Origin of the sequence: Burkholderia sp. AU39826, assembly GCF_020419965.1 — a bacterium.
Lineage (GTDB): Bacteria > Pseudomonadota > Gammaproteobacteria > Burkholderiales > Burkholderiaceae > Burkholderia > Burkholderia semiarida.
The window spans coordinates 740,274-797,944 of the sequence record NZ_JAIZQG010000001.1 but is presented as its reverse complement, the minus strand read 5'-3'; the positions used below and the strand labels follow the sequence as shown (position 1 = coordinate 797,944).

General features: G+C 67.6%; 47 protein-coding genes (2 of these 47 cut by a window edge). 20 read left to right on the top strand and 27 right to left on the bottom strand.

What is annotated here, in order from left to right; translation table 11 throughout:
• On the bottom strand, positions 1–291 hold the beginning of the coding sequence (gene alr, locus LGM42_RS03505; RefSeq protein ID WP_226231579.1) for an alanine racemase. It extends 831 nt beyond the left edge of the window; only the first 291 of its 1,122 coding nucleotides appear in the window; it begins with the start codon at positions 289–291; its stop codon lies beyond the left edge, outside the window.
• Between the two features lie 306 nt (positions 292–597).
• Between alr and LGM42_RS03500 the strand changes: the two genes are divergently transcribed.
• Positions 598–969, top strand: a complete 372-nt coding sequence (locus tag LGM42_RS03500; RefSeq protein WP_226231578.1) for an MAPEG family protein — start codon at positions 598–600, stop codon at positions 967–969.
• Positions 970–1,015: 46 nt separating this feature from the next.
• Here LGM42_RS03500 and LGM42_RS03495 read toward each other — a convergent pair whose 3' ends face one another.
• Positions 1,016–1,963 carry a LysR family transcriptional regulator gene (locus LGM42_RS03495; protein WP_060311136.1) on the bottom strand — a complete coding sequence of 316 codons (948 nt, stop codon included), beginning with the start codon at positions 1,961–1,963 and terminating at the stop codon, positions 1,016–1,018.
• A 119-nt stretch (positions 1,964–2,082) separates the two neighbouring features.
• Between LGM42_RS03495 and LGM42_RS03490 the strand changes: the two genes are divergently transcribed.
• The 6 genes from LGM42_RS03490 (at position 2,083) to LGM42_RS03465 (ending at position 10,174) form a co-directional block, all read left to right on the top strand.
• Positions 2,083–5,622, top strand: coding sequence for an ATP-binding cassette domain-containing protein (locus LGM42_RS03490; protein WP_226231577.1), 3,540 nt, complete (start codon positions 2,083–2,085; stop codon positions 5,620–5,622).
• 186 nt (positions 5,623–5,808) lie between these two features.
• Positions 5,809–6,186, top strand: coding sequence for a hypothetical protein (locus tag LGM42_RS03485; protein ID WP_226231576.1), 378 nt, complete (start codon positions 5,809–5,811; stop codon positions 6,184–6,186).
• A 15-nt stretch (positions 6,187–6,201) separates the two neighbouring features.
• Positions 6,202–7,536: an aspartate aminotransferase family protein gene (locus LGM42_RS03480; RefSeq protein ID WP_226231575.1), complete on the top strand. Its 1,335-nt coding sequence runs from the start codon at positions 6,202–6,204 to the stop codon at positions 7,534–7,536.
• A 25-nt stretch (positions 7,537–7,561) separates the two neighbouring features.
• A complete protein-coding gene (locus LGM42_RS03475; protein ID WP_226231574.1) occupies positions 7,562–8,116 on the top strand; it encodes a carboxymuconolactone decarboxylase family protein in 555 nt (184 codons plus the stop codon).
• 207 nt (positions 8,117–8,323) lie between these two features.
• The gene (gene lpxO, locus LGM42_RS03470; protein WP_226231573.1) at positions 8,324–9,223 is read left to right on the top strand and encodes a lipid A hydroxylase LpxO; all 900 of its coding nucleotides are present in this window, start codon (positions 8,324–8,326) and stop codon (positions 9,221–9,223) included.
• Positions 9,224–9,382: 159 nt separating this feature from the next.
• Positions 9,383–10,174, top strand: a complete 792-nt coding sequence (locus tag LGM42_RS03465; protein WP_060311131.1) for a hypothetical protein — start codon at positions 9,383–9,385, stop codon at positions 10,172–10,174.
• A 95-nt stretch (positions 10,175–10,269) separates the two neighbouring features.
• Here LGM42_RS03465 and ahpF read toward each other — a convergent pair whose 3' ends face one another.
• From ahpF to LGM42_RS03445, 4 genes are all read right to left on the bottom strand, one after another.
• Positions 10,270–11,871, bottom strand: coding sequence for an alkyl hydroperoxide reductase subunit F (gene ahpF / locus LGM42_RS03460; RefSeq protein WP_060311130.1), 1,602 nt, complete (start codon positions 11,869–11,871; stop codon positions 10,270–10,272).
• A gap of 118 nt (positions 11,872–11,989) precedes the next feature.
• Positions 11,990–12,553, bottom strand: a complete 564-nt coding sequence (gene ahpC / locus LGM42_RS03455; protein WP_011547973.1) for an alkyl hydroperoxide reductase subunit C — start codon at positions 12,551–12,553, stop codon at positions 11,990–11,992.
• A gap of 272 nt (positions 12,554–12,825) precedes the next feature.
• Positions 12,826–13,143 (bottom strand): CopG family ribbon-helix-helix protein, encoded by a 318-nt coding sequence (locus LGM42_RS03450; protein WP_226231572.1) that lies wholly within the window; start codon positions 13,141–13,143, stop codon positions 12,826–12,828.
• 7 nt (positions 13,144–13,150) lie between these two features.
• Complete coding sequence (locus LGM42_RS03445; protein ID WP_059582420.1) at positions 13,151–14,047, bottom strand: LysR substrate-binding domain-containing protein; 897 nt, start codon at positions 14,045–14,047, stop codon at positions 13,151–13,153.
• 179 nt (positions 14,048–14,226) lie between these two features.
• On the opposite strand from LGM42_RS03445, the gene LGM42_RS03440 reads away from it, so the two are divergent.
• The 3 genes from LGM42_RS03440 to LGM42_RS03430 are packed head-to-tail and all read left to right on the top strand — an operon-like array spanning position 14,227 to position 17,186.
• A complete protein-coding gene (locus tag LGM42_RS03440) occupies positions 14,227–15,393 on the top strand; it encodes a branched-chain amino acid ABC transporter substrate-binding protein (protein ID WP_226231571.1) in 1,167 nt (388 codons plus the stop codon).
• 25 nt (positions 15,394–15,418) lie between these two features.
• Entirely contained in the window at positions 15,419–15,943 is a 525-nt protein-coding gene (locus LGM42_RS03435; protein WP_226231570.1) for an L-2-amino-thiazoline-4-carboxylic acid hydrolase, read from the top strand.
• Entirely contained in the window at positions 15,936–17,186 is a 1,251-nt protein-coding gene (locus LGM42_RS03430; protein ID WP_226231569.1) for a Zn-dependent hydrolase, read from the top strand. The genes LGM42_RS03435 and LGM42_RS03430 overlap by 8 nt, the downstream gene beginning before the upstream one ends.
• 36 nt (positions 17,187–17,222) lie before the next feature.
• On the opposite strand, the gene LGM42_RS03425 is transcribed toward LGM42_RS03430, so the two are convergent.
• The 10 genes from LGM42_RS03425 to LGM42_RS03380 all read right to left on the bottom strand — a co-directional run bounded on the left by LGM42_RS03425 (position 17,223) and on the right by LGM42_RS03380 (position 30,928).
• Entirely contained in the window at positions 17,223–18,059 is an 837-nt protein-coding gene (locus LGM42_RS03425) for a c-type cytochrome (RefSeq protein WP_226231568.1), read from the bottom strand.
• Between the two features lie 277 nt (positions 18,060–18,336).
• Positions 18,337–19,605: a hypothetical protein gene (locus LGM42_RS03420; protein ID WP_226231567.1), complete on the bottom strand. Its 1,269-nt coding sequence runs from the start codon at positions 19,603–19,605 to the stop codon at positions 18,337–18,339.
• On the bottom strand, positions 19,602–21,425 hold the full coding sequence (gene glmS / locus LGM42_RS03415) for a glutamine--fructose-6-phosphate transaminase (isomerizing) (RefSeq protein ID WP_124859239.1): 1,824 nt from the start codon (positions 21,423–21,425) through the stop codon (positions 19,602–19,604). The genes LGM42_RS03420 and glmS overlap by 4 nt, the downstream gene beginning before the upstream one ends.
• A gap of 119 nt (positions 21,426–21,544) precedes the next feature.
• Positions 21,545–22,033: a hypothetical protein gene (locus tag LGM42_RS03410; protein ID WP_060311122.1), complete on the bottom strand. Its 489-nt coding sequence runs from the start codon at positions 22,031–22,033 to the stop codon at positions 21,545–21,547.
• Positions 22,011–23,282: a poly-beta-1,6-N-acetyl-D-glucosamine synthase gene (pgaC, locus tag LGM42_RS03405; protein ID WP_226231566.1), complete on the bottom strand. Its 1,272-nt coding sequence runs from the start codon at positions 23,280–23,282 to the stop codon at positions 22,011–22,013. Before pgaC ends, LGM42_RS03410 begins: the two co-directional genes overlap by 23 nt.
• Positions 23,279–25,372, bottom strand: coding sequence for a poly-beta-1,6-N-acetyl-D-glucosamine N-deacetylase PgaB (gene pgaB / locus LGM42_RS03400; protein ID WP_060311120.1), 2,094 nt, complete (start codon positions 25,370–25,372; stop codon positions 23,279–23,281). Before pgaB ends, pgaC begins: the two co-directional genes overlap by 4 nt.
• 13 nt (positions 25,373–25,385) lie before the next feature.
• Positions 25,386–27,998 carry a poly-beta-1,6 N-acetyl-D-glucosamine export porin PgaA gene (gene pgaA, locus LGM42_RS03395; RefSeq protein ID WP_060311119.1) on the bottom strand — a complete coding sequence of 871 codons (2,613 nt, stop codon included), beginning with the start codon at positions 27,996–27,998 and terminating at the stop codon, positions 25,386–25,388.
• Positions 27,999–28,050: 52 nt separating this feature from the next.
• Positions 28,051–28,809, bottom strand: coding sequence for a hypothetical protein (locus LGM42_RS03390; protein ID WP_226231565.1), 759 nt, complete (start codon positions 28,807–28,809; stop codon positions 28,051–28,053).
• Positions 28,810–28,872: 63 nt separating this feature from the next.
• Entirely contained in the window at positions 28,873–29,298 is a 426-nt protein-coding gene (locus LGM42_RS03385; RefSeq protein ID WP_060311732.1) for a hypothetical protein, read from the bottom strand.
• 634 nt (positions 29,299–29,932) lie between these two features.
• Positions 29,933–30,928, bottom strand: a complete 996-nt coding sequence (locus LGM42_RS03380) for a LysR substrate-binding domain-containing protein (RefSeq protein ID WP_059582392.1) — start codon at positions 30,926–30,928, stop codon at positions 29,933–29,935.
• A gap of 577 nt (positions 30,929–31,505) precedes the next feature.
• Here LGM42_RS03380 and LGM42_RS03375 point away from each other — a divergent pair.
• The 7 genes from LGM42_RS03375 (at position 31,506) to LGM42_RS03345 (ending at position 42,741) form a co-directional block, all read left to right on the top strand.
• Positions 31,506–32,921, top strand: coding sequence for a circularly permuted type 2 ATP-grasp protein (locus LGM42_RS03375; protein ID WP_059582390.1), 1,416 nt, complete (start codon positions 31,506–31,508; stop codon positions 32,919–32,921).
• A gap of 64 nt (positions 32,922–32,985) precedes the next feature.
• Entirely contained in the window at positions 32,986–33,927 is a 942-nt protein-coding gene (locus LGM42_RS03370; protein ID WP_059582387.1) for an alpha-E domain-containing protein, read from the top strand.
• Positions 33,928–33,935: 8 nt separating this feature from the next.
• Positions 33,936–34,937 carry a transglutaminase family protein gene (locus tag LGM42_RS03365; protein WP_060311117.1) on the top strand — a complete coding sequence of 334 codons (1,002 nt, stop codon included), beginning with the start codon at positions 33,936–33,938 and terminating at the stop codon, positions 34,935–34,937.
• Positions 34,938–35,030: 93 nt separating this feature from the next.
• On the top strand, positions 35,031–38,444 hold the full coding sequence (locus LGM42_RS03360; RefSeq protein ID WP_226231564.1) for a DUF2126 domain-containing protein: 3,414 nt from the start codon (positions 35,031–35,033) through the stop codon (positions 38,442–38,444).
• 214 nt (positions 38,445–38,658) lie between these two features.
• Positions 38,659–41,265 carry a circularly permuted type 2 ATP-grasp protein gene (locus LGM42_RS03355; protein WP_059582381.1) on the top strand — a complete coding sequence of 869 codons (2,607 nt, stop codon included), beginning with the start codon at positions 38,659–38,661 and terminating at the stop codon, positions 41,263–41,265.
• Positions 41,259–42,290, top strand: coding sequence for a transglutaminase family protein (locus LGM42_RS03350; protein WP_226231563.1), 1,032 nt, complete (start codon positions 41,259–41,261; stop codon positions 42,288–42,290). The genes LGM42_RS03355 and LGM42_RS03350 overlap by 7 nt, the downstream gene beginning before the upstream one ends.
• A 178-nt stretch (positions 42,291–42,468) precedes the next feature.
• Complete coding sequence (locus tag LGM42_RS03345; RefSeq protein WP_059582375.1) at positions 42,469–42,741, top strand: hypothetical protein; 273 nt, start codon at positions 42,469–42,471, stop codon at positions 42,739–42,741.
• Between the two features lie 60 nt (positions 42,742–42,801).
• Here the strand turns inward: LGM42_RS03345 and pip are convergent, their stop codons facing one another.
• Positions 42,802–43,734 (bottom strand): prolyl aminopeptidase, encoded by a 933-nt coding sequence (gene pip / locus LGM42_RS03340; protein WP_059582373.1) that lies wholly within the window; start codon positions 43,732–43,734, stop codon positions 42,802–42,804.
• A gap of 330 nt (positions 43,735–44,064) precedes the next feature.
• Between pip and LGM42_RS03335 the strand changes: the two genes are divergently transcribed.
• Positions 44,065–45,216 carry an acyltransferase family protein gene (locus tag LGM42_RS03335; protein WP_226231562.1) on the top strand — a complete coding sequence of 384 codons (1,152 nt, stop codon included), beginning with the start codon at positions 44,065–44,067 and terminating at the stop codon, positions 45,214–45,216.
• A gap of 29 nt (positions 45,217–45,245) precedes the next feature.
• Here LGM42_RS03335 and LGM42_RS03330 read toward each other — a convergent pair whose 3' ends face one another.
• The 9 genes from LGM42_RS03330 to LGM42_RS03290 all read right to left on the bottom strand — a co-directional run bounded on the left by LGM42_RS03330 (position 45,246) and on the right by LGM42_RS03290 (position 54,411).
• Positions 45,246–46,064, bottom strand: a complete 819-nt coding sequence (locus LGM42_RS03330; protein WP_226231561.1) for a multidrug ABC transporter ATPase — start codon at positions 46,062–46,064, stop codon at positions 45,246–45,248.
• Between the two features lie 121 nt (positions 46,065–46,185).
• On the bottom strand, positions 46,186–47,106 hold the full coding sequence (locus tag LGM42_RS03325; protein WP_226231560.1) for a S1 family peptidase: 921 nt from the start codon (positions 47,104–47,106) through the stop codon (positions 46,186–46,188).
• 84 nt (positions 47,107–47,190) lie between these two features.
• Positions 47,191–48,255, bottom strand: a complete 1,065-nt coding sequence (locus tag LGM42_RS03320) for a 2-aminoethylphosphonate aminotransferase (RefSeq protein ID WP_226231559.1) — start codon at positions 48,253–48,255, stop codon at positions 47,191–47,193.
• Positions 48,255–49,436: a phosphonopyruvate decarboxylase gene (gene aepY, locus LGM42_RS03315; protein ID WP_059582360.1), complete on the bottom strand. Its 1,182-nt coding sequence runs from the start codon at positions 49,434–49,436 to the stop codon at positions 48,255–48,257. The genes LGM42_RS03320 and aepY overlap by 1 nt, the downstream gene beginning before the upstream one ends.
• A complete protein-coding gene (gene aepX, locus LGM42_RS03310; RefSeq protein WP_089465543.1) occupies positions 49,433–51,118 on the bottom strand; it encodes a phosphoenolpyruvate mutase in 1,686 nt (561 codons plus the stop codon). Before aepX ends, aepY begins: the two co-directional genes overlap by 4 nt.
• On the bottom strand, positions 51,115–51,882 hold the full coding sequence (locus LGM42_RS03305; RefSeq protein ID WP_059582354.1) for an NTP transferase domain-containing protein: 768 nt from the start codon (positions 51,880–51,882) through the stop codon (positions 51,115–51,117). The genes aepX and LGM42_RS03305 overlap by 4 nt, the downstream gene beginning before the upstream one ends.
• Positions 51,883–51,917: 35 nt before the next feature.
• Positions 51,918–52,919, bottom strand: a complete 1,002-nt coding sequence (locus LGM42_RS03300) for an HpnL family protein (protein ID WP_059582352.1) — start codon at positions 52,917–52,919, stop codon at positions 51,918–51,920.
• Positions 52,916–53,725, bottom strand: coding sequence for a 2OG-Fe(II) oxygenase (locus LGM42_RS03295; RefSeq protein WP_099317334.1), 810 nt, complete (start codon positions 53,723–53,725; stop codon positions 52,916–52,918). The genes LGM42_RS03300 and LGM42_RS03295 overlap by 4 nt, the downstream gene beginning before the upstream one ends.
• On the bottom strand, positions 53,722–54,411 hold the full coding sequence (locus LGM42_RS03290; protein WP_059582348.1) for a CDP-alcohol phosphatidyltransferase family protein: 690 nt from the start codon (positions 54,409–54,411) through the stop codon (positions 53,722–53,724). The genes LGM42_RS03295 and LGM42_RS03290 overlap by 4 nt, the downstream gene beginning before the upstream one ends.
• A gap of 654 nt (positions 54,412–55,065) precedes the next feature.
• Between LGM42_RS03290 and LGM42_RS03285 the strand changes: the two genes are divergently transcribed.
• Together LGM42_RS03285 and LGM42_RS03280 are read left to right on the top strand one after the other, a co-directional pair.
• Positions 55,066–56,580: an acetyl-CoA hydrolase/transferase family protein gene (locus LGM42_RS03285; RefSeq protein ID WP_226231558.1), complete on the top strand. Its 1,515-nt coding sequence runs from the start codon at positions 55,066–55,068 to the stop codon at positions 56,578–56,580.
• Between the two features lie 287 nt (positions 56,581–56,867).
• The gene (locus LGM42_RS03280; protein ID WP_226231557.1) at positions 56,868–57,293 is read left to right on the top strand and encodes a helix-turn-helix domain-containing protein; all 426 of its coding nucleotides are present in this window, start codon (positions 56,868–56,870) and stop codon (positions 57,291–57,293) included.
• A gap of 148 nt (positions 57,294–57,441) precedes the next feature.
• Here LGM42_RS03280 and LGM42_RS03275 read toward each other — a convergent pair whose 3' ends face one another.
• Positions 57,442–57,671 carry the final stretch of a helix-hairpin-helix domain-containing protein gene (locus LGM42_RS03275; protein WP_226231556.1) on the bottom strand. The gene runs 652 nt beyond the window's last position, so the window shows 230 of its 882 coding nt (coding positions 653–882); its start codon lies off the right edge, out of view; its stop codon occupies positions 57,442–57,444.

Genomic DNA, 57,671 nt, shown 5'->3' with positions numbered 1-57,671 from the left:
CGTCAGCCGATGGCGATCGGCCAGCTCGACGTCGGCGGGCTCGAAGATCCCTTCGAGCAGCAGCACGGGCTTGTCCCAGCCGAGCTCGCGCACGCGCACGGCTTCGTCCAGATCGAGCAGCGCGATGCCGTCGGCGGCCGCGAGGCCCGGGTAGATCCGCTCGATGCCGTGGCCATACGCGTTGGCCTTGATCACGGCCCACACGCGCGATTGCGCGGCGGTGCGGCGGATGAAGTCGAGGTTGTGGCGGACGGCGTCGGGGCGGATATGGGCGACGATGGGACGGGGCATGGCAAGGGCTCGGGTCGGATGTCGTTCGGCGCACGGGGCGTGGAGTGAAACGGCAGGCCGGCGCGATCGCGCGCCCAGCCAGTGTCGAGCGCTATCTTATTGGTGTTCGACCAGTTTTAATTAACGTATTTATCGACGATTTGGTGGAAAGTTGGGTGCCGCGACAGGACGGGGCAGGCGCCGCCCGCCGCGGCCTGCGCGGCCGAGTCTGCCGTCTAGAAAACCGGTGCGCGAACGGCACGGTGCAATGCTAAGCTCTCGGCGATCTTGTCATTGACCAATGTAATCATAACGGAGGAGACTTGGATGACGACGTCCCAGCTGTGCCTGTTCATCGTGGCGCTGTTGCCGTTCCCGATGACGTTTCTCGCCAAGGCCCGCAAGGGTTACGACAACCGTACGCCGCGCGATTACCTCGCGAAGCTCGAAGGCTGGCGCGCCCGCGCGCAGGCCGCGCATCAGAATTCATGGGAAGCGCTCGCGCTGTTCGCGGTCGCGCTGGTCGTGGCGTGGCACAACGGCGCGAACGCGCATCGCGTCGACCAGCTCGCGATCGCGTTCGTCGCGATCCGCATCGTGTATGCGCTGATGTACCTGTTGAACTGGGCGTCGCTGCGTTCGCTCGTGTGGTTCGGCGGGATGGCGTGCGTCGTCGCGCTGTTCTTCGCGACGCCGTAAGCGGCCGGTCATACGCAAACGCGCTGCCGGCGTTGCATGCGGCCCGTCAGGCCCCGCCCGCGCCCCGTGCGTGACTGTCGTTGGATGCGGGCGCAACGATCTTCGAGACGAACGGCGGCGCGTCCGCTTCGCTGCGCAGGAATGCGATCAACGGATCGAGCAGCCGGTGCCGCGTCGCCGGGTGGCGGCGCAGCACGAAGCGCCACGACGCGTCGCGCGCGAGGCCCGGCACCAGCGGCACCAGGCGCCCGCTGCGCAGCTCGGGCTCGATCAGCGGCACGCGGCCGAGCGCGATGCCCGCGCCGCCGACGGCCGCGCCGATCACCTGGCTGAAACTGCTGTAACGGACGATCTTCGTCTCGAAGTCGTCCGGCAAGCCGAACTGCACGGCCCAGTTGCGCCAGTCGATCTCGGGGCTGTCCTCGTGCATTTCCTGCAGCAGCCGCGAGCGGCATACGTGCCCAGACGCGTACGGAAACAGCTCGGGGCTGCAGACCGGAAACACGGTTTCCCGCATCAGCACGTCGTCGTCGGCCCGCAGCCGGTGCGCCGGTACGTGCACGATCGCCAGATCGACACCGCTGCGCGCGAAATCCGGCTCGTCGTCGAGCACGACCGCGTGCAGCGGGGTGTCGGGATGAAGCGACGAGAATTCCGCCAGCCGGCGCGCGAGCCACATCGACGAAAACGGCGCGTTGGCGGACACGGTGAGCCGTTGCGCGGCACCGCGAATCTCGCTGCACGCGTCGGTGAGACGCGACAGCGCATCGCTGACGGCCGGCAGCAGGCGTGCACCGGCCGGCGTGAGACCGATGCCGCCGAGCCCCGTGCTGCGTTCGAGCAGCCGCGCGCCGAGCGATTCCTCGAGCGAACGGATCTGGTGGCTGACCGCGCTGGTCGACACGTTCAGCTCGACCGCCGCGCGCGCGAACCCGCCGAGGCGGACGGCCGCCTCGAAAGCACGCAGTGCGCTGAGGGGAGGAAGGTGCGACATGCGGGGTATTGTAGTTGACTCAACACCCGTTGAAAAATCATCTTTTGCCGCGCGCGGGCGGCGCGGGTAGCCTCGATCCGGTCAACCAGAACGCAACCAAACACCGACCGGAGGGCTTCATGTATTTCGACCGACGACTATGGGCGATGATGGCGGGACTGCGCTGGCGGGTGGCGGCGGCCGTCGCGCTCGGGCTGCTCGCGATGGGTGTCGGCATCCTCCGCTTCGTGTTTCTCGGCCGCGTGCTGGCGCTGGTGTTTTCCGGCGCGCCGGCGCGCGGCATCGGCGAAGCCGTCGTTGCAACGGCGGCCTGCGTGCTGCTGCGCGCATGGCTCGATCATCGCCGCACGGTGCTCGCGCAGCATACGGCGGGCCGCGTGCAGGCGACGCTGCGCGCGCGGCTGTTCGACCGGATCGCCGCGCTCGGCCCCGCCTGGTTCAGCGGCGAACGCACGGGCGGCGTGATGCTCGCCGTCGTCGATGGCGTCGAGCAGTTGCAGACCTTCTTCGGCGTCTACCTGCCGCAGCTCGTGATCGCCGCGTGCGCGCCGCTCATGATCTTCGCGGTGCTCGCGTGGTGGGACGTGCCGACGGCCGCGATCCTGCTCGTCGCGGCGCTCGTCACGCTCGCGCTGCCGCAGCTCGTGCATCGCGCCGACAAACGCGCGGCGCTCGCCCGTTCGGCCGCGTTCAAGGCGTTCGGCGAGGAATTTCTCGACGCGGTGCAGGGCCTGCCGACGCTGAAGGCGTTCGGGCAGAGCACCGCGTTCGGCGCGAAGCTGGCCGCGAAGGCGCGCGCGTTGTCGGACAGCACGTTCTGGGTGCTCGCGCTCGGCCTGCTGACACGGTTCTTCACGGATCTCGGCACCGGCCTCGGCGCGGCCGCGGCGATCGCGGTGGGCGCATGGCGCGTGCGGCACGGCGACATGAGCCTCGAAGCGCTGCTGATCGTGCTGATGGCCGGCAGCGAGATCTTCCGCCCGTTGCGCGACCTGCGCGCGGTGCTGCATCAGGGGATGATCGGCCAGTCGGCGGCGAATGCGATCCACGCGCTGCTCGACGCGGGCGGCGCCGCGCCTCGCGTCGATGCGAAGCGCGTAGCGGGCCTGCGGCCGGAGATCGCGTTCGACGACGTCAGTTTCGCGTATCCGGGGCGCCGCGCGGAGGCCCATGCGGCGCTGAGTTTCTCGGTACGCGCGGGCGAGACGGTTGCGATCGTCGGGCCGAGCGGAGCCGGCAAGTCGACCATCGTGCGCCTGCTGCTGCGGCAGCACGATGCGCAGGGCGGCGCGGTCCGGATCGGCGGCCACGACGTGCGCACGCTCGATGTCGACCAGGTGCGCGAGATGATCGCGGTCGTCGCGCAGGATGCGACGCTGTTCGACGGCAGCGTCGCCGACAACCTGCGGCTTGGCCGCCCCGACGCGAGCGACGCGGAGATGATCGCCGCCGCGCGCGCCGCCAACGCGCACGATTTCATCTCGTCGCTGCCCGACGGCTACGCGACGCGCATCGGCGAACGCGGGCTCATGCTGTCCGGCGGTCAGCGCCAGCGCATCGCGATTGCCCGCGCGCTGCTGCGCGATGCGCCGATCCTGCTGCTCGACGAGGCGCTGTCGTCCGTCGATGCGGAAAACGAGGCGCTGATCCAGCAGGCGCTGGACCGGCTCACGCGCGGGCGCACGACGCTGGTGCTCGCGCACCGGCTGTCCAGCGTGATCGGCGCCGATCGCATCCTGGTGCTCGACCAGGGGCAGGTCGTCGACGAAGGCACGCACGCGGCGCTGATCGCACGCGACGGCCCGTATCGCCGCCTGATGGGGCCGCAACTGGAAGCGGTCGCCGAATCCGTCGGCGCGGCGACCCCGGCCGGCGCGACCGCGCGCGGGTCGTCGGGCCCGCAGGTGCGGCCGCTGAACGACGACGCGGCGACGATCGGCTGGCCGGAAACGTTGCGGACGCTGCTGCGCTTCGTGCGTCCATGGAAGGGCAAGGTGGTGCTCACCGTGCTGTTCGGGATCGGCCGCGTGCTCGCCTTCATCGGCGTCGGCGTGCTCGGCGCGCGGGTGGTCGGCGCGGTGCCGACCGGTCATGTCGGCACCGGGCTGGTTGCCGCGCTGCTCGTGATCGCGCCGGTCGCGGCCGTGCTGCACTGGCTCGAATCGTGGCTCGCGCACGACATGGCGTACCGGCTGCTCGCGGAAATGCGCATCGCATTATTCGCGACGCTCGAGCGGCTCGCGCCGGCCGGGCTGCTGCGTCGCCGTTCCGGCGATCTCGTGTCGCTCGCGACGCAGGACGTCGAGACCGTCGAATATTTCTACGCGCATACGCTCGCGCCCGCGTTCGTCGCGGTGCTCGTGCCGGCCGGCGTGCTGGTGCTGCTCGCGTCGGTCGCATGGCCGCTCGCGCTCGTGCTGCTGCCGTTCCTGCTGTGGGCCGGGCTCGCGCCCGTGCTGGCCCGCCGCGACGTCGACCGGCTCGGCACCGGCGCGCGCGAAGCGCTCGGCCGGCTCGGCGCGCACCTGACCGAAACGATCCAGGGGCTCGCGGAACTGACCGCGTTCCAGGCGATCGCACGCCGGCGCGCGGCGTTCGTGGCCGAGGCCGATGCGTATCGTCGGCAGCGCGCGAAGCTGCTCGACGATCTGTCGACGCAAAGCGCCGCGCTCGAAGTCGCGAGCGGGCTCGGCGGGCTGGCGGTCGCCGCGCTCGGCGCGTGGTTGTGCGCACGCGGCTGGTTCCCGCACGAGTCGTTGCCGCTGCTGGTGCTCGTCGCGGTGGCCGCGTTCATGCCGGTGGCCGAAATCGGTCAGGTCGCGCGCCAGCTTGCCGACACGATCGCGTCGACGCGCCGCTTGCGCGCGCTGGAGAAGGAGCCCGTGACGGTGACGGACGGCGCGCATGCGATGCCCGGGAATCCGGCGGTACGGTTCGACGCGGTGTCGTTCACGTATCCGGGCCGCGGCGTGCCCGCGATCGACCGCGTGAGCTTCGAGGTGCCGCCCGGCAGCACGGTCGCGCTGGTCGGTGCATCGGGTGCGGGCAAGTCGACCGTCGCGAGCCTGCTGCTGCGCTTCTGGGATCCGCAGCAGGGCCGCGTCACGCTCGGCGGCGTCGACCTGCGCGACCTGCGGCTCGACGATCTGCGGCAGCACATCGCGCTCGTCGCGCAGGATACCTATCTGTTCAACGACACGCTGGACGCGAACATCCGGCTCGCCGCGAACGATGCGTCCGACGCGGACGTGCGGCGCGCGATCGACCACGCGGCGCTCGGCGATTTCGTCGCGCGGTTGCCGGACGGGCTCGCGACGCGCGTCGGCGAGCGCGGCGTGCAGTTGTCGGGCGGCCAGCGCCAGCGTGTGGCGATCGCGCGGGCGTTCCTGAAGGATGCGCCGGTGCTGATCCTCGACGAGGCGACGTCGCACCTGGACACGATCAGCGAGCAGCAGATCCGCGCGGCGCTGGAGGATCTGATGACGCAGCGCACGTCGATCATCATCGCGCACCGGCTGTCCACTGTGCGCCATGCCGACCTGATCCTCGTGATGGAGCAGGGCGCCGTGATCGAGGCTGGCCGCCATACGGAGCTGATGGCGCGGCAGGGCGCGTATGCGCGGCTCGTGTCGCATCAGGCGAGCGGGGTCGCGGCGTGACGGGGCAGCGAGCGCGGCTGCATCCGGTGTTGTCCGTACTCAGGTATTGACAACATATGTTGTGTGATTGTCTAATTCGTCATCGCGTGTTGCGCGATCGTGACGACGTGCGTCCCCGCATCGTTTGACGGGGCGCGCCGACCCGGCGCACGCTACATGTCACCGGAGTGGACTCTTTTGCACGACATGCCGCTTTCCCTTTCGCCCGTCATCGCCGGCACGCCGTTCGACATCGGCATGCGCCTCGGCGAGCTTGCCCGGCCGGAATTCGACGCGTACTTGCGGCGGAGCCGCGCATGGCAGGCCGTGCGCCGCTGGCGCGGCCATCCGTTCGTCGCCGACGCGATCGACGAAGCCGCGCTGCTGCGCGTGCTCGGCGATCGTGCACCAGAAGGGCTGACGAACTACCGCGACGGTCCGGCCGATCCCGACGACGAGAACCCGCTCGCGACCGCGGTGTTCGATATTGACGACACCGCGATCGGTTTCACCGTCCATCAACACGGCACGCAGCGCTTCGCGACGCGCATCGTGCCGTCCGCGCACGCGCCCGGCGCGTCCTGATCCTTGAGGTTACGCATGACGACCGTTTTCCATCGCGCTCCGCGCGCCACCTTGCCCGTCGCCGTCGCCGGGGACGGCATCGAGATCGTCGATTCGACCGGCAAGCGCTATATCGATGCGTGCGGCGGCGCGGCCGTATCGTGTCTCGGCCACAACGACCCGCGCGTGATCGACGCGATCAAGCGGCAGGCGCAGCAATTGCCGTACGCGCATACGTCGTTCTTCACGACGGAAGTGGCCGAGGAACTGGCCGACCGGCTCGTCGACGGCGCGCCGGCTGGGCTCGACCACGTGTATTTCGTGTCGGGCGGCTCGGAGGCGATCGAGGCCGCGCTGAAGCTGGCGCGCCAGTACTTCGTCGAGAAGGGCGAGCCGCGGCGCCGTCATTTCATCGCCCGGCGCCAGAGCTATCACGGCAACACGCTCGGCGCACTCGCGATCGGCGGCAACGCATGGCGGCGCGAGCCGTTCCTGCCGCTGCTGATCGACGCGCATCACGTGAGCCCGTGCTATGCGTACCGCGATCAGCAGGCCGGTGAAACGGAGGAAGCGTACGCGCAGCGCCTCGCGGACGAGCTCGAACGGAAGGTCGTCGAGCTCGGCGCGGAAAACGTCGCGGCGTTCGTCGCGGAAACGGTGGTCGGCGCGACGGCCGGCGCGGTGCCGCCGGTGCGTACCTACCTGAAAAAGATTCGCGCGGTGTGCGACAAGTACGGCGTGCTGCTGATCCTCGACGAGATCATGTCGGGGATGGGGCGCACGGGTTACCTGTATGCATGCGACGAAGACGGGGTCGCGCCGGATCTGCTGACGATCGCGAAAGGGCTCGGCGCGGGCTACCAGCCGATCGGTGCGACGCTGGTGAGCGATCGTATTTACCGGACGATCGTCGACGGCTCGGGCTTCTTCCAGCACGGTCACACGTACATCGGCCATGCGACCGCCTGCGCGGCCGCGCTCGAAGTGCAGCGCGTGATCGCCGAGGAGAAGCTGCTCGACAACGTGAAGGCGCGCGGCGAGCAGTTGCGTGCGTCGTTGCGCGCGCATTACGGTGCGCATCCGCATGTCGGCGACGTGCGCGGCCGCGGGCTGTTCGTCGGCGTCGAGCTCGTGCGCGATCGCGACACCAAGGCGGCGTTCGATCCTGCGTTGAAGCTGCACGCGGTGGTCAAGCGCGAGGCGATGCAGCGCGGCTTGATGGTGTATCCGATGGGCGGCACGATCGACGGCGTGCATGGCGATCACATCCTCATCGCGCCGCCGTTCGTTTGCACCGCGCAGCAGATCGATACGATCGTCGAGCGGCTGTCCGGCGCGATCGGCGCGGCGCTCGCATCGGCCGCCGCGTGAACCCCGACCCTACTGCATTCTCATCATGACAGACAGACTGCCTCCTTTCGATCCCGCGTCGGCCACCGACGAACAGAAGGCCGTGCTCGCCGATATCCTCAGCGGCCCGCGCGGCAACCTGAACGGGCCGTTCCTTGGCTGGATCGCGAGCCCCGAGCTGGCCCAGCACGCGCAGAAGCTCGGCGCGTTCTGCCGCTATCGCACGGGGCTGCCGCTGCGGCTGTCCGAGCTCGCGATTCTCGTGACGGCCGCGCGCTGGCGCTCGCAGGCCGAGTGGCACATCCATCATCCGATCGCGCTCGATGCCGGCGTGCCGGCCGCGACGGCCGACGCGATCCGGCTCGGCGTCGCGCCCGCATTCGAATCGGGCGACGACGCGCTGATCCACGCATTCGCCACCGAGCTGTACGACACGCGCCGTGTGAGCGATGCGACGTTCGCGCGGGCGCAGACCCGCTTCGGCCACGAGACCGTGGTGAACCTCGTCGCGCTGCTCGGCTATTACGCGCTCGTCGCGATGACGCTCAACACGTTCGATATGCGCGCGGACGGACAAACTGATTTGCCGTTTCCGGAATAATCGCTGCCGGCGCGTGCGGCGGCAGCATGCCGCACGCGCGTCCGGATGGCCCGAAAAGCACGTACGCGCGGGCTTTTCGGCGTTTCGGCACGAATCGTTTCGCGACTTCGGCGTGTTGTAAGACGTACACAGCACGACCTACCCGTCAGAGCAGGAAATTTTTCCCCTCCCTAGAATTTCGGCAAATAGCTTACGGGGGAAATATCGATGCGCTGGGTCCTGTTGATCGTGTTCATTGCGTGTGTCGTGTACACGCATCGGCGCGGCAAGGTTCGGCACCGGTTGTTCAGGCAACTATCCGACCACTCGACCTTTACCGCACCGCTGAACTGCTTTTCGTATGCGTTCTCGTCGGTGCCGACCACGCCGTTTCTCGATACGCGGCACTTTCCGGAGCTCGCGGTGCTGCAGCGCGAATGGCGCACGTTTCGCAGCGAAGCGCTCGCGTTGCGCGACGCGAGCCGGATCAAGGCGTCGGGCGAGTACAACGACATCGGTTTCAATTCGTTCTTTCGCCACGGCTGGAAGCGTTTCTACCTGAAGTGGTACGACGCGCCGCATCCGTCCGCGCAGGCATTGTGTCCGCGTTCGGTCGAAATCCTGTCGCGGATTCCGTCGATCAAGGCGGCGATGTTCGCGCAGTTGCCGCCGGGCGGGAAGCTCGGGCTGCATCGCGATCCGTATGCGGGCTCGCTGCGCTACCACCTCGGGCTCGCTACGCCGAACGACGACGCGTGCCGGATCGTCGTCGACGGCGAATCGTACGCATGGCGCGACGGCGAGGCCGTGATGTTCGACGAGACGTACCTGCACTGGGCCGAAAACCGCACCGCGCACGATCGCGTGATCCTGTTCTGCGACATCGACCGCCCGATGAAATATCGCTGGGCGCAGCGCATCAACGATGCGTTCGGGCAACTGCTGATGCGCGCGGCCGCATCGCCGAACGAAACCGGCGATCGCACGGGCGGGCTCAATCGCGCGTTCAGGTATCTGTATGCGATTCGCCGCGCCGGCAAGCGCTTGAAGGCGTGGAATCGCACCGCGTACTACATCGTCAAGTGGCTGCTGTTCGGCGGGATCGCGGTCGCGATTTTCTGCATCTGACGGGCGACGGCGGGCGTTTCTTCCGTCTGACGATAGGGCGTACGGCAGGGCGCCGACGGCCTCGGCCGCGATCAATGCAACCAAATGTATTCGTCCGGGATCAACGGACGCTGGCCGCGTATGATGGCTTGTTCACATGGATATGATCGGTGAGCAAGCATGACGAGTACCCGTAAGACCATGATGATCGCCGGCGGGCTCCTGGTCGCCGCGGCGGGCACCGCGTACGTGATGCTGCTGCGCGCGGACCACCGTGCGATCGAAGACGCCGGCATCGGCGACGCGGCCGCACCCGTTGCGTCGGCGCCCGCGAGCAACGATCACGCGGCGCAGGGCGCGATCGCGCCGCCCGCACCGGCTGCCGCGACGGCGCCGAAGCAGGCGGCTGCTGCCCCGTCGCCTCCCGAACCCACACCCGTGCCGGCTGCAACCGCGCGCGTCGGCGCCGCGCCCGCGCCGGTTCCGGCGATTCCGGTCGTCAGCGACAGGCCGCAACCGGTGACGAAGCCGGCCGCACCGCCGCCGAAAGTCAACGTCGTGACGGTCGATGCGCAGGATTCGACCCCCACGCCGGCTCCCGCACCGGCCGCCAAGCCCGCTCAGTCGGCGCAGTCGGCCGCACCCGAGCAGGTCACGCAGCGCGCGCCGCGCAAGCGCGACGGCCTCGAACGCCATGCGGCCGCCGCGCGGCCGGCCGCGACGAAATCCGAAACGCCGGAGACGGCCGCGCTCGTCAGGGAATCGGCGAAGCTCGATCCGTCGCTGCCGCCGCCGTCGACGTCATCGATGCAGTCGATGTCGGCGAGCACCGGTTCGTACCGGCAGGGCGGTGCGTCCTCCGGCGCGAATCCGGTGGCCGCCGCGATGACCGAGCAACTGGTCAGGCAGTCGAGCAGTTTCAAGTCGACGGCGCCTGCGCCGGCGGACGGCGGCTCGGCCGCAACCAAGTAATCGTGATCGGCCTCGGCATAAAAAGGGCCCCGCACGCCGACCAAGGCATGCGGGGCCAAGAGAGACAAACCTTGATGTCGTCGGGCTGACGTGCGTCAGGCGGCGACCGCTTCTTCGGCCTTCGGCTGCGCGGTTGCGACGGGCGCCGCCACATCCTGCCGGATCAGGTGGTCGAACGCGCCGAGCGACGCCTTCGCGCCTTCGCCGACCGCGATCACGATCTGCTTGAACGGCACCGTCGTCACGTCGCCGGCCGCGAACACGCCCGGCACCGACGTCGCGCCGCGCGCATCGACGACGATCTCGCCGTGCTTCGACAGCTCGACCGTGCCTTTCAGCCATTCGGTGTTCGGCACGAGGCCGATCTGCACGAACACGCCTTCGAGATCGATGCGCTGCGTGTCGCCCGAGCGCAGATCCTTGTAGACGAGGCCGTTCAGCTTGCTGCCGTCGCCGGTCAGCTCGGTCGTCTGCGCCTGCGTGACGATCGTCACGTTCGGCAGGCTGCGCAGCTTGCGCTGCAGCACTTCGTCCGCGCGCAGCTGCGCGCCGAATTCGATCAGCGTGACTTCCTTCACGATGCCGGCGAGGTCGATCGCCGCCTCGACGCCCGAGTTGCCGCCGCCAACCACCGCGACACGCTTGCCCTTGAACAGCGGGCCGTCGCAGTGCGGGCAGTACGCGACCCCGCGGTTGCGGTATTCGCGCTCGCCCGGCACGTTGATTTCGCGCCAGCGTGCGCCGGTCGCGAGGATGATCGTCTTCGCCTTCAGCACCGCGCCGTTCGCGAGACGGATCTGATGCACGTCGCCCGGAATCAGCGCGTCGGCGCGCTGCACGTCCATGATGTCGACGTCGTACTGCTTCACGTGCTGTTCGAGCGCGGTCGCAAACTTCGGCCCTTCGGTTTCCTGCACCGACACGAAGTTCTCGATCGCCATCGTGTCGAGCACCTGGCCGCCGAAACGCTCGGCGACCACACCCGTCGCGATGCCCTTGCGTGCCGAGTAGATCGCCGCGGCGGCGCCCGCGGGGCCGCCGCCGACGATCAGCGTGTCGAACACCGGCTTGTTCTCGAGCGACTTCGCCGCGCGTTCGCCGGCGCCCGTATCGAGCTTCGCGAGGATTTCCTTCACGCTGCTGCGGCCCTGGCCGAACGAGGCGCCGTTCAGGAACATCGTCGGCACGGCCATGATCTGGCGCGACTCGACTTCATCCTGGAACAGCGCGCCGTCGATCGCGACGTGGCGGATGCGCGGGTTGATCAGCGACATCACGTTCAGCGCCTGCACGACTTCCGGGCAGTTCTGGCACGACAGCGAGAAATACGTTTCGAATGCGTAGTCGCCGTCGAGCGCGCGAATCTGTTCGATCACGTCGTCGTCGAGCTTGATCGGATGGCCGCCCGTTTGCAGCAACGCGAGCACGAGCGACGTGAATTCATGGCCCATCGGGATGCCGGCGAAGCGGATGCCGGCCGGCTTGCCGGGTTCGCCGATCGAGAACGACGGCTTGCGCTCGGCGTCGTCGCGGCGTTCGGTCACGGTCACGCGATCCGTCAGCGACGCAATCTCGTTCAGCAGCGCCAGCAGTTCCTGCGATTTCGCGCTGTCGTCGAGCGAGGCGACGAGTTCGATCGGGCGCGTGATCTTTTCGAGGTACGCTTTGAGTTGGTTCTTGAGATTGGCGTCGAGCATGGCGTTTCGGATTCCGTATTGATTATGCTGGTCGGGCACGTCGTGCCGGAGGAGAGGGCGGGCCGCGCGATGCAGGGCCCGCCGTCGCGCGCCTCGGGCGAGGCGCGCGGAGCGGTCGTCAGATCTTGCCGATCAGGTCGAGCGACGGGGTCAGCGTTTCCGCACCCGGCGTCCACTTGGCCGGGCACACTTCACCCGGGTGCGCCGCGATGTATTGCGCGGCTTGCACCTTGCGCAGCAGTTCGCCTGCGTCGCGGCCGATGCCGTTGTCGTGGATTTCGCACAGCTTGATCTCGCCTTCCGGGTTGATCACGAACGTGCCGCGCAGCGCCATCCCTTCTTCCTCGATCAGCACGTCGAAGTTGCGCGACAGCGTGAGCGTCGGGTCGCCGACCAGCGGGTACTTGATCTTGGCGATCGTGTCCGAGGTGTCGTGCCATGCCTTGTGCGTGAAGTGCGTGTCGGTCGACACGCCGTAGATTTCGACACCCAGCTTCTGGAATTCCGCGTAACGGTCGGCGAGGTCGCCCAGCTCGGTCGGGCAGACGAACGTGAAGTCGGCCGGGTAGAACACGACGACGGACCACTTGCCCTTGAAGTTCTCTTCCGAGACGGGCACGAATTCGCCGTTGTGGTAAGCGGTTGCCTTGAACGGCTTGATTTGGGTGTTGATGATCGGCATCTGGGTAATTCCTTTTTGTCAGTGGTGAGTGGAGTGTTGCCAGTATCCGGGTTCACCCTGTGTTTGTGAAATTGCTTGTTTCAATCCGGGGCATCGGGATTTTCTATCTGCTTCCGGCCCTTGATTGGCGGGGGCGGGGAGGGGGCATCGGATGAGCAGTCGCGACGCCGGGGCGGCGATGGGTCGGAGGGGAATCTAACGTCGATCGTCCCGGCGGATCGGGTTCGGTCGGCGCCGACGGTGATTTGGGGCGGCAGGGGCCGTACGTGCCTTCACCATTCCGGGCGCAGATCCTCCTGGCTGGCAATCTCGCGCCCCTTCCATAGACCGAAAACATTGTTGACAAGTGTGTGTTCGTGTCGGGCGATATAGGCATCGATTGCGTCGCCGACGATCTCGGCGCGGGAGCGGTTCTTGGCCCCTGCGATGATGCTCAACGCGGCATGCTGGTCATCCGACAGGTCGATCGGGATCGTGCGCATTGCAACCTCCATGACTTTGACGCACCCATCATCGATATGCGGCCGCGCAAATGCAAGGTCGCGCCTATCCGAAGCGAATGCCGCTTCGCGGTTCGGCAGGCGGGACACGCCCCGCTCAAATCCCCGCCATCTTCCTCAACCATTCCGCCAGCCGCCGCGCCCCATCCGGCATGTCCGCGTCCTCGCGCGTGCACAGGTAGTAGTCGCGCCCGTCGTCGAGCGCATGGTCGAACAGTTGCACGAGTTCGCCGTTCGCCAGTTCGCGCTGGACCAGCGGCGCGCGCAGCAACGCGGCGCCGAGATCCGCGCGCGCCGCGCTCAGCGTGAGCTGGCCGTCCTCGAACATCGGCCCCACCGCATGCGACACGTGCCGCACGCCGGCGCCCTGCAGCCAGTTGACCCACGTGCTGCGATCCTCGTCGTGCACGAGCGGCGCGCGCGCGAGATCGGCCGGCGTGCGGAACGGCCCGTGACGCTTCAGGAACGACGGGCTGCACATCGGCACCATCGCGCCCGGCAGCAGCCGCTCGCAGCGGTAGCCGGGCCAGTCGCCGGTGCCGAAGCGGATCGACAGGTCCGATGCATCGCTTCGGTAGTTGCGGTGATGCGCGTACAGCACCGTGACGTCGACATCGGTGTTGTCGGCCAGGAATGCATGCAGCCGGGGAATGAACCAGCCGATGCCGAGCAGCGGAATCAGGCTGACGGTGATCTGGCGCAGCGACGAACGGTCGCGCACGAAGCGCGTCGCGCTGCGCAGCACCGAGAACGCCGCGCTGATCGACCGGTAGTAGTCGCGCCCCTCGTCGGTGAGCGCGAGCAGCCGGCCTTCGCGCACCGTCAGCGGCGTCTGGATGAACGCTTCGAGCAGTTGCAGCTGATGGCTGACCGCCGACGGCGTGATGTCGAGTTCGCCCGCCGCCGCGGTGACGGAGCCCAGACGCGCGAACGCTTCGAACGCACGCACCGCGCGCAGCGGCGGATCGTGCGGCAATTGTTCGATATTTTTCATGTATCGAATTTTATCGAAAAATCAGGGTAAGCGACAACACAAAAATATGCTGTATTTACAGGGGTATACGGTAATGTGTCGAGAACGGTATAAGCATCCAACAATTGGATATTTGGGGTTTGGTGGTTGAATATTTAATATTTTTCATGTTTCTGATTCGACTCACCGATCCCTCGCACATGAAAACCGCTTTCCTCCCCGTCAGTCTCGCCTTCTCCGCGGCCGCCCTCGTCGCCGCCGTTCCCGCGTTCGCGCAGTCCGCTCCGCAGACGGTCCTGATCGGCCTCGCCGCGCCGCTCACCGGCCCGTCCGCGCGGATCGGCAAGGATCTGCAGAACGGCGCGCAACTCGCGATCGACGACGCGAACGCCAAGCATCCAACCATCGGCGGCAAGCCGGTCGTCTACAAGCTCGTCGCGGCCGACGACCAGTCCGATCCGCGCACGGCCGTCGCGGTCGCGCAGCAACTCGTCGACCAGCACGTGATCGGCGTCGTCGGTCACTGGAACACGGGCTGCAGCGTGCCGGCGTCGCGCGTGTACCGCGATGCGGGCATTCCGCAGATCGCGCCGGCCTCCACCGGCCATCAATACACGCAGCAGGGCTACGCGACGGCGTTGCGCATCATGGGTCACGACGATGCGGGCGGCCGCTTCACCGGTGCGTACGCGGTGAAGACGCTGAAGGCCACGCGCATCGCGGTGATCGACGATCGCACGTCGTTCGGCGCGGGGCTGGCCGACCAGTTCATCCAGGGCGTGCAGGCGAACGGCGGCACGATCGTCGATCGCCAGTACGTGAACGACAAGACCACCGATTTCAGCGGCGTGCTGACCGCGATCAAGGGCAAGCGCGCGGATCTCGTGTTCTTCGGCGGCCTCGACGCGCAGGCCGCGCCGATCGCGCGCCGGATGCGCCAGCTCGGCGTGAACGCGCCGCTGCTCGGCGCGGGCGGCTTCGTGAGCCAGACCTTCCTGTCGCTCGCCGGCAAGGACGGCGACGGCGTGACGGCGCTCGAACCGGGCCTGCCGCTCGACCGGATGCCGGGCGGCAAGACGTTCGATGCGCAATACCAGGCGCGCTATCACGCGCCGATCGAACTGCATGCGCCGTTCGCGTACGACGCGGCCGCCACGCTGATCGCGGCCGCGCAGAAGGCCGGCACGACCCAGCCGGCGAAGCTCGTCGCGGCCGTTCGCGCGATCGACCGGCCCGGCGTGACGGGGCGCATCGCATTCGACGCCGAAGGCAACCTGAAGGACCCGGCCTTCACGATCTACCAGGTGCGCGGCGGCAAGTGGGCCGTCGTCGACGTGCTCGGCGGCTCGCGTACCGCCGTCAAGTAACGACAAAACGACCAGGACGATCCCCATGACCGAAGCGAACCCGACATCCGCCGCCGCATCCGAGGACACACGCCTCGGGATTCTCGCGCGGCGCCGCATCGAAGCGGAAATCATCAAGCCGATCTACGAGATCATGAAGCGCGAGTTCGGCGCCGAGCGCGCGCAGGCCGTGATCGCCGAAGCCGTGCGCGGCGCGGCCGTCGATGCGGGCCGCACGTTCGCCGCGCAGGAGCCGGACGGCACGAGCGTGAAGTCGTTCATCGCGCTGCAGGTGCTGTGGGAGAAGGACGATGCGCTCGACGTCGAGGTGCGGCGCGCGGACGACGCGCACTACGACTACGACGTGCATCGCTGCAGCTACGCCGAGATGTATCACGCGATGGGGCTCGGCGAGATCGGGCACCTGCTGAGCTGCGCGCGCGACAGCTATTTCATCCAGGGTTACGCGCCGGACATCGCGCTCACGCGCACGAGCACGATCATGCAGGGCAGCAAGCGCTGCGATTTCCGCTATGCGCTGCAACGCGCGCCGGAGCACGGCGATGCATGACGCTACCGTGACCGTGCCGCGCGTCGACGGCGACCGTCTGTGGGCGTCGCTCGAACGGATGGCGCAGATCGGCGCGACGCCGAAGGGCGGCGTCTGCCGTCTCGCGCTGACCGATCTCGACCGCGAGTCGCGCGACCTGTTCGTGCAGTGGGCGCGCGACGCCGGCTGCACGGTGCGCGTCGATCGGATGGGCAACGTGTTCGCGCGCCGCGCGGGCCGCAATCCGGGCGCCGCGCCCGTGATGACCGGCTCGCACGCCGATTCGCAGCCGACCGGCGGCCGCTACGACGGCATCTACGGCGTGCTCGGCGGGCTCGAGGTCGTGCGCGCGCTGAACGACGCGGGCATCGAGACCGAACGCCCGATCGACGTCGTGATCTGGACCAACGAGGAAGGCTCGCGCTTCGCGCCGGCGATGTTGGCGGCCGGCGTGTTCTCGGGCGTCTACACGCTCGAATACGGGCTGTCGCGCACCGACGGCGCGGGTCGGACGATCGGCGAGGAACTCGAACGGATCGGCTACGCGGGCACGGAGCCGGTCGGCGGCTATCCGGTGCACGCCGCGTACGAACTGCATATCGAGCAGGGTGCGATTCTCGAACGGGCCGGCAAGACGATCGGCGTCGTGACGGCGGGGCAGGGGCAGCGCTGGTACGAGGTGACGCTGACCGGGGTCGATGCGCACGCCGGTACGACGCCAATGGCGTTTCGTCGCGACGCGCTGGTGGGCGCCGCGCGGATGATCTCGTTCGTCGACGAGCTCGGCCGCCGTTACGCACCGGATGCGCGCGCAACGGTCGGGATGATCGAGGCGCGGCCGAATTCGCGCAATACGGTGCCGGGCGGCTGTTTTTTCACGGTGGAATTCCGGCATCCCGACGATGCGGTCCTCGACGAACTGGACGCGGCGCTGCGCGCGGAGCTCGCGCGCGTGGCCGACGAAACCGGCCTCGGCGCGCGGATCGAGCAGATTTTCACGTATGCGCCGGTGCCGTTCGCGCCCCGCTGCATCGACACGGTGCGCGACGCGGCCCGCGCGCTCGGGTTGTCGCACATGGACATCGTGTCCGGTGCGGGACACGACGCGTGCTATGTCGCGCGTGTCGCGCCGACCGGGATGATCTTCGTGCCGTGTGTGGACGGGCTGAGCCACAACGAGGCGGAAGCGATTACGCCGGAATGGGCGACGGCGGGCGCCGACGTGCTGTTGCGCGCGGTGTTGCAGAGTGCGCAGGAAGCGTAAGCGCGACGCGTGCGGCCGGGCGGCGGAGCGCTCGCGTTACTTCCCCGCCTTGCGCCGCGCCATATACGCGAGATACGCGACGATCTGGTCGAGTTCGCGGTCGCTCAACTGTTCGGGCGGAAACGCCGGCATGCTGCGGCCCGGCCAGTCGCGTACCGACGCCGGGTTGCGGATGTAGCGGCGCAGCGCGGCGGGCTGGAAATAGTCGACCGGATTCATCGGCGTGTTCAGGTCGGGGCCGGCGCGGCTGCTGCCCGCGCCGTCGATGCGATGACACGCGAGACATTGCGTGACGAACAGCCGCTGGCCCGCGCGGGCCGGATCGTTCGCGGGCAACGCGGCATCGACCGCGAGCGACGGCCAGCGCGCGAGCGGCGACGATTCGATCGTGATGCGCACGATCTGGTACGGCCACTGCTCGCCGCGCACCGACGACGCGTCCGGCCCGAGCCACACGAGATAGAACGGCCCCGCGCCGACCTGCTTGCCGGGCAGCTTCGGCCACGGATGGGCCGGATCCTCGATCGCGAGCCACGGGACCGCGCCGGCCGGCGCGCGGCGGCGCACGAGATCGAGCGGCAATTGCGCGGCGAAACCGTCGGCCGCGCGCGTTTCGAGCACGCCGTCGGCCGGCAGCGGCGTGTCGCCGAGCAGCGCGGCGAACGGCACCGCGCGGAACGTCATCGGCCGGCCGTATGCGATGTCGCGCGGCACGTGGATGTCGGTCGCGTCCGGACGCGCGAGCAGCGTCTGGCGGGTGAGGGCGCGGGCCGCGCCGTCGGTGTCGAGTTCGAGCGTGGACTGGGCCGACGCGCGTTGCCCGAGCAGGCAGACCGTCAGCAGCACGACCGAAAACCACTGGCGCTTCAGCATTCGTTCTCCGGGAAGGGGGGGGCGGTGGCGGCAGGCGGGCCGCCGCGGTCGATGGAAGGAATCGGGCGACAGTCTATCCGGTACGGGCGGCGCTGGCCAATTCGGCGCGCAAGGGCATGGCGGTCATGACCGGACCGGCCCGCGGCAGGGCTCGACCAACGGGGCGCCGAGTGGGCGAGGTGTCGTCATAGCGGTTCGGACCACGGAGGACAAACGCTCACGGTGGCGATACGCGGTCTGCCCGCGTTCACGACATTGCGTTACCGGGCCATCGTCGTCAATGACTCGAACAAGCGGCTTCGCTTTTCGGCATGGGTGTGCGTTGCGCTGGTTCGAAATCGGCTTCACGCATCCCCGACGGCGTCAGCGACACGAAATGCATCGCTGTGCCGCGCGCCGGGAAGCCGGCGACACCGGTCGAGCCCCACGGAATCGGCGAACGCTGCACGCCGCTCACTGCAATGTTCGCCGGCCCAAGCGCGAGCGTCAGCAGCCGCCCGTCGCGGGTCGGCACATACGCGTGCGTGCCGGCGACACCGAGGTCCGATTCGCGCACCGACGCGGGCAGGCAATCGAGCGTCGCCGTGCGGCGGCCGTCCGGCGCGATCAGCATCGCGACGCCGCGATCGTCCGCCGTCGTCGTGACGACGATGAAACGGTCGATCTCCGGCACATAGGCGGCCGAATACACGTAGTACTGGATCGCGTCGTTCAGCGATCCGAGTTTTTCCAGCTTCGCGGTGACGGGGTCGAACATCGCGTATTCGAGCGTCGCGTCCGTGCTGCCTTCGATGAACTTCTGCCACACGAGCAGCGCGTTGCGCGGCGAGCCCGCGATCACGGGCCACCACTCGCGGCGGCGCGGCGCGACCGCGACATGGTTCAGTACGCGCCCGGCCGCATCGTAGGTTTTCAGGTAGACACCGTTTCCGCTGCCGAGGTTGTCGACACCGCCGCCGTTGACCCAGTCGGCCGAATAGAACACGACGAAGCGGTCGCCGGCCGTCGCGACATGCCCCGAATGGCCGCCCGATTCGACGTCGTTCGGGTAGGGCTTGACCGGTTTCAGGTCGCGGCGGTAGACGCCGTAGCGCTGGCTGACTTCCTGCGGCGCGTTCCAGCCGTCCTCGAACGTGACGAAGATGTCGCCGCGCGCGTTCTGCGCGATCGACACGGGTTCCTGCGCCTCGGGGCGGCTGATGAACGTGCGCACGTGCAGCACACGCGTCCCGCCGGGCAGCCATTCGCCGACGTACACGTCATGCGGCCAGTTGCCGCCGCGCAGCGCGCCGCGCGGCACGATGCCCGAGCTGCTGAAGAACACCCAGCGTTTGCCGTCGCCGGCGTCGGCCACGCCGATTCCGTGCATGAAGCGCCGCGGGTCGCCGCTGTCCTGTGGCGACGGGGCGGTCGACACCGTGACCGTATGCACGACCGGCGCGCCGGCGAAGGCCGGCGGCGACGCCGTGCCGATGCCGCCCGCGCCGCAAAGGGCAATTGCGGCCAGCCGCACGACGGCCTGTACCGGGCGCGTTCGCCGCATCATTCGACGGTTACCGATTTCGCGAGGTTGCGCGGCTTGTCGACGTCGGCGCCGCGCGCGCAGCCGACGTGATACGCGAGCAGTTGCAACGGGATCACGTTGACGATCGGCGACAGCAGGTCGCCCGATTCGCGCACGCGGATCAGGTGCGTGTCGCGGTCGGCGTCGATCTCGAGCTGACTGCCGGCCAGCACGTAAAGCCGGCCGCCGCGTGCACGCACCTCGGCCATGTTGGACTTCAGCTTCTGGAACAGGCGGTCGTCCGGCGCGATCGTGACGACCGGCATCGCGCTCGTGACGAGCGCGAGCGGCCCGTGCTTCAGCTCGCCGGCCGCATAGCCTTCCGCGTGGATGTACGACACTTCCTTCAGCTTCAGGGCGCCTTCCAGTGCGATCGGGAAATGGATGCCGCGGCCGAGGAACAGCGCGTTCTCGGTGCGCGCGAATTTCGTGGCCCAGCCCATGATCTGCGTTTCCAGCGCGAGCGCGTGGCCGATGCGCTCGGGCAGCGCGCGCAACTGCTTCAGGTGCGTCGCGACTTGCGCGGCATCGAGCCGGCCGCGTAGTTGCGCGAGCGTCAGCGTCAGCAAGAACAGCGCGACGAGCTGCGTGGTGAACGCCTTGGTCGACGCGACGCCGAGTTCGGCGCCGGCCCGCGTCAGGAACCGCAGTGGCGCGTTGCGCGCGATCGTGCTGGTCGCGACGTTGCAGATCGCCATCGACAAATCCTGGCCCATCGTGCGCGCCTGCTCGATCGCGCCGATGGTGTCGGCCGTTTCGCCAGACTGCGAGATGCCGACGACGAGCGTGCGCGGATCGGCCACCGTGTCGCGGTAGCGGTATTCGCTGGCGATCTCGACCTGGGCCGGCACGCCCGCGATGCTTTCGAGCCAGTACTTCGCCGTGAGGCCCGCGTAGTAGCTGGTGCCGCAGCCGAGCAGCAGCACGCTTCTGACTCGCGACAGCAGCCCGCGCGTGCCTTCCGTCGCGTCGAACAGCGCCGGCGAGATCGTGTCGATGCCGTCGAGCGTGCTGTCGATCGCCTTCGGTTGCTCGAAGATTTCCTTCTGCATGAAGTGCTGGTACGGGCCAAGCGCGGCATCGTCCGCGCGCGCCTTCACTTCGCACAACGGGCGCCGTGCTTCCTGCCCGCCCGCATCGACCACGGCGATGCGATCCGGCGTGATCAGCGCGACGTCGCCGTCCTCCAGGTACACGAAGCGGTCGGTCAGGTCGCCGAGCGCCGCGCAGTCGGACGCGAGGTAGTTCTGCTCGGCGCCGATGCCGATCACGAGCGGCGAGCCGGCGCGCGCGGCGACGAGGCGCTGCGGCTCGCGCGCGCCGAGCACCGCGATCGCGTACGCGCCGTGCAGCCGTTTGACCGCGCGCACCACCGCGTCGAACAGGTCGTCGCGATAGAGGCTGTGGATCAGGTGTGCGATGACCTCGGTGTCGGTCTGCCCGCGAAACGTATAGCCGCGTTGCTTCAGTTCGGCGCGCAGCGTGTCGTGGTTCTCGATGATCCCGTTGTGCACGACGGCGATCGTGTCGCCCGACATGATCGGATGCGCGTTCATTTCAGACGGCGCGCCATGTGTGGCCCAGCGCGTATGCGCGATGCAGGTCTGCGCTTCGAGGCCGAGCGTCAGCACGCGGTCCTGCAGGTCCGTCACGCGTCGCAGCGTGCGTTCGCTGCGCAGGCGGCCGTCGCCCTGAACGGCGATGCCGCACGAATCGTAGCCGCGATATTCGAGCCGGCTCAGCGCATTGACCAGTTGCGGCACCTGATTGTTCAGGCCGCTTGCTCCGACGATTCCGCACATGATTCACCTCGTCTCCAGGAAGTTTTCTGGCTGGCGCGCGACGCGCGGCAGCGCGATGTCAGGAGTGGTGCCGCGTCGCACGGCAGGCGTCGCGCGCGGCGCGGCATGTCTCCGGCGATCTATTCGCGGGGCTGCGGCCCGGCATGGGCGATCCATTCGATGCCCGAAATCGACCCGTTCGCATCGTGCGACGCGACGAGAATGCGCGTCGTGCGGCGCGCGCCGCGCCGGCGCTCGCTCGCGAACGCGGTCGGCGGTACCGAGCGCACCTTCACGCTGGCCGAGCGCCGCACCATCTTCGACACGCGCAGGCGATAGGCGAACGGATGCACGACGCGTCCCGCGATCAGCCACATGACGATCGTGCCGGCGATCAGCGCGATGCTGGTCACGTAGAACACGATCTGCTCGATCGGCATCTCGGCCTCGTTGAACGGCAGCAGGTAGCGGTACGTGTAGATGCAGATCGATGCCCATACACCGCCGACCAGCGCGGGCCGCACGAGGCGGAACCATGCGACGAGCACGGGCCCGACGATGCCGCCGCGTTCGGCGATCATGTCGCGCGGGGCGCGCAGGGAAAGGTCAATAATCGGCGCGTTCTTCATGTTGAATGCCTCGGTCGGGACTGACCCAAACGGCGCGCTTGCCGCGGCCCCGCAGTACGACGGCGGGCAGGGCGACGACGGTGGTGATCATGCTGATCAGCCAGAACGCGACGGGGTACCAGATGGTGTCAAGGAAGTACATCAGGAGTTTTTCGTCGTAACGACGATCGATCATGCTGCCGATGATCAGCTGCAGGATGCAGGTCGCGACCAGCAGCATCCCGTGCCAGTGCGGCACCACGGACACATGCCAGTTCGCCGGAAGCGGGTAGACGACGTCGATCAGCGCGAGCAGCAGGATGAACGACATCGAGTACGCCCACGCGATGCCGATCAGGTACTCGACGAACAGCGGCCACATCATCATCTGCGTCGGCCGCATCAGCGTACCCGCGTACTTGAGCAGCACCTGGATGCCGCCCTTGGACCAGCGCAGCCGTTGCCGGTAGAGCCCCTTGAGCGTCTCGGGCATCAGGATCCAGCTGAGCGCGTGCGGCTCGTACACGACGCGCCAGTCGCGGCACTGCAGCTTCCAGCTGATGTCGATGTCCTCGGTCAGCATGTCCGAGCTCCAGTAGCCGACGTCGGCGAGCGCGGTCTTGCGGAACATCGTGATCACGCCCGATACCGTGAAGATGCGGCCGTACACCTGCTGCGTGCGCTTGATCAGCCCGACGATCGACGAGAATTCGCCGACCTGCATGCGGCCGAGCAGCGACGTGCGCGTGCGGATGCGCGGGTTGCCGGTCACCGCGCCCACGCCCGGGTCGGTCAGGAAATGTTCGAGCATCCAGCCGATCGCGTCGTGCGCGAGCAGCGCGTCGCCGTCGATACAGAGCAGGTATTCCGCGTTGGATACCGCGGCCGCGGTCGTGAGCCCGACCGCCTTGCCTTCGTTGCGCGCGTGATGGATCACGAGCAGCCGCGGGATCTCGACGGCCAGCTCGTTGAGGATCTCGCCCGTGCGATCGTTGCTGCCGTCGTTGACCGCGATGATGTCGTAGTTCGGATACTGCATCCCGTTCAGATGGGCGATCACGCTGCGCGCGTTCGCGGCTTCGTTGAAGCAGGGCACGACGATCGACACCTTCGGGATGCCGCTCGACGCGATCGTGCGCGTCGACAGCTCGCGGCCTTCCTCGAGCAGGAAGTAGTGCACGACGCCGCCGATCATCCACAGATACGACATGAAGAACGGATAGTAGAAGACGAAATCCTGCAGGCGCTGGATCAGGCTATGGGAGGTCATGGCGTCTTGGTTCCCCGCGATTGCTGCATCTGCATCAGCGCGTTGATGGAGGTTGGGTCGAGGCGCGACTTCAGCGACATCACGTCGCGCATCGCGTCGAGCTCCGGCTGGCCGGTCAGGAAGTTGTCGGGGTAGTAGCCGAAATTCACGGCGCCCTCGCTGCGCAGCCGCCGCATCTGCGCGAGCAGCGTGCTGGCCGGCACCGCCTTCTGCCCGTGCCAGTCGTACGACTGCAGTTCGAACACGGTGCGCTGCAGCCCGCGCTGCTTCGCGCGCACCGCCTTCACGAGCTGGTCGAGCCAGCCTTCCGGGTCCTTCGCCTGTTCCATGTACGGCATCGCCATCAGCGCGACGTAGTCGTAGGCGGCGAGGAAATCGTCGTAGTTCTGCGCATACCACGCTTCCGATTCGGGCTTGAGCACCGGCATCGCGAAGATGTTGCGCGCGGTCAGCACGTCGCCCGCGTTCTGGTGGGCCAGCACGATCTGTTCGAGCTGCCGGGTCATGTCGATCAGGTAGCGCGTCTTCTGGCGCGTCCAGCGCTTCATCAGGTCGGGGTTCTCGCGGATCTTGCCGACGTCGGCCGGCAGCCCCCATTGCGAATAGGTGCGCAGCGCATGCCGGCCCGCATCCTCGTAGTCGTCGAGCACCGCGTCGTCGCCGAACAGGATGCCGCTGAACGACGCGTGCTTGCTGAGATCCTCGTAGACCTGCTGGATCATCAGCCGCGCATCGGGATCGAACGGGCTCAGCCGGAACACGCGCGCGCCGTTCTCGCGGGCCGGCGCGCCGCCGTAGGCGCTGACGGCTTCGAGCGCGCGGAGCTTGTCGGCCGGCGGCCGGAACGCGAGCACCGGCATCCACGCGTATACCTGCACGTTGGACCGCGTGTTGAGCTGCCACGCGGCACGCGAGAACAGGTCGGAGCGCATCGGCAGATGCCGGTTCGGGAAATACACCGCTTCGGCCACGCCCGTGCCCTTCGGGTCCGCATACGCCTGCAGGTACACCGATTTCGGCTGCATCCGGTAGATGCGCTCGATCAGCTTGCCGAGATTCGCTTCCTGCCGCGCGGGATCGGGGTCGTAGACCTGGTCGAGATCGACCTGCACGGTACGCTCGGGCATGTCGACGTCGCCGCGGTTCGACGCCGGCTCGCGCATCGAGCGCTCGAACCCGCCGATATCGACGTCGTACATCATCAGGATTCGTCTGAGCCGGTCGAGCGGCACGTCCGGCGTATTCGGGCCGGCATCGAGGCTGAACTGGATGTCCATGCCGAGCGATGTCGAGATCTGGCGCACGGGCTGGTTTTCCGCGCCGTACGGCCACACCATCGAGCGCGCGACGATGCCGGTGCGCTCGCGGATCTGCCGCACGCAAGTCTGCAGGTCGTCGTGCACGCGGGCGTGGAATTCGGCGTCGGTTTCATAGCGCTTCTGGTCTTGCAGGTACAGGTGCGACGTGGTCGCCGGCAATTCGTTGCCTTGCGGATTCGCGATCGCGCCATGATGCAGATTGTGGGTGTGGCAGCCGAGCTCGACGAATTCCGACTGCCCGAGCTTCTTCACCTCGTCCCACGACAGGAAGTAGTCGCGCGGCACCTGAACCTTGTCGCTGATGCGGATCGGCGTATCCGGCGGCATGTCGATCCACGCGGTGACGAGGCCCATCACGGCCGGATACTTGAAGCGCTCCAGCAGCGGCAGCACCTTCGTGTAGTGGCTGCGAAAGCCGTCGTCGAACGTGAGCAGCACCGAGCGCGGCGGCAGCGGCTTGCCGCCGTGCCGCGATGCCTCGATCTGCTTGACGGTGATGGTGTGGTAGTTGTTGGTCTGCAGCCACGAGAAGATCGCGGTCAGCGTACCGGTATCGACCGCGAACGGATCGATGATCGCGGTCGGCGACGAAAACGACGCCATCAGGTTGTCGCGCACGTCGTGCATGCAGATCACGCGAAACGTCTTGCCGTCGGCCGGGTCGGACGGCGGCAGCAGGTCGATCATCTTGGCGCCGCTCACGCCCGGGAACAGCGAACAGGCGGCAAACGTGCCGAGGCATCCGCACATGAAGGTCCGTCTGGATTGCATTCAGCGCTCCTTTCTAAAACGGCAGGTTGAGCGACAGGAAGCCGGTTTCGGAGCGCTCGCGCTGGCCGTCGTACGCGTGGCTGCTGACCTCGACGCCGTAGCTCAGCGTGATGTCGTGCTTGAACGTCCACGCGTGCTCGATGCGCGCACTCCACAACGGGCTGGTGCCGAAGCCGCGCTCGTTGTATGCGCCGCCCGACACCGACACGCGCTGTTGCAGCCCCAGGTCGCCTCGCTTCCACAGTGTCAGTTGATGCATGACGGTCACGGCGGCCGCGTAATCGCGACCGGGGCTGAAGTAGGGCGCGTCCCGGCGCGTGTTGCTGTCCGTGCCCAGGTTCAGCGAGACGTTGACGAGCTGGTTCGCGGCCGTGTACACGCGCTGCGTGGCGGTCGCCGCGATCTCCTGGTGCAGGTTCGAATCGCTGTAGCGGCTCACGCCGTAGCTGAGCTTGACTTCGCGCCGGTCGTTCTGGCGATACACGACCTCGACGTTCGCGGAGCGGCCCCAGATGTGCGCGGCATACGCTTTCCACGGCAGCGAGTTGTCGTTGGTGTCGAGCCCGGCGCTGACCGTCCAGTAGTCGTTCAACGCGTACGCGATCGTCCCGCGGCCGCCGGTTCGGCCGTCCCCGCCCATCGAGCGCGTGACTTCGCCGAGCACGGTGAGCGGCCCGTGCCGGTAGTCGCCGCCGATGCCGGTGCGCGTGCGGCTGAGGTTGCCGTCGTCGGTCTGCGCGAAACCGTAGAACGTGTGCGAAAACACGCGCCAGTTGTCGCCGAACGGTTGCGAATACACATAGCTGTCCGACGTGAAGCTGTTGTTGGCCAGCGCGCTGTTGCCGTGCTCGAAGCTCAGGTCGGTCGTGAACACCGGGCTGCGGTATGCGTTGTAGTCGCGCTTGAAGCTGCGCACCGCCCCGCTGTCCGGGAACGTGTTGCCGAGGGTCTGGTCGACGGTTTTCGCGGTCGCGTAATCGTCCGCCGTGAGCGATGCGCGGCCGAGGCCCGCGAGCATCTCGACGCTGTCCGGGTGATCGGTCAGCGACGCGCGATACATCGAGATCGCCTGGCGCGGATGCGACTGGCCCGACACGGCGTCGGCGTGCGCGGCGCGCACCTCTGCGTTGAACGGCACCTCTTTCTCGAGCTGTTCGAGCGCGGCGATCCCTTCGTTCACGTGACCCGTGAAGATCAGGTATTGCGCGCGCAGCCGGTAGTAGCGCAGATAGTCGCTTTCTCCCGGGCCGACGTTGGTCACCTGCCTGGCCGGCGGCAGCGACTTCTCCATGTCGTCGAGCACCTGCTTCGCTTCCGGCGCGCGTGCCTGGTCGACGTACGACCAGAACAGCCCTTCCTGCAGCTCGATCGGTCGCGTGCGGGAGCCGTACTGGAAGCCGCGGGTCGCGCGATCGGTCGGCGACGCGGTGGCCTGTTTCAGCGCGCGCGCGTACACGGCGTTCGCCTTGGCCGGCTCGCTCAGGTACAGGTATGCGTCGCCGACGGCCGCCAACGCGTCGATCGAGATTTCCGCGCTGGACGGAATCGTCTCGAACGTCGCGACGGCCGTTTTCATCTCGCCGCGTGCGGCAAGGGCGACGACCCGGTCGCCCGCGAGTGCGGTGCGAACCGGGGTGTACTCGGGTGTCGCGGGTATCCGCTTGTCGAGGTCGTCCGCCGCGCGCAGCGCGTCGTCGATTCCGTCGAAGCGGTCCGAACTCGTCATCGAGCGCGACTTGTCGCGTCCGCCGCGCACCTGCTGGCGAATCGACAGCTCCTCCAGTTGCGCGATGTCGACGGCGGAGAACGCATCGGGCCGGGCCTTCGCTTCGTCGAGCGCCTTGACCGCGCCGCCGCTCGCCGCGAGGCCGAACACGTCGTTGCGTACCGTCTCGACATCGGCGGTGCGGAGATTCGGCGCCCGCGCATTCGGCGCTTCGACGTCGGGCCCCTGCGATCGCTGGGTTGGCTCGCCGGGGAGCTGGGCGCCGGGCGTCTGTGAATTCGGCGGCTGGGACGACGGCAGTTGCGCGCCGGGCGTCTCGGTCGCAGGCGTGGGCGAGTTCGGCATCGGTGTGCCGGATGCCTGCGCGGTGAGCGTCGGCATGGTTGGCGCAGCCGGCGGTGCGGTGGTCAGGGGTTGGTCGGGCTGCGGCGGTGCATCCGACGTTCGCGCGCGCGGCGCCGACGTATCCGGCGGCGGGGTGTCGAATGCCTGCGCAAGCAGCATCGACGCGTTCGGCGATGCTGCGACCGGCGCCGGTGCGCTCGGCTGCGCAGCATCGGGGTCCACCACGACCGTGGTCGGCATCGCCGGGTTCGGCGCCTGCGCGATCTGCAGCGACGCGTCCGAGGCCCGCGCGATCGGCGTGGGCGCAAGCGGGGGCTGCGTGCCCGAACCCTGCGCGGCCTGCGTCGACGCGCCCGTTGGCCGCAGGTCGGGTGGCAGCGCATCCGGCGCACCGCGGGATCCGGCGATTTCGCTCGCGCCGCGCGGTTCCGCGTCGCCTTCGGCGGAAAGACACGGGCCGGACGCGACGAGCAGGCACAGCAGCGGCGCATGCAGGAGGATCCGCCGGTTCGGCGGAGCGACGGTGGTGCATTGTTGGTGACGATTGTTGGCCACGGTGTCTCCTCACTTTGAAACGATCACGTCGATTGCACGCCCGAGGGCCGGTTCACAGGCGGTTGCGAATCGCCTGCCCCAGCAGTGCGCGCGATTCGCTGTTCGTCGGGTCGATGGCGAGTGCTCGGCTCGCGTTCTGCTCCACGCAGCTCCATTCGTCGATCTCTGCGCACCGGCGCGCCTTGGCCAGAGCGCGGGCGCCTTCCAGCTCATCGTGCGTGACGCGGGCGGTCTCCATGTGCGGCGTGCCGGCGAGGCTCGAGTGCGGCTGCCGTTCCGTCGCGGGGTCGGGGCGTTTTCTCGTGCGTGCCAGCGCCTGCGAGCGTGACGTCCGGTGCGCATCGCCGGCGCGCGCCGAGCGACTGCCGGTCGACGCCGCGTGCGGGTTCGCCGCGAGCTTCGTCGGCGGCACGTGCGCGGCGCGCGGTGGGCTCGTGTCGGAGCGGGCCGTGGCTTGCGGCGGCACGGCCGGTTCGGCCGGAGCCGACACGGCGGGCGCCGTCGAGGCGGACGGCGGAACCGGCCCGGCCTGCGCGACCGTCGACGTCGAGCCGGCGGGCGCCGTTGTGTGGGACGAGCCGCCCGTCGCCGCGACGATGAGCTGGCGGTACTTGCCGACGACGTTGCCGATCACGCCGGCGATATCGTGCGTCACGCTCGCGTGGCCGATCCTCGTGTCTCGCTCGACGTACGCGAACGCGCCGAAGATCGCGGCAAATGCAGCGACGCTGAGCGCCGCATTCTTTCCCGGACCCCACGAGGGTTTCGGCTGACGGTCGGGCGAGTCGTCCGGTCGTTCTGGACGGGGCATTCAAGTCTCCTGGATTCGATGCGTTCCATGAATGACGCGATCGGAGCGGGGCGGTGCGACGTTTCACCATCGCAACTGCGTCGTGAGCGCACCCGTCTCGACGATCGCGAACTGGGTTGCTCCCTGATAGGTCCCTTCGACCCGGTAGCTCGCGTCGGGCACGCTGAACAGGCAGCGCGATCCCGATGCATTGAATTCGACGAGCACGCGCCCATGCCGGCGCAGGCGCACCTGCACGTTGGAGAGGGGCTGGCCGGTGCTCCCCGACACGAACGACACGCCCAGGTTGTACGGGCGCCCGTCAGGAGGAAGCGGCGCGGTGCCGTCGATCCGCGCATCGCCGCAGATATACGAAATCACGTACCGGTTTGCCCCCGGACCGGACGCCGGCGGCGGGGCCGCCGATGTCTGGGCCATGGCGTTCATGCAGAGCGTGGAGAGCACGACGCTCAGGAAAGGGCGAGCCTGCTGTCGAAGCGAAGGTGACATTGCAATCTCCCGTCCGGAATCGATGACGCGCATCGACTCGGAGTCGAATTTGCCAACGTTCTTTTTGCGACACGCTATTGATACACGATGGCTTTTGAACCAACAACCGCGTGTGACCCGAATGGGACGGGAGCGAAAGGTCCTATCTAAATAGGATAAGGATGGATTGGTAAGGATGTCTTAATTCTGAATAAAGTCGATATTCCCGGACATGAAAATTGCTCACCGGTAGCGATGATCGAGCACGCTTTGAATCACGTCGGAGGTATCGAAGTTCGTGCCGAAAAATAACGACTGATAAAAGAAACTGTTGCGCCTGTATTCGAGAAGAATCGATGAATGTTCGGATACAGAGCGCATGTCGCGAAATGAGGGTGCGACGTTTTTGATCATTCCGGCTGTTACAGGTAAATAGAAACTTGTGTAACAAGGTATTTCTGTCTGGAAAATCGGTCCGAATATTCTTACTTAATACGGGAAGCAGTAAAAAGTACGACACCGATTCGCAAACGTTTGCGTTTTAATCGCGGCGGATTGGGGCAGGTGAGGGATTTTATGGAATCCGGCGGATTATCGATTGCCGTCGAAAGAATACGCATGCGCGCCATGGATATCCACGGCGCGGACACAGCGTTCAGCGACTGCCGCCCGCGCTTCGTCGCGCGCCGCGCATTGCCGGCGCGGCCGCCTCTTCGGTGCCGATCGCCGCGTCGAGGGCCGTGCGCGGCCGGTTCATGATGTAGGCCCACAGCTGCTCGGCCGCGAGCCCGCGCTTGCGCGCCGATCGATACAGGCGGATTTCGAGTTCGGTGATCCAGTCGCCGGTGCCGGCGCAGACGAGCGTGCCGTCCGCGAGCTCTTTCGCGACGCAGCTTTCCGGCAGCCAGCCGATGCCGTGCCCGGCCACGACCATGCCTTTCAGCGCCTCGGACATGTGCGTCTCGAAACACCGGTGCAGCACATACGGCTCGGTCGCGTTCAGCAGCAGCATCTCGACGATGTTGCCGAGAAAGGCGCCCGACGAATACGCGAGCAGCGGCAGCGGCGCATCGGGCGTGCCGGGCAGCTGGAACACCGGCTTGCCGCGCGCATCGGGCGACGACACGGGCAGGATCCGTTCGACGCCGAGGCTGACGAACGGAAAGTGGTTCGGATCGAGCACGATCGGCAACTGCGGATGGTGATAGCCGAGCAACAGGTCGCATTCGCCTTCGACGAGCTGCTGCACGCCTTCCGGCACGTTCACCGCATTGACGCGCGCGGTCACGTGGCCGACCTCGCTGTTGAGCTGCTTGAGCCATTCCGGAAACAGCGTGAACACGAGCGTATGCGCGACGGCGAAGCGCACGACCTGGTCGCTGGCCGCGAACTGGTCGTAGCCGTTCACGAGATTGCGCGCCGCATACATGCTGCGCAGGATGTCCGCGGCGAGCCCGCGGAACATCTGGCCGGCCGGCGTCAGTGCGATCGGATTGATGCTCCGGTCCACCAGCTTCGCGTCCATCCAGGTTTCGAGGGCGGCGATTCGTCTACTGAACGCCGATTGCGTCAGGTGCCGATGACGCGCGGCCCGGGAAAAGCTCTTGGTATCCGCCAGGCTCAGGAAATCTTCCAGCCACTTTGCTTCCATTTCGATCTTCGCTTTTTATAGTCGGGCGCCTGAAAGGGGGCGCCGTCTGCTGCGCAAACGTTGTAGCGTACCGCGCATCGCGTCGGTCGGGCCGATGTTTTTTTTCGATCGGTGTCAGTCGAAATATGCATGGGCGTTGTCGGCGGGATTACGGCTACATAGCGTTGAGGGGCCGGACCGAGTTAACCGGACAGTTCATCGCGTCGGACTGTCCGGCCCGCCCGGACGGCGCTTCCCCCGGGCCGGCTGCGCCGTGTGCGTGCCGGCCCGCCCGCTCGGGCCGGTGCCCGCCTCGTCGCTTTTGGTGCAGTGCAGATTGCACATCCGTGACACGCGGGAGAACTATGTTCGTCGGATGCGGCGCAGCATCGGCCATGCGCGTCGGCGGCGCACCGCGAGTGCGCGCCGCGTCGGCGATGCACCGTTGTGGTGCGAAACGTGGCGCGGGCGTGCCCGGCGCGGCGCAAAAACAGGGGGATATCGACGGGAGCGAACACGGCACGTTCCTTGCAAAGCATTGGTTACGCCGGTCCGGCATGCGCAATGCCGGGGAAAACGATCGATGGAGAAAAAATCGATGAAGCCATTCGATGAAATGCTGCAATCCGGCGACATGGTAAGGGCGCCTTACGCGCGCCTGAAGCAATGGCTCGACACGCAGAATCCCGCGAGCCTCGCCCAGAAGGCCCACGATGCGGAAGGCGTGTTCCGCAAGACGGGCATCACGTTCGCCGTCTACGGCGACGCGGAGGCCGCCGAGCGGCTGATTCCGTTCGACATCGTCCCGCGCATCATCTCGGGGGCGGAGTGGAGCCGGCTGTCGCTCGGCATCGAGCAGCGCGTGATGGCGCTCAACGCGTTCCTCGACGACATCTACCACCGCCAGGAAATCGTGCGCGCCGGCATCGTGCCGAAGCACCTGATCGCGCACAACGACGCGTTCATCCCGGAGATGATCGACTTCCGGCCGCCCGGAAACGTTTACACGCACATCATCGGCGTCGACATCGTGCGCACCGGCGAGAACGAGTTTTACGTGCTGGAGGACAACGCGCGCACGCCGTCCGGCGTGTCGTACATGCTGGAAAACCGCGAAACGATGATGCAGCTCTTTCCGGAGCTGTTCCAGCAGGTGAAGGTGCGCCCGGTCGAAACCTATCCACAGATGCTGCGCCAGTCGCTCGCGGCCGTGTGCCCGCCGGGCGGCAACACCGACAACCCGACCGTCGCGGTGCTCACGCCCGGCATCCACAATTCCGCGTACTACGAACATTCGTTCCTCGCCGACCAGATGGGCGTGCACCTCGTCGAGGGCAGCGACCTGCAGGTGATCGACGGCCGCGTCGCGATGCGCACGACCGAAGGCTTCCAGCCGATCGACGTGCTGTATCGCCGCGTCGACGACGCGTTCCTCGATCCGCTCACGTTCCGCCCCGATTCGGTGCTCGGCGTGGCCGGCATCATGGACGTGTACCGCGCGGGCAACATCACGATCGCGAACGCGCCCGGCACCGGCATCGCCGACGACAAGGCGATCTACTCGTACATGCCGGAGATCGTCGAGTTCTACACGGGCCGCAAGGCGCTGCTGGAGAACGTGCCGACCTGGCGCTGCGGCGAGGCCGACAGCCTGAAATACGTGCTCGAGCATCTGGACGAACTGGTCGTGAAGGAAGTGCACGGCTCGGGCGGCTACGGGATGCTGGTCGGGCCGTGCGCGTCGAAGGCCGAACTCGACGCGTTTTCCGCGAAGCTGCGCGCCCGTCCCGCGAACTACATCGCGCAACCGACGCTCGCGTTGTCCACGACGCCGATCCTGACCGACGCCGGCCTCGCGCCGCGCCACGTCGACCTGCGGCCGTTCGTGCTGGTGTCGGACCGGATCCGCATCACGCCGGGCGGGCTCACGCGCGTCGCGCTGAAGGAGGGATCGCTCGTCGTCAACTCGAGCCAGGGCGGCGGCACCAAGGACACCTGGGTGCTGGCCGACTGAGCCGGACGCGACCGCGCGCGCCGGAGCCGGCGCGCGAACCGAACGAAGACGGAGTGGACACGAGATGCTTCTGGGACGTACTGCAAGCGGGCTCTACTGGATGTACCGCTATATCGAACGCGCGGAGAACATCGCGCGCATCGTCGATGCCGGGCTGCGGATGGCGCTCACGCGCACGGCCGACGCGCCGGCCGAATGGTCGTCGGTGCTCGTCAGCTCGGGCGCCGACGACGGCTATCGGCAGAAATACGACGCGTACGCGGCCGATACCGTGACCGACTACCTGCTGCGCGACCGCGACAACCCGTCGAGCGTGCTGTCGTGCATCGAAGCCGCGCGCTCGAACGCGCGGATGGTGCGCACGGCGCTCACGCGCGAGGCGTGGGAAAGCGTGAACGGCGCGTGGCTCGCGCTGCGCCGCGCGCTCGCGCAGCCGGTGCCTGAAAGCGAGCTGCCGGCCGTGCTCGACGAAGTGAAGCGCGAAACCGCGCTGATCCTCGGCAGCTTCTACAGCACGATGCTGCGCAACGAGATCTTCGATTTCGCGCAGATCGGCGCATTCATCGAGCGCGCCGACAACACCGCGCGGATCATCGACGTGAAGTACCACCTGCTGCTGCCGTCGGTGTCGCACGTGGGCACGATCCTCGACAACTACCAGTGGGAGACGATCCTGCGCTGCGTGGCCGCGCATCGTTCGTACCGCTGGGTGTACGACGTGCAGTACAAGCCGCTCAACATCGCGGACTACCTGATCCTGAACGGCCGCATGCCGCGTTCGCTGCGCTATTGCTACGGGCGCGTCGTGTCGAGCCTGAACCTGCTCGCGAAGGATTACGGCGTGACACACCCGTGTCACGACACGGCCACGAAGATCCTGCAACTGCTGTCCGATACCTCGGTCGAGCGGATCTTCAAGAGCGGCCTGCACGAATTCCTGACCGACTTCATCGGCCGCAACAACAGCCTCGGGCTCGAAATCGCCCAGGCTTACAACTTCGACTGAGGCTTGCCATGCGACTCGCCATTCGACACATTTCGCGTTATCGGTTCGACGATCAAGCCAGCCATGCGCTGCAACGGCTGCGGCTGCGCCCGCAATCCGGCCCCGGGCAGACGGTGCGCGCGTGGCAGGTCACGATCGACGGCGTCGAGCCGACGCTGTCGTACGCCGACGGGCTCGGCAACCGGATCGACCTCGTGCGCCACGATCGCGGCGCGAAGGACGAGATCGTGGTCGTGGCGGCCGGCGTCGTCGAGACGCAGGACCGCGCGGGCATTCTCGGCAATTCCGAAGGCTATGCGCCGCCGTGGATCTTCGAGCGCGAGACCGCGCTCACGAAGGCGGGCGACACCGTGCGCGCGCTCACGGACGCGCTGCCGATCGAGCCGCACGGTCTCGACGCACTGCACTGGCTGATGACGGAAGTGCACGGCCGCATCGCATACGCGCCGAACCTGGCGGCCGATGCGCCCGTCGATGCGGAAACCGCGCTGCAAAGCGGCGAGGGCACGAGCCGCGACCATGCGCACGCGTTCATCGCGGCCGCACGCGTGCTGAAGATCCCCGCGCGCTACATCTCGGGCTACGTGTTGGCCGACAGCGCGATGCAGCGCATCGCCGATTCGAAGCAGCATGCGGGCGACGTCGAGGAGGAGGCGGCGCTCGCGCTGCAGAGCGGCGACGGCATGCAGCAGGCGCTCGGCGCGTCGCATGCCGCGCAATCGCAGTCGCAATCGCAATCCCAATCCCAAGGCCAGCCGCAGGCGGCGCTCGGCGCGCAGCCGCAAGCCGCGTCGCTGATGCAGCAGCCGGCCGGCCATGCATGGGCCGAGGCCTATGTCGAAGGGCTCGGCTGGGTCGGCTTCGACCCGTTCATGAACCGTTGCCCGGATGAACGCTACGTGCGCATCGCGGTCGGCCTCGACCATCGCGACGCGCAGCCGGTGACGGGGCTCGGTGCGACGGCCGTCGCCGTCGAGATCAGCGTCGTGCAGTCGCCGGAACTCGTCTGACCGGCGGCGCGCTTTCGCCGAATCCGCCATGCCGGGCCGCCGCGTCGACAGCGACGCGGCGTGCGCGGCCGGCCCAACCCGACCCGAGCTCCCATGTCCATCCACGTCGCGCTGCATCACACCACCCGCTATCGCTACGACCGGCTCGTCAACCTCGGCCCGCAGGTCGTGCGGCTGCGGCCCGCGCCGCATTGCCGGACACCGATCCTCGCGTATTCGATGACGGTCGAGCCCGCGCAGCACTTCATCAACTGGCAGCAGGACCCGTTCTCGAACTATCTGGCGCGCCTCGTGTTTCCGGAGCGCACCGAGCACTTCGAGATCACCATCGATCTCGTCGCCGAGATGTCGGTGTACAACCCGTTCGACTTTTTCCTCGAAGCGAGCGCGGAGCAATATCCGTTCAGCTATGACGACGCGCTGAAGACGGAGCTCGCGCCGTATCTCGCGTGCGATCCGCAGACGAGCGCCGCGCCGCTGTTTCGCGCGTATCTCGACGGCGTGGACCGCACGCCGGCCGGCACCGTGAACTTCCTCGTCGCGCTGAACCAGCAGCTTCAGCGCGACATCGGCTATCTCGTGCGGATGGAGCCCGGCGTGCAGACGCCCGCGCAGACGCTCGAGCTCGCGTCCGGTTCGTGCCGCGACAGCGCGTGGCTGCTCGTGCAGCTGTGCCGCCATCTCGGCATCGCCGCGCGCTTCGTGTCGGGCTACCTGATCCAGCTCACGCCGGACGTCAAATCGCTCGACGGCCCGAGCGGCACGTCGGTCGATTTCACCGATCTGCACGCGTGGTGCGAGGTCTATCTGCCGGGCGCCGGCTGGATCGGCTTCGATCCGACGTCGGGCCTGCTCGCCGGGGAAGGGCATATTCCGCTCGCGTGTACGCCGCAGCCGACGAGCGCGGCGCCGGTCGAAGGGCTGATCGACGAATGCGAGGTGTCGTTCGAGCACGAGATGAGCGTGACGCGCGTGTACGAATCGCCGCGCGTGACCAAGCCGTATACGGAATCGCAGTGGGATGCCGTGCTCGCGCTCGGCTCGCAGGTCGACGGCGCGCTGGCCGCCGGCGACGTGCGGCTCACGCAGGGCGGCGAGCCGACCTTCGTGTCGATCGACGATCGCGACGGCGCCGAGTGGAACACCGATGCGCTCGGCCCGACCAAGCGCGGCTACGCGACCGAACTCGTGCAGCGGCTGCGCGCCGAATACGGCGACGGCGGCTTCCTGCATTTCGGGCAGGGCAAGTGGTACCCGGGCGAGCAATTGCCGCGCTGGGCGCTGTCGATCTTCTGGCGCGCGGACGGTCAGCCCGTGTGGCACGATCCGTCGCTGTTCGCCGACGAGCGCGAGCCGTCCTCGTACACCACCGACGACGCGAAGCGCTTCATCGATGCGCTCGCCGCGCGGCTGAACCTGACCGGCGAATTCATCCGGCCCGGCTACGAGGACGTGTGGTACTACCTGTGGCGCGAGCGCCGGCTGCCCGTCAACGTCGATCCGTTCGACGCGCGCCTCGACGACGAACTCGAGCGCGCGCGGCTGCGCAAGGTGTTCGAGCAGCAGCTCGACAGCGTGGTCGGCTACGTGCTGCCGGTGAAGCGGGTGGATGACACGCCGGGTCTCGACGGACCGCGCTGGCAGACGGGCCCGTGGTTCTTCCGCGACGAGCGGATGTACCTCGTGCCGGGCGATTCGCCGATGGGCTATCGGCTGCCGCTCGATTCGTTGCCGTGGACCGCAAGCGCCGACTATCCGTACCTCGTCGAGCGCGATCCGTTCGCGCCGCGCGACGCACTGCCGGACGCCGCCGCCATGCGCGCCCGCTATGCGGGCCCGGCCGACGCGCCGCGTTATCTGGCCGGCGTGCATCGCGAAGCGTCCGCGCCGACCGTGATGCAGTGGCGCGACGACGGCACGGCCGCGAGCGGTCGTGCGGGCGCCGTGGACCCGCATCGCCGGCCCGAGCGTTTCGAATCGGCCGCGTGGATCACGCGCACCGCGCTGTGCGTCGAAGTGCGCAACGGCATCCTGTACCTGTTCATGCCGCCGCTCGCCGCGCTCGAGGATTATCTCGACCTGCTCGGCGCGATCGAGCTGACCGCGCACACGCTCGGCGTGAAACTCGTGCTCGAAGGCTATCCGCCGCCGCGCGACGCACGGCTGAAGCTGCTGCAGGTGACGCCCGATCCGGGCGTGATCGAGGTGAACATCCACCCGGCCGCGAGCTTCGACGAACTCGTCGACCACACCGAATTCCTGTACGACGCCGCGTGGCAGTCGCGGCTGTGCAGCGAGAAGTTCATGGTCGACGGGCGGCACGTCGGCACGGGCGGCGGCAACCACTTCGTGCTCGGCGGCGCGACGCCGGCCGACAGCCCGTTCCTGCGCCGCCCGGACCTGCTCGCGAGCCTGATCGCGTACTGGCACAACCATCCGTCGCTGTCGTACCTGTTCTCGGGGCTCTTCATCGGGCCGACGAGCCAGGCGCCGCGCGTCGACGAGGCGCGCAACGACCAGCTCTACGAGCTCGACATCGCGTTCGCGGAAATCCAGCGCAACAAGCTGCTGTTCGGGCAGGACATGCCGCCGTGGCTCGTCGATCGCGTGCTGCGCAACCTGCTGATCGACGTGACGGGCAACACGCACCGCAGCGAGTTCTGCATCGACAAGCTGTATTCGCCCGATTCGTCCACCGGCCGGCTCGGCCTGCTCGAACTGCGTGCGTTCGAGATGCCGCCGCATGCGCGGATGAGCATCGTGCAGCAACTGCTGCTGCGCGCGCTGGTCGCGCGCTTCTGGGCCGTGCCGTACACGACGCCGCTCACGCGCTGGGGCACCGCGCTGCACGACCGCTTCATGCTGCCGGAATTTCTTCGGATGGATTTCGACGACGTGCTGGCCGAGCTGCGCGACGCCGGTTTCGCGTTCGATCCGGCGTGGTTCGCGCCGCACTTCGAATTCCGTTTTCCGCTGTTCGGGCAGATCGCTGTGAACGGGATGCAGCTGTCGCTGCGCGGCGCGCTGGAACCGTGGCACGTGATGGGCGAGGAGGGCGCGCCCGGCGGCACGGTGCGCTACGTCGATTCATCGGTCGAACGGCTCGAAGTGCGCGTGACGGGGCTGAACGACAACCGGCACGTCGTGACCGTCAACGGCCGCGCGCTGCCGCTGCAGCCGACCGGCACCGTCGGCGAATACGTCGCGGGCGTGCGCTACAAGGCGTGGTCGCCGCCGTCGGCGCTACATCCGACCATCGGCGTGCACGCGCCGCTCACGTTCGACATCGTCGATACGTGGCTGCAACGCTCGCTCGGCGGCTGCCGGTATCACGTCGCGCATCCGGGCGGGCGCAACTACGCGACGTTCCCGATCAATGCATACGAAGCCGAGAGCCGCCGGCTCGCGCGCTTCGTCGAGATCGGCCACACGCCGGGGCGGATGGAGGTCGCGGCTGCCGCGCCGAGCCGCGAATTTCCGTTCACGCTCGACTTGCGGCGGCCGTGATCGATCGATGACAGGGAGGACGACGATGCGCGGATCGCGACCTCCGGGCCCGCCGGTCGGTCGCGACGCCCCCGGAGTGCTAGGATGCGGGCAGATTGCGGTTCCGCGCTGCGGCTTGCCGCCCGACTGGCGGCGCGCGTGCGCGGCCGCACCCTGACGACGGAACGACATCGTGCCGCCCATTGACCTCGATCATCTCGCCGCCCTCGACGCGATGCCCACGCTTTTCGATACAGGCGCCCAGCCGGACGCCGCCGAACTGGCCGCCGCGCTCGCGGCGCCGGCCGCCGCCGGCCGTTACGACGAACTGCGCGGCAGCGCGGCCGGCCTGCACGCGCCCGCGCTTGCGCCCGCATGGCGCAGTTTCTTCACGTCGATCGGCAGCGACGGCGTGGCCGACCTCGACCGCCGCGCCGATGCACTGCACCGGCGCATGCGCGAGAACGGCCTGTTCTACCAGTTGCACGAGCAGCGCGCCGGCGACGGCGCGGTCGGCCCGTGGTCGCTCGACCTGCTGCCACTGATCGTCACACCGGAGGATTGGGTCGGGATCGAGCGCGGCGTGCTGCAGCGCGTGCGGCTGCTCAACGCGACGCTGGCCGACCTGTACGGGCCGCAGACGATCCTGCAACGCGGGCTGCTGCCGCCCGCGCTCGTCACCGGCCATCCGGGCTATCTGCGCGCGATGCGCGGCGCACGCGTGCCGGGCGATACGTGGCTGCACGTCGTCGCGTTCGATCTCGCGCGCGGCCCCGACGGCCAATGGCGGATCGTCGCGCAGCACACGCAGGGCGCGGCCGGGCTCGGCTACCTGCTCGAAAACCGGCTGATCGTGTCGCGGCTCTTTCCGCGCGGGTTTCGCGGGCTGCGCGTGCAGCGCCTCGCATCCGCGTATCGCGCGCTGCTGCAAAGCATGCAGTCGCTCAGCCCCGCCGCGAAGAATTCGCGGATCGTGCTGCTGACGCCGGGGCCGCACAGCGCGACCTATTTCGAGCATGCGTATCTCGCGCGCTATCTCGGTCTCACGCTCGTGGAAGGCGGCGACCTGACCGCGCGCGACAACCGCGTATTCCTGAAGACGCTCAGCGGGCTCGAGCCGGTGCATGGCATCCTGCGGCGCGTCGACGATGCGTGGCTCGATCCGCTCGAACTGCGGCCTGATTCGATGCTCGGCGTGCCGGGGCTGTTGCAGGCCGTGCGCGCGGGCAACGTGCTGCTCGCGAACGCGCCGGGCTCGGGTTTCCTCGAATCGCCGGCGATGCTCGGCTTCATGCCGCGTCTCGCGGAAGCGCTGCTCGGCGAAACGCTGACGCTGCCGGCCGTGCATTCGTGGTGGTGCGGCGAGGCGGCCGCGTGCGACGACGCGCTGCCGCAGCTCGCCCGCAGCATCGTCAAGGCATCCTATCCGCCCGACGTGCAGGAAGGCGGGGCGTTCGAACCGGTGATCGGCGCGCGGCTCACGCAGGCGCAACTGGCGGAATGGCGCGCGCGGATTCTCGCGCGGCCCGAACACTATACGGTGCAGGCCGACCTGCCGCTGTCGCAGGCGCCGACCTGGCCGCGGCCCGACGCGCCCGACGGCAACGGCAGCGCACGGATCGTGCCGAAGCCGCTGTTGCTGCGCGTGTTCGCGCTTGCGGACGGCGCGCGGCGCTGGCGGCTCCTGCCGGGCGGGCTGTCGCGGGTCGGCACGCGCGACGCGCTGTTCAACGCGCCGATGCCGCGCGGCGGCAGCACCGTCGATACGTGGGTGATGACCGAAGGCATCGTCGATTCGACGACGCTGCTGCAGACGCACCTCGGCCCCGACGATCTCGTCGAGCGGCCGCGCGCGATCGCGAGCCGCGCGGCCGAGAACCTGTTCTGGCTCGGCCGCTACACCGAGCGCGCGACCAACCTGATGCGCCTCGCGCGCGCCGCGCTCGAACGGCTGCGCGGCGAAGACGACGTCGACAGCCCCGCGCATCTGGAACTGATCGACACGCTGTGCCGCGACACCGGGCTGGTCGCGGCCGACGCGCCGCACGCGGTCGATGCGCCGCAGGCATTTCAGTACGCGCTGGCGACGTCGCTCACGCGCGGCGCCGATCGCACGTCGGGCATCGCGTCGTGCCTGTTCGGCATGCGGGGCGCGGCCGCCGCGATCCGCGAACGGCTGTCGAGCGATCAGTGGCGGCTGATCGACGACGCGACCCAACTGTTCGCGGACAGCGCAGGGCAGCCGGAAGCCGAGGAGCAGATCGGCAACGACGCGCTGCAGTTGCTGGAGCGCCTCGGGCTGCTGCTCGGCGCGATCACCGGCGCGCAGACCGACAACATGACGCGCGACGACGGCTGGCGATTGCTGTCGATCGGCCGGCAGATCGACCGGCTCGACTTCCTGTGCAGCGTGCTGAAGTTCGCGTTCGACGAAGGGGCCGTGCATCGGCAGGACGGCTTCGAGCTCGTGCTGGAACTGTTCGACAGCACGATCACGTTCCGTTCGCGGTTCCAGCGCGGCTTCGACGTCGCGCCGCTGCTGTCGCTCGTCGTGCTCGATACCGACAATCCGCGCTCGCTCGGCTGGGTCGTGCAGGCGCTGCGCGGCCGGCTGACGAAGGTCGAGCGCAGCGAAGGCTACGCGCTGTCCGAGCTGGCCGAGACGGTTCCGGACATACCCGCGTGGTCGCTCCACGAGCTGTGCGAGACCGCCGAAGGCGGCCGGCACGACAAGCTGCTCGCCGCGCTCGACACGACGGTGAAGGCGGTGTGGGAACTGTCGAACCGGATCGGCGAGCGCTATTTCAGCCACGTGCGCGAGGCGGGCAGGACGCTATGGTGACGATGAAAGGCGCACCGAAAACGCCATCCGGTGCCGGCCATGCACGGCAGGCAGCGGCCGCGGCTCCGGCCGCCGTCGCGCCGGGCCGGTTGCTGCGCGTCACGCACGACACCGAATACCGCTACGCGGCGCGTGTCGAATCCGCGCAGCACCAGGCTCGCCTGCAACCGCTCGCGACGCGGCGCCAGCAGATGCTGTCGTTCTCGCTCGACATCGAGCCCGCGCCGGAATCGGTCTGCACCGAGATCGACGCGTTCGGCAACGCGCGCGCGTCGTTCGCACTGAACCAGCCGCACGACGCGCTGCTCGTGCGCAGCCGCAGCACGGTGCGCGTGACACCGCCGATGTGGTCGCTTGGCGCCCGCGGCGAGCCGCCGCCGTCGATCGCGAATCCGGACGCCGCGCATGCCACCGCATGGGAGGCCGTACGCGACCGCTTGCGGTTCCGCGCGGGGCAGCCTTACGACCCGGCAAGCGAGTTCGTGTTCGCGTCGCCGCACGTGGCGTGCGACCCCGAACTCGCCGCATACGCGGCCGCGAGCTTCACGCCGCAACGGCCGCTCGTGCAGGCGGCGTGGGACCTGATGCGGCGTGTGCATGCCGATTTCGCGTACACGCCGAACAGCACCGACATCACGACGTCGGCACTCGACGCGCTGCGGTTGCGCAAGGGCGTGTGCCAGGATTTCGCGCACGTGATGATCGGCGCGCTGCGCTCGCTCGGGCTGGCCGCGCGTTACGTCAGCGGCTACCTGCTGACGCAGCCGCCGCCCGGGCAGCCGCGGCTGATCGGCGCCGACGCGTCGCATGCGTGGGTCGACGTGTACGATCCGGCGTGGCCCGAGGATGGTGGCTGGCTGCAACTCGATCCGACCAACGATCGCGCGCCCGGCGACGACTACGTGATGCTGTCGGTCGGCCGCGATTATGCCGACGTGACGCCGCTGCGCGGCGTGATCCGCGGCGGCGGCGCGGATCAGGAGCTGAAGGTCGGCGTGACGGTCGAGCCGCTCGATGCGGCTTGAGCGCGCCGCCGGGCAGGGCGCACACGCTTTAAGTTTTCGTTAATTCTGCACACCTAGCATGGTGGTGCCGGCGAACGGCTCGGACCCCGGTCCGGCTGGCCGGCGGCACGCGCGGGTGCGTCGACGTCACGGCGCCGCGCCGTCGCGCGTCGCCATTTCCATGCAACGGCGGCAGACCATGATCAAGCACTTCGACTACACGCTCGGCAACGAGACGATCGAGCTTTGTGCGAGCTTCGGCGCGGGCCCGGCGTTTCGGCGCGTGCTCGTGAGCCGCGCGGATTCGATGGAAACGCTCGTGGTCCTCGATGCGCGCGGGCTATCGGGCTTGCTGAAGGTGGCGACCGAGGAACCGGAAGGGCTGCTCGACGACGCGATCCGCAAGGTCGGCGACGAACAGCTCGTCGAACGGGCGATCAGCGGCCGGACGATCGTCGAAGCCGCGTTGTGACCGGCGGCGCGTAAGCGTGCCCGTAGGCACGGAGACACGCGCCGCGCCGCATTCCGTCGATCACGCAGCGAACCGGTCCGTCGCCGCGACGAGCGCCTCCAGAATCCCCGGCTCGTTGTACGCATGCCCCGCGCCGGGCACGATCTCGAACGTCGCGTCCGGCCACGCCTTCGACAGCTCCCATGCGGTGCGCGCCGGGGTCGCGATGTCATAGCGGCCCTGCACGATCACGCCCGGAATGCCGGCGAGCCGATGTGCGTCGCGCAGCAACTGGCCTTCCTCGACGAAACCCTTGTTCACGAAGTAGTGGTTTTCGATCCGCGCGAACGCGAGCGCATAGTGGCCGTCCCCGAAATGCGCGGCGAGCGCGGGATCGGGCAGCAGCGTGATCGTGCGGCCTTCCCAGATGCTCCACGCGCGTGCGGCTTCGAGTTTCGCGGCTTCGTCGTCGCCGGTGAGCCGGCGATGGTAGGCGGCCATCAGATCGCCGCGCTCGGCTTCCGGAATCGGTGCGAGGAAGTCTTCCCAGTGATCGGGAAACAGCCACGACGCGCCTTCCTGGTAGTACCACAGCAGTTCCGCGCGACGCATCGTGAAGATGCCGCGCACGATCAGCGCGCTCACGCGTTCGGGGTGGGTCTCCGCGTACGCGATCGCCAGCGCGCTGCCCCACGAGCCGCCGAACACCAGCCATTGTTCGGCGCCGACCATTTCGCGCAGGCGTTCGATATCGGCGACCAGATCCCACGTCGTGTTGTTCTCGAGGCTCGCATGCGGCGTCGACCGCCCGCAGCCGCGCTGGTCGAACAGCAGGATGTCGTAGCGCTCGGGATCGAACAGGCGGCGGTGGTCCGGGCCGCAACCGGCGCCGGGGCCGCCGTGCAGGAACACGGCGGGCTTGCCGGCCGGGTTGCCGCAGCGCTCCCAGTAGATGCGGTGGCCGTCGCCGGTGTCGAGATGGCCGTGGGCGTAGGGTTCGATCGGTGGGTACACAGACAGGCTCCGGGTGAGGGTCGACAGGGGCGGACGAGGCGCGGACCGGTGTGCGGGCGGGTACGGTACCGCGGGTGTTGCTGCGCCGCAAATTCGTTGCGTAGGCATCGGACCGGCCGCCGCCGGACAAGGCTTGTCATTATGCCCATTCGTCGCGCAGGGCGTGGGCGCGCCGTGGCGCGGCGTCGCCTCGTCGACGGCATGTGCCACGCGGATTTTTGAAGGAATTTCATTCCGATATTTTTCATACAAAATCCCGGCGACATGTCGGCGGGCCGGTCGGGCGCCGGCCGATTCCTGTTCCTTTACCGTGCCAACGGAAACCAGCCGATGAACCATCGCGTCACGCAGTTGACCGGGTTGCGCGCCGTCGCGGTCGCGATGGTCGTCGTCGGTCACGCCGAGCATGTGCTGCCCGGCGGCTATACGGGCTGGTACGCGCCGTTGCGGCTGATCGCCGACGGCCGGCTCGGCGTGCTGATCTTCTTCGTGCTGAGCGGTTTCCTGATCACCAACGTGCTGCGCGCCGAGTTCGCGCGCACGGGCGGGATCGCGCTGACGTCGTTCTACGTGCGCCGGGCGCTGCGGATCTGGCCGGCCTGCTATGTGTATCTCGCAGTCGTTGCGATCGTCGCGTTCGCCGGCGGGGTCGACGTCGATCGTCGGCAGTGGCTCTATGCGGCGCTGCACCTGTGGAATTACTCGGCGTGGTTCGGGCTGACCGGCGACAACGCGCTGCACCCCGACGGCGCGTGGTATCTCGGCCATTTCTGGTCGCTCGCGCTCGAGGAGCAGTTCTACTGGTTCTGGCCGTTGCTGTTCGTGCTCGGCATCCGCCGCGCCGGCACGCGCTGGCTGGCCGCGCTGATCCTGGTCGTGCCGCTGGTGCGCACCGTCACGTATTTCGTTGCGCCGGCGCTGCGCGGGCAGCTCGGGATGATGCTGCACACGGGTGTCGATCCGATCCTGATCGGCTGCTATGCGTCGCTCAACCGCGAACGGCTCGAAGCGTGGATCGGCTCGTGGCGCGGCGAGGCGCACATCGTGACGGCGCTCGTCTTCGTCGTGCTGATCGGCATGCCGCTCGCCGAGCACCGGCTCGGCGGCTTCTGGAATGCGACGTACGGCGTGACGCTCGAAGCCGCGCTGATCGCGATCGTGATCGTCGTGCTGAATTTTCGCGGCGAGTTCTGGTGTGCGCGGTGGTTGCGTACGCGGCCGGTCGTGTTCGTGGGTACGATCTCGTTCAGTCTTTATCTGTGGCAGCAGCCGTTCGCGAACCCGCATCTGCCGGTCGCGCATGCGTTTCCGCTCGGCATCGTGTGGGCGCTGGCGGCCGCGACGGCCAGTTACTTTCTCGTCGAAAAACCGTTCCTGCGGCTGAAGGATCGCTATACGGCGCGCGAGGCGCGGCGTGTGCGGGATGACGCGTTGCGGATGCCGGCGCCGACCGAGGCGATCGGGGCGAAGGTGGTGGAGTAGGTGGGGCGGGGCGGGGATTCGCCGCTGCCTTACTTGAAGCGTTTCTTCGAGACGGGTGAGTACCAGAAGTCGCGGAACATATCGATTCCATACGACTTGCCGTCGTATTTGACGATCGTGCGCACGGTACGTTTCCCGGTGGCCGAGCCTTTGTCGTCGTCGTTTTCCATATTGGTGACGTGCGCCGTAATCGATAGATCCGCGAAACCGTTGTGAGACGTTTTCTCGACAGCAATCGTCATGCGCGCAGATTCACTACGCAAGTCGCGCGTGTCGGGGCCGCAAGCGGTGCCTGTGGTGGCTACCCAGCCATGGAGATTTGTACCGAACACTGGACGGAGGCGGGCGCCGTCGCGAATCCACAGCGTCAGTTCGTTCTCGGGGTATGCGTCTACACAGCTCGGCCCGCGTGCGCTACTTGTAAACACGACGCCGAACGCGCGCACGTCGGGCGACAAACGGTAGGGCGCCGTGTCGATGCGGTAGCTGTTTTCGCCGATCTCAGTCGCCGCATCCTCTTCCACCACCGACCGATCGGCCGCCACGACCTTGCCGCCTTCGACGAGCGCGATGACCTGCAGCTTTTTGCTTTCGTCCGGGTTCTTGCTTTTGGGCAGCGAATCGAACGCAACGGCCGCGATCGTTGTTTCCGGCGCATTCGGTATGGCCTTGCATGACGACGCGACGACGAGCCGGTCCGCGTCGCGCGTGGCGATCCGTGCGCTCGCGATGCCGGCCCAGCGGGCGATGGCTGTGACGGTTTCGTCGCCGCAAGGCTGATTATCGGCGGCGTGAGCGACGGGGAAGGCGGCGAGCGCCAGTATTGGGGCGAAGCGCAGGACTCTCATTGTCGCGATCGGAAATGTCTCTTCATGGATTTTCGTGGGTGTCGTTTACCGGCCCGTTGTTGCCGTTGAGCTTTGACGAAAGCTGTTGTTCAATGAGATGTTAGGCAGCAACCGCAAGAACCTAGTTAAGTGCACCACAACACTCCTTGTATCGCTTTCCGCTTCCGCAGGGGCACCGCGCGTTTCGGGACACCGCCGGCGCTGGCTGAAAAGCTTTCTTTACGGCCTCTTCGAGCACCAAAAGCTCACTTGCCTGAATCACGTATCCAAGGTTGTTCGGGATACTTCCAACTGCTATCGACTTCGTATCCGTTGGAACGTCAACTACGACGATCTCGCCGGTTGTAGTGTGTTGAGGGCCGGCGTACAGGGTTCCAAGCAATGCCACTCGACTTCCTGTACAAAGCGAACCGTTCGGGCTGACATAGCTTCCAATATTCGCTAAGAATACGGGGGATCCTGACGAGCCAGGGAAGCAAGCTGCATCAATGAGGAACTCAGGCTTCCCGTTCAATTTCAGCTTGGGATGTGTTGCCGTAATTCCCTTTCTGATGATTGGTAGATTGTGAAGCTGATCCCATAGACCGTTGGGGTAACCAATCATCACGATCTCCTCCATCGGAGGCAAAGACTCCAGAAGATCGTTGCTTGCGAGCGCCCCTTTACCAAGAGGTACAAAATGATAGGCCCGCCCGTCCTTGCTTGCACTATTTAAGATTGGGCCTATAGGAAAGGCAACTAGATCTATCGTGGCTGTAGGGTGGGGTATGCAATATTTACCCAAATCGTTAAGGACTACGGCCTCATGCTTCCCGAGCTCTGGAGTACCGTCTTTATTCTTCAACGTTAAATGAAAGACTCCTCGGATCGCACCCTCGACAACATGCTTGTTCGTCACTACGCAGGGAAGTACTTTCCCCTCTGCCTCGCAGAACATAAAGATGTAGCCAGAACCCGACGAAATTCTATTCTGTGAATCCGTGCATTCAATGCGCACCGTGCTATGCACAAGTTGCATGATGGGATGGATGAACTGAGACATCGATCAAAGCGCTTTACGTTCAAAGATTTTCGAAGAATAAAAAAGGCCCTTGCGGGCCTATTGACGACGAAGGTGCGAGACCGCTTACCGCGTCAACGCTGTAAACCCCTCCAGCAACCGCTCGACATCGGCCGCCTGAATCGCGCCCATCGTCGAGATCCGGAACAGTTCCTTCGACAGTCCGCCTTGCCCGGCGTAGATCACGAAGCCGCGTGCCTTCAGCCCGTCGTGCAGGGTTTCGTACGTCACACCCTGCGGCAGCCTGTACGCACGCAAAACCACCGAGGACTCGCCTTCCGGCAGCACCAGCGGCATCCCGCGCGCAACAAGCCCCGCCTGCGCCTGATCGGCAAGCGCCTTGTAACGCGCATGCCGAGCACGCCAGCCGCCGGCCTCATCGAATTCACGCAGTGCTTCGACCAGCGCGTAATACGCATGCACGGACGGCGTAAACGGCGTATTCCGCTGATCCTGCAGCTTCGCAAGCCGCCCGAGATCCAGGTAATAAGTCCGGCTCGCGGCCTTCGCAAGTGCGCTACGGCGCACGATCACGAACGCGGCACCCGGCACACCATGCAGGCACTTGTTCGCGGTCGCAGCAACGGCATCGATCTCGCCACCTGCAAAATCGATCGCTTCCGCGCCGAAGCTGCTGACGCCGTCCACGAGCATCTTCACGCCGCGCGCACGGCACACCTCGGCGATGGCGCCGAGGTCGTTCAGCCGGCCCGTCGTCGTTTCATGATGGATCACCGCGACATGCGAGTAGCGGCCCGCGTCGAGGCGAGCGCCAATCTGCGCGACATCCGGCGCCTGCATCCACTCGTGCTTCAGCACATCGTGCGCGATCCCGTACTGCGTGGCGATCTGCGTGATCCGTTCGCCGTACACGCCGTTCTCGATCACGAGCAGCCTGCCGTCCTGCGGCACGAGCGCGGCGATCATGCTTTCGACGGCGGCGGTGCCGGAACCCGTCATCAGCACGGCGGCCCATTCGGCCGGGTCGAGTTCATACGCGGCAACGAGCCGTGCGCGCGCTTCATCCTGCAAGTCGAAGAATTCGCCTTCGCGATGGCACAGGTCGGGTTGCAGCAGGCTGCGGCGCACGCGTTCGGAGAGCGTGACCGGGCCGGGGTTCAGCAGCAGCATCAATGGGCTCCTTCGACGTGGGCTTCGGTCTGCGCGGCGCCGATGTGCCGCATCAGACGGGTCTTGACCTCGACCGGCGTGACGGTCGGGCGCGGCAGGCCGTCGGGCACGCCGGTGCGGATTGCAATGCGCACGAACTGTGCACCGTCGCCCGTGGCAGCCAGCGCCGCATCGAGCACGTCGAGCGTATCGCCTTCGACCGCCGACGCATAACCGCACGAAGCGGCGACACCCGCGAACGACACATGCTGCGACACCGTCGCCTGGCCGCCCGTCGATTCGTGCGCGCCGTTGTCGAGCAGCACGTGCGTGAGGTTGGCCGGGCCGTAGGTGCCGAGCGTCGCGAACACACCCATGCGCATCAGCGCGGCGCCATCGCCGTCGACGGCCACCACGCGCAGGTCCGGCCGTGCGAGCGCGAGGCCGAGCGCGAGCGGCGTCACGCAGCCCATCGAGCCGACCATGTAAAGCTGGTTCGGGCGATCGTCGAGCGCGTAGAGTTCGCGGCCGCAGAAACCGGTCGACGCGAGCACGACGGTCGAATCGACCGGCGTATGCGCGATCACGCGCTGCAGCGCGTCGTGACGGGTCGGCCATGCATCGGCCGACGCGGCGCGCGCCGACGATTGCGCGGCGACGTGCGCGCGCGGCGTCGCGGCCGGGTTCGCCTTCAGTTCATACGGCGCGACGCTGCCTTTCTGCATCACGAGCGCGTACGGGCGGCCCGTCGCGTCCATGTGCGCGATCGCGCGGTCGAGTGCCGGGCCGACCTGTTCCGGGTCGGTCGGGAACGTCTCCCACGGAATCTCCATCGTGTCGAGCATCGCGGGCGTGATCGGGCCCATCAGCGCGTGCTGCGGCTCGTCGGCCACGCCCGGCTGGCCGCGCCACGTGACGATCAGCAACTGCGGCAGGCGGAACGTCCAGGTGAGCGACGTGAGCGGGCTCACCGCGTTGCCGAGCCCGGAGTTCTGCATCATCGCGATCCCGCGCTTGCCGCCGAGCGTCGCGCCGGCGATCAGCGCGACCGCGTCGCCTTCGTTCGCGGCCGACACGTAATGCAGCGTCGGGTCCTGCAACACGTAATTGATGAACGGCGTCAGGTACGAGCAGGGCACGCCCGCGTACCAGTCGAAACCGCGTTCGCGCGCGGCCTCGACGAACTGGGCCGCTTCGATCATTGCGCGCCCCCGTTGGCGGTGCCCGGCTCGGACAGCGGCGTCTGGCCGTGCGCGAAATCGCCCGCGCGGCGGAAGTCTTCGAGGTCGTTGACGCCGCGCCAATGGCCGTGCACGTACTGCACCTCGATCTTCTCGCCGGCGGCGATCAGTTCGTTCAGCAGCGACGGGATGTCGAGCGTGTCGAAATCAGGACGCGCCTGCAGCGTCGCGAGCATCGCCTTCAGGCGGTCGACGCCGGCGCCGCGCACGTTCAGCAGGCCGATCCAGCGGCCGTGCGGGGTGCCTGCCGCGACGTCGCTCGACACGCGCTGCAGGTAGGTCTTCTGGCCGAACAGGCCGCGATCGTCGGCCGCCGAGCAGAGGGCGAAGTCGCGCACGCTCTGGTTGGTCTCGGTGAGCGACGAATCGACCACCACGCTGAACTCGGCCTCGCTCTCCGCGAGGTCGCGCACGATGTAGCTGCGGAACAGCAGGTCGCCGTACGAGATCACGGTGTCGCCGGTCAGGCGGTCGGCCGCGCAGGCGAGCGATGCGAGTTCGCCCGTCTGCGCATGGCGCTCGTTGACGACGAGCTTGATGCCCGACGTGTCGATCGCATCGGCGCGATAGCCGCCAACCACGGTGATGTCGTTCACGCCGTGCGTCTTGAAGCCGTCGACGAGCCAGCGCAGCAGCGGCTTGCCGGCGACCGGCAGCATGACCTTGGGTTTATCTTCGGTGACGGCTTCGAGGCCCTTGCCGCGGCTCGCGGCGAGCACGATCGCCGCATTCGACGCGCGCGATGACGAAGACAGGTAGATACGCTCGGCAGCCGAGTACTCGTCGGCGTCCTGCAGGCGGAAGATCTCGTTGACCGATGCGACGCGGTCCTCGACGTTGATCAGCGTTTGGCTCTCGTAGATCTCGCGCGCGGTCGCCTGCATCGCGGATGCCGACGCGCGGATCAGGTGGTTCGCCCAGATCACGGTGCTGATGCCGGCCTGGCGGAACACGTCGGTCGGCGTGCTGTAGTACTTGGTCGGCACGATCACGAGCGGCGCCTTGCCGCTCCATTCGCGCGCGAACTGCAGGATTTCGTCGGGGCGCGACAGCTTGCTGTGGATCAGGATCGCGTCGGCGCCGGCTTCCGCGTACGCGTTCGCGCGGCGCAGCGCCTCGTCCATCCCCCAGCCGGCGATCAGCGCTTCGACGCGCGCGACGATCGAGAAGTCGGGGTCGGTCTGCGAATCCTTGCCGGCCTTGATCTTGCCGCAGAATTCGTCGATCTCGGCGAGCGGCTGGCGCTCGCCGCCGATGAAGCTGTTGGTCTTCGGAAACTGCTTGTCCTCGATGCACACGCCGGCGATGCCGCGCTGCTCGAGCTTCTTCACGAGGCGGCGCACGTTGTTGAAGTTGCCGTAGCCGGTGTCGCCGTCGAGCAGGATCGGCAGGTCGCTCGCGTCGGCCATGAATTCGAGCACGTCGACGACCTGCGTCCAGCTCGCTTCGTTGTTGTCGCGCACGCCGAACTGCGCGGAGATCGCGAGGCCCGAGGCCCAGATGCCCTTGAAGCCGGCCTCGCGGACGATCCGCGCGGACAGGCCGTTGTGCGCTTCCATCAGGAATTCGAGATCGCTGCTGACGAGCATGCGGCGCAGGCGCGCGCTGCGCGATTCGGTGAAGTTGGGTTCGCGTGCGTTCATCGTGCGGCTCCGGCGGTAGTGCGTTGAATCAGGGGAAGAATGTCTTGCGTCGCGCGTGCGACGTCGTTCGGGAAATCGATCTCGATCCACGGCGAGCCGGTGACGTCGGCGACGTCGAACGAATGGCCGCCTTCGAGCAGCAGGTCGCGCACGGCTTCCTCGTGCGGCATGTTCGCGCGGCCGCTGTCGACGTAGCCCGCGACGATCGTCGCGAGGCGGCGCGCGGTGCCTTCGGTGAAGCGGAAGAAGCCGACCGATTCGCCGATCGTGTCGTAGTCGAGGTCGACCGCGAGCTGCTTGCGCAGCTCGACGGGCACGCCGTTCTTCAGGCACAGCTTGACGGGTTCGTCGCCGGCCTCGAAGTCGCGGTCGATCAGCAGGCGGTCGACCGCGCGATCGGAATCGGCCACCAGCGCGTGCAGGATGTTCTCGTCGTACAGCACGTCCGCGTCCATCAGCAGCACGTCGCCGCCGCGCGTCATTGCCTCGGCGACGGTATGCACGGTCAGCACGCTGCCGAGGTCGTAGCGGTCGTTGATCACGATCTCGGCGGTGCGGCCGAGGCGCTTCAGTTCCTGCTCGACCTTCTCGTGCTGAAAGCCGAGCCCGAGCACGATCTCGTCGACGCCCGCGGCGTCGAGCACGCGCAGATGGCGCTCGAGCAGCGACACGTCGTCGAAGCGCAGCAGGCACTTCGGAAACTGCGCTTCGGGCGGTTGTTGCAGGCGCAAGCCGAGGCCTGCCGCAAGAATGATGGCTCGCATGGGTTCTCCAACCAAAAAGCCGGCGATCTGAACGATCAGTCGGCGAGCGGCTGCGGCGCACGGCGCCGCTGCCAGTTTCTTTCACTGAAATGCAGATAGAGCAGGCCGGGCAGGCCGAGCGCGAGTTCGCGCGCACGCTTCGCGAGCGACAGCGCGAGCGCCGCGTCGGGCGGCAAGCCGACCAGCGGCGCGAGCAGCAGGTAGCCGCCTTCCTGCGCGCCGAGCGAGCCCGGGATCGCGAAGGCCGCGCCGCGAATCGCCTGGCCGACGCTTTCGAGCAGCAGCGCGTCGAGCCAGCTCACCGGATGCCCGAGGAAGTGCAGCGCGAGCCACACTTCCGCGGTGCCGACGATCCAGCCGACGAGACTCAACGCGAAGGTCTTCGCGACTTTCGCGCGATCGCGGTACAGCGCGCCGACGGCGCCGTCGATCGCGTCGGCGCGCGTGGCGAGCGACGACCAGTCGCGCGGGCCGAGCAGCTTCGACGCGAGGCGCAGGCCGCGGCCGAACAGGCCGCGCCGCTGCGCCAGATAGAACATCACCGCGAGCGCGCCGAGCACGCCGGTGGCGATCAGCGCGGGCGTGCGCAGGTGCGCGACCGACTCGTGCGTCGCATACAGGCTGAACGCGGCGATGCCGATCAGCGCGAAGGCCATCTGCGAGAGCGCCTGCATCGTCGTGCCGACGGTCACGGCGGCGGCCGCGTCGGCCATCCGCGTGCCGCGCTGCGCGAGGTGGCGCACCATCAGCACGGGGCCGCCGATCTGCCCGGCGGGCAGCAGGCTGTTCACCGATTCGCCGACCCAGCGCGCGCGCAGCGCATTGCCGAGTTCGGCGCCGGGCTGCCCGCGGCGGAACATGACCGTAATGGCTACCGCGTCGATCACGAGCGGCACGACGTGGAACGCCGCGACGAGCGCGAGGCCCCAGCCGGCCGCGAGGAACGTGGACGCCACCGCGCCGACGCCTTGCCAGGCCAGCAGGGCGATGAAGAGTGCGGTCCCGAGGGACAGCAGGATGAGGCCCGCGCGTGTCATGACCCGCTCGTGCGTCGCGTCGCCAGCTGCTTGAAGACCTGGCGGAAACCGAAATACGCGATCGCGTCCTTCATGTTCGAGATGAAGCGCTTCCACGGCCGCATGCCGGGGTTCGTCACGTATTCGAACGTGAGCGACACGCGCATCTCGTTCTGGCCGAGCGGCGTGATGCGGTGGCGCAGCTTGTCGCCGTCGAACAGCACGATGCCGCCGTCGGCGATCTGCACGGAGCCCGGTTCGTCGGGCACGTCCGGGTTGCGCGTATGCAGCTCGTAGTCGAGCCGGCACGACGATTCGTCGATCACGCCGATCAGCAGCGTGTAGCGGCGGCCGTCGTAGTACGACGTGTCGTAGTGCCAGCCGATGTGGTCGCCGGGTTTCGTGTAGTAGTAGAGCGCGTACGCGTGCGGATCGTCGTCCGGCGACAGCATCAGCTTGTCGCCGGTGATTTTCTCGAGGAAGCCGATCAGCGCCTTCGAGCGATACAGCTCGGCGATGTACGGCGCCTGCTCGTCGATCGTATGGCGGCTCACGCTGCCGCCCTGCTTGTGGCCGGGCAGGTAATTGCGGTTCAGGCCGGCCTGCATCGCGCGCGCGGCATCCGCCAGCTTCGCGTGCGCGTCGGCCGGCAGGAATGCGTCGAGATAGAGGAACGAGCCCTGGCGCGTGTAGTCGCCGCGCAGGCGCTCGAGGTCGAGCCGGCCGACGCAGTCGGCCACGGTGCGATCGGGATCGGCCGCCGTCGCGCGCACGGGCGCGGGGCGTGCCGGGCTCAGCACGGAATCGTCGCGCGTGCTAGGAGTCATTTGGAAGCCTGGATTTCGGTTGAATTCTGCGAAAGGTCGCCGCGGTTGCCGCGCCGCACGACGCGCCACCAGTCGATCACGACCCAGGCGGCGAACAGCGGGGCGCCGATCGACGCCGCGAGCAGGAACGGCTGCACGCCGTCGACGAGCGTCACGATCGGCAGCAGGTACAGCACGTCCTCGGTCTCGAAGCCGCCGGCGAACGCCTGCTTGGTGCCGGCCTTGCCGGCGATCGATTCGATCCGCATGCGCAGGAAGAAGATCAGCGCGACGGCCGCGCCGGCCACGGCGCCGAGCAGCACCGGCGACGCGGCCATCTGGCCGCCCTGGGCGACGATGCCGACGCCCATGCTGACGAACAGCGCGACCGTGACGAGCGCATCGGCCGCGAGGTCGTAAAAATGACCGATCTTGCTGGACTTGCCGCTGATGCGCGCGAGCTCGCCGTCGGTATGGTCGACGAAGTTCGACAGCACGATCAGGAACGCGCCCGCATTGCTCCAGCCGAAGCCGCCGTGCGCGAGGCACCAGGCGCCGGCGAGGCCGATCAGCAGACGAAGGGTGGTGAGGTGATTCGGGGTGACCGGCGTATCGACGAGCGGTCGGACAAGCGAGCGCGCGAGCCGCGCATCCCACGTGCGTGGCAGGGGCGGTTCGGGGTGTGTGGCGGTTTTTCTTTGGTCCATCGGCGAAATATATACGGAATTGTAATTTGTTGCTTTTTATTCGATCAATGTCCTGACATGCGGGAGTGTTACCGCGTCTTGCAGGCATCGGCCGGTTCGAAAACGCACCTGCGAACGAGGCCGCCGACCGGGCGGCCGGACCCACTTTCCAGTGTGGTCCGCATCGCGCGGCTGTCAAGGCCGCAGGGGCTTCGCGGGCCGGCGCGGCGGCGCTTCTCGCGCCGGCCGGCCGGCGGCGCGCGATGGACCGGAGCTTGACCTCCGTCAGGCCGGGAAAGAGCGCAGCGGGCGACAATCGGCCACGCCGGACGGGTGTCGTCCGTTGCCGAACCAAAGGCCGTCAATGTCGAGGGACGTCCGTCGATTGATGCGCGACGGCCGACGATCGCGAACCGGTGATTCCGCCCCGATGCTTTCACGTACCTTTCGCGCGCATCGGGCGGGCCGATCGCCTGTCACGGAACGGTCGTTCGATACCCGGCAAATTCGGCAAGGATCTTTTGCATCCGGCGGACATTTCGCGGCGATCGCCTCTGCGATACTCCGACCGTGCCCGTGGTGCCGGGCCGCCCCTCGCGGCCCCAAGGGCTTCGCGTCGCTCAGGAGACACCCCCCGCGACGTCAACGACAGACCAAAGCGTCAGATAACCAGCCATGTCTTCATCACGCATCCTCGCTCCCGCCCTGCGTTCGCTCGTCCGCACCGCCGACGAAGCCGCCGCGCTGATCCGCCCCGGCATGACCGTCGCCATGAGCGGCTTCACCGGGTCGGGCTATCCGAAGGTCGTGCCGGCCGCGCTGGCCGCCCACATCGACGCGGCGCACGCGCGCGGCGAGGACTTCCGGATCAACGTGCTGACGGGCGCGTCGACGGCACCGGAACTCGACGGCGCGCTCGCCCGTACCGACGGCATCTCGATGCGGCTGCCGTACCAGTCCGACCCGACGTTGCGCGACAAGATCAACGGCGGCGAAGTCGATTACCAGGACGTCCACCTGAGCCACGTCGCGCAATACGCATGGTTCGGGCTGTACGGCGATCTCGACGTCGCGATCGTCGAAGTCGCGGGCATCCGCGAGGACGGGCTGCTGATTCCGTCCGCGTCGATCGGCAACAACAAGACCTGGCTCGAGCGCGCGAAGCACGTGATCCTCGAAGTGAATGCGCGCCAGCCGCTCGGCCTCGACGGGATGCACGACATCTACTACGGCACCGCGCTGCCGCCGCACCGCAAGCCGATTCCACTGACGAAGAGCGACGACCGGATCGGCGAGCCGTACCTGCGCTGCCCGGCCGACAAGATCGTCGCGATCGTCGAAACCGACGCGCCGGACCGCAGCAATGCGTTCACCGCGCCGGACGCGACCTCCAGGCAGATCGCGCTGCACCTGATCGACTTCCTGCGCCACGAAGTGAAGCGCGGCCGCCTGCCGGAAAACCTGCTGCCGCTGCAGTCGGGCGTCGGCAACATCACGAACGCGGTGCTCGCGGAACTGAGTTCGGCCGGCTTCTCGAACCTGACGGCCTACACCGAGGTGATCCAGGACGGCATGCTCGACCTGCTCGACGACGGCACGCTGAGCTTCGCGTCGGCCACCGCGCTGTCGCTGAGCCCGGCCGCGGTGCAGCGTTTCGCCGACGACATCGCGACCTTCCGCGAGAAGATCGTGCTGCGCCCGCAGGAGATCAGCAACCATCCGGAACTCGTGCGCCGCCTCGGCTGCATCGCGATGAACGGGATGATCGAGGCCGACATCTACGGCAACGTGAATTCGACGCACGTGATGGGCACGAAGATCCAGAACGGCATCGGCGGCTCGGGCGACTTCGCGCGCAACGGCTATCTGTCGTGCTTCATGTCCGCGAGCACCGCGAAGGGCGGGGCGATCTCGCGGATCGTGCCGATGGCGAGCCACGTCGACCATACCGAGCACGACGTCGCGGTGGTCGTCACCGAGCAGGGGCTGGCCGACCTGCGCGGCCTGTCGCCGAAGCAGCGCGCGCGCAAGATCATCGCGACCTGCGCGCACCCGGACTACCGCCCGATGCTCGAGGATTACTTCGAGCGCGCGTCGCGCGAAAGCTTCGGCAAGCACACGCCGCATCTGCTGGCCGAAGCGCTGTCGTGGCACGAGCGCTACGTGCGCACCGGGACGATGAAGGCCTGACGAGCGGGCCCGCGGCGGGCGCGTGCCCGTCGCAGTCGAGCGACGGAATGCCGGGCACCCGCCGCAGGAACAGCGTCGACAGTTCCATCGCGAGCGTGGCGCCCGCGTCGATCACAGCAGTTTGAGCGGGCTGCCGGGCGTGCTCGTCGCGCACCTCGGCCGCGGACGGCGATGGTGCGGCGGCGCGGCGGGATACGACGCGGGGCCAACGGTTTCATGGGGCCCGGACTTGTCTTGATGGAGTCCGAGCGACTATCTTGCAACCTCAAGCGAACTTGAGGTCAAGCATGAGCCGACTGGACATTGCGGACGTAGCGCGGCGCACGGGACTGCCTGCATCGACGCTGCGTTATTACGAGGAAAAGGGGCTGATCGTCCCGATCGGCCGGCATGGGCTGCGGCGGCAATACGACGAGTCGGTGCTGGAGCGTCTGGCGTTGATCGCGCTCGGCCGCGAGGCCGGTTTCTCGCTCGACGACATCCTCGCGATGGTCGGCACCGAGGGCCGGCCGGCGATCGACCGCGCGAAACTCGATGACAAGGCCGACGAGCTCGACCGCACGATTCGCCGTCTCGGCGCGGTGCGCGATGCGCTGCGGCATGCGGCCGCATGCCCGGCGGCGAACCATCTCGAATGCCCGTCGTTCCAGAAGCTGCTGCGCATTGCCGCGCATCGTCATCCGGCGCGCCGCGCGAAGCCGGAAGGTGCGTAGGCAGCGAGCCCGCGCGAGGCAGGATGCGCCGCGATAGCCGTTCGACGGAAGGACGGCTACGTGGCGACGTCACGGGTTCGACGTGCCGAATGCGACGAGGCGACATCGTCCGTGCCGGCTTCGGCGTCCGCGAAACAACCGCGCCTGCTCATCCCGCGTAATACACGCGGCATTCCATTTCGCGCCCGCGCACGATCCGCTTGCCGATGAGTGCGCCGTACGTTTCGGTGAACACGGTGCGCTGGTGCTCGCACTGCACGGCGTCGTAGAAGTAGAGCGACACCCAGTCGGTCGGGCGCCCGGCTTCCGGCGTGCGCATGGCGGCCTGCTGGCTCAGCGCCGTGAAATGCCAGCCGCCCTTGGTCATGTGCATCACGG

Coding starts and splice junctions, on each gene's coding strand:
- LGM42_RS03500 (WP_226231578.1), top strand. CDS start 598: ATGACGACGTCCCAGCTGTGCCTGTTCATCGTGGCGCTGTTGCCGTTC.
- LGM42_RS03495 (WP_060311136.1), bottom strand. CDS start 1,963: ATGTCGCACCTTCCTCCCCTCAGCGCACTGCGTGCTTTCGAGGCGGCC.
- LGM42_RS03490 (WP_226231577.1), top strand. CDS start 2,083: ATGTATTTCGACCGACGACTATGGGCGATGATGGCGGGACTGCGCTGG.
- LGM42_RS03485 (WP_226231576.1), top strand. CDS start 5,809: ATGCCGCTTTCCCTTTCGCCCGTCATCGCCGGCACGCCGTTCGACATC.
- LGM42_RS03480 (WP_226231575.1), top strand. CDS start 6,202: ATGACGACCGTTTTCCATCGCGCTCCGCGCGCCACCTTGCCCGTCGCC.
- LGM42_RS03475 (WP_226231574.1), top strand. CDS start 7,562: ATGACAGACAGACTGCCTCCTTTCGATCCCGCGTCGGCCACCGACGAA.
- lpxO (WP_226231573.1), top strand. CDS start 8,324: ATGCGCTGGGTCCTGTTGATCGTGTTCATTGCGTGTGTCGTGTACACG.
- LGM42_RS03465 (WP_060311131.1), top strand. CDS start 9,383: ATGACGAGTACCCGTAAGACCATGATGATCGCCGGCGGGCTCCTGGTC.
- ahpF (WP_060311130.1), bottom strand. CDS start 11,871: ATGCTCGACGCCAATCTCAAGAACCAACTCAAAGCGTACCTCGAAAAG.
- ahpC (WP_011547973.1), bottom strand. CDS start 12,553: ATGCCGATCATCAACACCCAAATCAAGCCGTTCAAGGCAACCGCTTAC.
- LGM42_RS03445 (WP_059582420.1), bottom strand. CDS start 14,047: ATGAAAAATATCGAACAATTGCCGCACGATCCGCCGCTGCGCGCGGTG.
- LGM42_RS03440 (WP_226231571.1), top strand. CDS start 14,227: ATGAAAACCGCTTTCCTCCCCGTCAGTCTCGCCTTCTCCGCGGCCGCC.
- LGM42_RS03435 (WP_226231570.1), top strand. CDS start 15,419: ATGACCGAAGCGAACCCGACATCCGCCGCCGCATCCGAGGACACACGC.
- LGM42_RS03430 (WP_226231569.1), top strand. CDS start 15,936: ATGCATGACGCTACCGTGACCGTGCCGCGCGTCGACGGCGACCGTCTG.
- LGM42_RS03425 (WP_226231568.1), bottom strand. CDS start 18,059: ATGCTGAAGCGCCAGTGGTTTTCGGTCGTGCTGCTGACGGTCTGCCTG.
- LGM42_RS03420 (WP_226231567.1), bottom strand. CDS start 19,605: ATGATGCGGCGAACGCGCCCGGTACAGGCCGTCGTGCGGCTGGCCGCA.
- glmS (WP_124859239.1), bottom strand. CDS start 21,425: ATGTGCGGAATCGTCGGAGCAAGCGGCCTGAACAATCAGGTGCCGCAA.
- LGM42_RS03410 (WP_060311122.1), bottom strand. CDS start 22,033: ATGAAGAACGCGCCGATTATTGACCTTTCCCTGCGCGCCCCGCGCGAC.
- pgaC (WP_226231566.1), bottom strand. CDS start 23,282: ATGACCTCCCATAGCCTGATCCAGCGCCTGCAGGATTTCGTCTTCTAC.
- pgaB (WP_060311120.1), bottom strand. CDS start 25,372: ATGCAATCCAGACGGACCTTCATGTGCGGATGCCTCGGCACGTTTGCC.
- LGM42_RS03390 (WP_226231565.1), bottom strand. CDS start 28,809: ATGCCCCGTCCAGAACGACCGGACGACTCGCCCGACCGTCAGCCGAAA.
- LGM42_RS03385 (WP_060311732.1), bottom strand. CDS start 29,298: ATGTCACCTTCGCTTCGACAGCAGGCTCGCCCTTTCCTGAGCGTCGTG.
- LGM42_RS03380 (WP_059582392.1), bottom strand. CDS start 30,928: ATGGAAGCAAAGTGGCTGGAAGATTTCCTGAGCCTGGCGGATACCAAG.
- LGM42_RS03375 (WP_059582390.1), top strand. CDS start 31,506: ATGAAGCCATTCGATGAAATGCTGCAATCCGGCGACATGGTAAGGGCG.
- LGM42_RS03370 (WP_059582387.1), top strand. CDS start 32,986: ATGCTTCTGGGACGTACTGCAAGCGGGCTCTACTGGATGTACCGCTAT.
- LGM42_RS03365 (WP_060311117.1), top strand. CDS start 33,936: ATGCGACTCGCCATTCGACACATTTCGCGTTATCGGTTCGACGATCAA.
- LGM42_RS03360 (WP_226231564.1), top strand. CDS start 35,031: ATGTCCATCCACGTCGCGCTGCATCACACCACCCGCTATCGCTACGAC.
- LGM42_RS03355 (WP_059582381.1), top strand. CDS start 38,659: ATGCCCACGCTTTTCGATACAGGCGCCCAGCCGGACGCCGCCGAACTG.
- LGM42_RS03350 (WP_226231563.1), top strand. CDS start 41,259: ATGGTGACGATGAAAGGCGCACCGAAAACGCCATCCGGTGCCGGCCAT.
- LGM42_RS03345 (WP_059582375.1), top strand. CDS start 42,469: ATGATCAAGCACTTCGACTACACGCTCGGCAACGAGACGATCGAGCTT.
- LGM42_RS03335 (WP_226231562.1), top strand. CDS start 44,065: ATGAACCATCGCGTCACGCAGTTGACCGGGTTGCGCGCCGTCGCGGTC.
- LGM42_RS03330 (WP_226231561.1), bottom strand. CDS start 46,064: ATGAGAGTCCTGCGCTTCGCCCCAATACTGGCGCTCGCCGCCTTCCCC.
- LGM42_RS03325 (WP_226231560.1), bottom strand. CDS start 47,106: ATGTCTCAGTTCATCCATCCCATCATGCAACTTGTGCATAGCACGGTG.
- LGM42_RS03320 (WP_226231559.1), bottom strand. CDS start 48,255: ATGCTGCTGCTGAACCCCGGCCCGGTCACGCTCTCCGAACGCGTGCGC.
- aepY (WP_059582360.1), bottom strand. CDS start 49,436: ATGATCGAAGCGGCCCAGTTCGTCGAGGCCGCGCGCGAACGCGGTTTC.
- aepX (WP_089465543.1), bottom strand. CDS start 51,118: ATGAACGCACGCGAACCCAACTTCACCGAATCGCGCAGCGCGCGCCTG.
- LGM42_RS03305 (WP_059582354.1), bottom strand. CDS start 51,882: ATGCGAGCCATCATTCTTGCGGCAGGCCTCGGCTTGCGCCTGCAACAA.
- LGM42_RS03300 (WP_059582352.1), bottom strand. CDS start 52,919: ATGACACGCGCGGGCCTCATCCTGCTGTCCCTCGGGACCGCACTCTTC.
- LGM42_RS03295 (WP_099317334.1), bottom strand. CDS start 53,725: ATGACTCCTAGCACGCGCGACGATTCCGTGCTGAGCCCGGCACGCCCC.
- LGM42_RS03290 (WP_059582348.1), bottom strand. CDS start 54,411: ATGGACCAAAGAAAAACCGCCACACACCCCGAACCGCCCCTGCCACGC.
- LGM42_RS03285 (WP_226231558.1), top strand. CDS start 55,066: ATGTCTTCATCACGCATCCTCGCTCCCGCCCTGCGTTCGCTCGTCCGC.
- LGM42_RS03280 (WP_226231557.1), top strand. CDS start 56,868: ATGAGCCGACTGGACATTGCGGACGTAGCGCGGCGCACGGGACTGCCT.